Here is a 55,714-nt window from a genome sequence, read left to right as displayed (position 1 = left end):
CGGTTTCGTCGTCGGTGAGCTGCAGCTTGTCGAGAATGCCTGTGTAGAACGCGATCTTGCCGCCCGGCATGCAGAAGGCATTGACCTGGTCGCTCTGGATCAGGTTCACAGCCCACTTCCATTCGCTGGCACGAGGATTCCAGGCCGGCGTGTGCGGAATGATGCGCCGGGCAATGGTCTGAAGGCGCTGGACTTGCGGATGGCTTGTGGGCAACAGCACCTGTTTGCCCTGGGCTTCCTGCATCACCTGCACGTACTGCTGGCTGGCGGCTGCTTCAAGCTCTTCGGCAGGCACCAGCTTGCGAAGCGACGACGCCTTGCCCACGTCCACCTGCGCGGATGCGGGCAGGCTGGTACTGGCAGCGGCGGCCGCTCCGGCCAGCATGAAGGCACGGCGGGACGACCAACGGGAGCCATCGGCCTGGTTGGGCGACGCTGAAGACTTGAGATCGCAGAGCAGACACATGCGTCAATAATAGACAAAGCCTTTCGGCTTTGCCCGAACACTGCACATGCCCGACCAGACCGCCAGCCCTGCTTCCGAAACGCCTTCCACACCCGCCGAGCGACCCTCGTGGGCCGACACGTGGAAGGCCTACCTGGAGCCGGCCAGTTTGCGCATGTTTGCGCTCGGTTTCTCTGCGGGCCTGCCACTGTTGCTGGTGCTGGGCACGCTGAGCTTCCGTTTGCGCGAAGCCGGATTGGACCGAACCACCATTGGCTACCTGAGCTGGGTGGGCCTTGCCTATGGTTTCAAGTGGTGTTGGGCCCCGCTCGTGGACCGCCTGCCCATCCCCCTGCTCACCCGCGCCATGGGGCGTCGGCGCAGCTGGCTGCTGTTGTCGCAACTGGCCATCATGGTGTCACTGGTGGGCATGGCGCTGGTCGATCCGCGCAGCGGACTCACCCTGGTGGTCTGGTGCGCACTGGCCGTGGCCTTTGCATCGGCCACGCAGGACATTGCATTGGACGCGTTCCGCATCGAGTCGGCCGATGTGCGCCACCAGGGTGCGCTGGCCGCCACCTACCAGACCGGCTACCGCCTGGCTATGATCTGGGCCGGTGCCGGCGTGTTGTGGATCGCCGCGCGTTCGGAGGTTGCGCCTGCGGTGCCTGCGGTGGGTGCCGCCCCAGGCGTGCTCTACCAACAGGCAGCCTGGAGCACCGCCTATCTGGTGATGGCGGCGTCCATGCTGGTGGGGGTGCTCACGGTGTTGTTCTCTCGCGAACCGGCTCACGTGGTGCTGCCGCCTTCGCGCAATGCCGCCGAATGGTTGCGCAGCGCGCTGGTCGAGCCGTTTGCCGATTTTCTGAAGCGCTACGGCAAGCAGGCGTTGCTGATCCTGGCGCTCATCGGGGTCTACCGTATCAGCGACGTGGTCATGGGCATCATGGCCAACCCCTTCTATGTGGACATGGGCTACACCAAGGACGAAGTGGCCGCAGTCACCAAGATCTACGGCGTGATCATGACGCTGGTGGGTGCCTTCATCGGGGGCGCGCTGTCGCTCAAACTGGGCGTGATGCGCGTGCTCATGCTGGGTGCGGTGCTGTCGGCCGCCAGCAACCTGCTGTTCGCCTGGCTGGCTGGCCATGGTCACGATGTGGTGGCGTTGATCTTCGTGATCTCGGCGGACAACCTGAGTGCAGGCGTGGCGTCGGCGGCGTTCATTGCCTACCTGTCCAGCCTGACCAACGTAAGCTATTCGGCCACGCAGTACGCGCTGTTCAGTTCCATGATGTTGTTGGCGCCCAAGTGGCTGGCCGGGTATTCAGGGGCCTTTGTTGACGCGTTTGATTACCCCACGTTCTTCATCTCCACCGCCTGCCTCGGTGTGCCGGTGCTGTTCCTGATCTGGCTGGCCATGCGCTACGTGCCGGTCAAAGAGTGAGCGCCTTGCGCTTCAGGCGGGCGGATCGTCCAGCAGGCTCTTGAGAGCGGCCTTCTGCACTTTGCCCAGTGCGGTCCTGGGCAGACTCGCCACGCGGTGCCAGCGGCGCGGCCACTTGTAGCGCGCCAAACGCCCGTCCAGAAAGGCCTGCAAATGCGGCTCCCATGGACCATCCTGTGCGGCGTCTGCGGTAAGCACCACCACAGCCACCACGGTTTCCCCCCAGCGGGCGTCCGGCATGCCCACCACGGCGCATTCGGACACCCAGGGGTGTTGCACCAGCAGGTTTTCGATCTCGGCGGGATAGATGTTCTCGCCGCCCGAGATGATCATGTCCTTGGCCCGCCCCACCACGGTGTGGCAGCCGTCGGGTGCCTGCTGCGCCAGATCGCCGCTGTGGAAAAAGCCTTCGGCGTCGCAGGCGGGCTGGTCGGGCCAGTAGCGAGCCACCACGTTGGGCGCGCGCACCCAGATCTCACCCACCTCGCCGGGCGTCACCTGCGCACCCTGGGGCGTGCGCAGGCTGACTTCAACACCCGGCGCCGGCCAGCCGCAAGATCCACCGTGGCTGAGCGCGTGGGTGGGCGGCAGGGCGATGGAAAACGGGCCGGTTTCGGTGCTGCCGTACACGTTGCAGACGGGCACGCCCCGCGCTTGAAACGCCAGCACAGGCTGCGGCGGCAACAGGCTGGAGCCGGCCCAGACCGCACGCAGATTCGACAGGTCGGTCTCTGCCCAGCGGGGGTGAGCGATCAGTGCCTGCAATGTGGCGGGTACCTGCAAGGTGAGGGTGGGACGCTGCGTTTCGATGCAGCGCAAGGTGGCACCCGGGTCAAAGCGGGCAAACAGCAACACCTGGGCACCCACCGCCAACGCGGGCAGCGTCTGAATGCACAGCCCGCCCACGTGGAACAGGGGCAAGACAGTGGCCACCACGTCGTCCGGCTTCATGCCCTGCACCTGCGCGGCAATGGCCATGTTGGAGAGCAGATTGCCCTGGGTGTGGACCGCGCCCTTGGGCCGGCCGGTGGTGCCCGAGGTGTAGACCAGCAGCAGTGGCGTCTGCAGCACGCCTGCGGTGGGTGCTGCGTCGATCCCGACCTGGGCATCAGCGGCATCTTCCAGTGCCTGCGAGGCCAGCAAGGTGGGGGCCATGCGGCAATGAGGTACCAGGTCGCCAGCAGCGGCCTGCAGGGCCTCGTCGCACACCAGAACCGTGGGCGTGCAGTCGTCCATCACGGCCGCCCACTCCTGTGGTGACAGGCGGTGGTTCAGCGGCACGAACACTGCCTCCAGCCGGGCCAGTGCAAACAGCAGGATGATTTGCCCCGGGTGGTTCAGGCCCAGCCATGCCACGCGGTCGCCGGGTTGCACACCGTGCTGGTCTTTCAGCAGTGCCGCCACGGCGCCCACGCGTTGTTGCAGTTGATGGCCGCTCAGGTGCGTCCATGCCGGCGCCTGTGGGTCTGCGGCGGGGTCGCACCAACTCAATGCCGGCGCGTCGGGGCGACGCTCTGCGACTTTTTTCAGCAGCGAGTCGAAGGAGTCGGCCGGCAGGGGCGGCAGCGGTGACGGAACAGGGTAGGGTGAAGGATTCAACATTCACCGAACTTTACGCGAGACACACAGGAGCTTCACCTCTTTTCCTCACCATGACGGGTGTGAAAGACCCCGCTACACTGAATCCATGACATCCCAATTGCTGATGATTGAAGACGACGGCCGACTCGCGTCGATGGTGGTGGAATACCTTGGCCAGTCCGGCTTCAAGGTCACCCACGCTGTCGACGGAGAGACCGGTCTGGAGCAGCTGCAGATCCTGCAGCCTGAGCTGGTCATTCTTGACCTGATGATGCCGGGCATGGACGGGCTTGAGGTGTGTCGACGCATCCGCTCCATGCAGGGCGACATGGCGCGCGTGCCGGTGATCATGCTCACCGCCAAGGGCGACCCGATGGACCGCATCATCGGGCTTGAAATCGGTGCCGACGACTACGTGCCCAAGCCGTTTGAGCCACGTGAACTGCTGGCGCGCGTGCGCGCCGTGATGCGCCGCCGGGGCGACAACAGTGCTTCAGGCGTGGTGCGCGAATCGCAGCCACTGCGCTTCGGCTCGCTGGAGATCGACCGCGACGCCCGCACCGTTCAAGTCAACGGGCAGCCGTGCGAACTCACTTCCTACCAGTTCGATCTGCTCGTGGCCTTGGCCGAGCGGTCAGGCCGTGTTCTCACGCGCGACCAGATCATGGAGGCCGTGCGCGGTCGCGAGCTGGAGGCGTTTGACCGGTCGATCGACGTGCACATTGGCCGCATCCGCAACGCCATCGAGGCCGACAGCAAAGACCCCAAGCGCATCCTGACCGTGCGTGGCGTCGGCTATGTGTTCGCCAAGCAGCAGGATTAGGCTCCGCCCGCGCCGAAGGATGTGGTTCCCCCCCGCACCGCGCCCTTGGACGCGTCACCCCCCAAGGGGGGCAATGCCTGTGGCCTGGCGGAGCCAGTTCCACGGCATTTCTGGACTATGTGCCTCGCTCCGGCAGAGTGATCTCGATTTCTCTCTTTGTGATTTTCGTGGTGGAGCAGCCTCAGTGAGTTTTTGGATCATCTGATATATGAATGGACTGCTTGGACAACGTTTGTACCTGCGCATCTGGCTGGCGGTGGTCGGTGTGGTTGCTGTGATCACACTGGTGGTGGGGTGGCTGTGGCAGATGGCGCTGGACCAGGAGCGCGAACAGAACGAGAACCGGGTCGATCGCATGATCGTGTTGCGCGATGGCGGCGGCGCGATCCTGGGACAGTCGCCCGCATCGGCGGTGCGCGTACCGGGACAGGGGCTGGAGTTTCAGGTGGCGATGAAGGACGGCACGACGCTCTACGTGCAGTTTCCGCGCAGAGAAGGCCGAACGGGCAACAGCCGCCGGAACCGGAGTGCTTCGGCTTGGTTGACATCGCCCGCTGGTTTTGCCTGGATGCTGGGTCTGGTGGCTTTGTCGGTGGCGCTGGGGGCATACCCCATCGTGCGCCGGCTGACCAAGCGCCTCGAATCGCTGCAGAAGGGTGTGGAGCGCTGGGGCAGTGGCGACCTCTCCACGCGCTTGCCGGTGCAGGGGGAGGACGAGGTGGCCTTTCTCGCTGCCAGGTTCAATGCCGCTGCCGAGCGTGTGCAAACCTTGCTGCAGTCTCACAAGACCCTGCTGGCCAATGCCTCGCACGAGTTGCGTTCACCGCTGGCCCGCATCCGCATGGGGCTCGAACTGCTGAGTCGCGACAGCGCGACCGCCGGCCAACGCAGCGAGATCTCGCGCAGCATTGAAGAACTGGATCAACTGATCGACGAAATCCTGCTGGCCAGCCGCCTCGACATGCGGGACGCCAGCGATGCCTCTGCGCTGGGCCCGAAGGAAGAAGTGGATCTGATGGGCCTGGCCGCAGAGGAATGCGCACGCACCGGCGCCGATCTGGATGTGGAGCCGGGCGCCACATCGGTGCTGGTGCAGGGCCACGCCCGCCTGCTGCGCCGGGTGCTGCGCAACCTGCTGGAGAATGCGCGGCGCTACGGCACGGCTGGAGCGGGCGACGACCCAGCCGAGGTGCGCCTGCACATGGCGATAGCGCCCATGGCGCCGGCTGGCAAGCGCGCGGGGAAAAACCTTGTGGCCAGGGGATCGATGGCGGTGGTGACCGTGGAGGACCGCGGCCCAGGCGTACCACCCGACCAGCGCGAGCGCATCTTTGAACCTTTTTACCGTTTGCCCGGCGCCAGCGAGCGTGAGGGCGGCGTGGGCTTGGGGCTGTCCCTGGTCAAGACCATCGTGGAACGCCACGGTGGCCAGATCCGTTGCGAAGGTCGCGAGGGCGGTGGCGCCCGATTCGTGGTCGAGTTGCCGATCTGACTTCCGTTGCCCTGATTTCAGGCTGCCATCCCCCAAATAGGGGATGTGCCTGATGCGGGCCACGATCGACAATTCAACCCAGTTGCTGTCACAACGAACTTCAATTCGAGGTCAGCAAACTTTTTTGCAAACGATCGTTTGAAACTGGTCTCCCAACGACGTCCTTCCAAGGACTTTCAAAAGCCACCGCAAGGTGGCTTTTTTTTGGTTCATCGCAGATTCCCGCGGGAGGCGGTGCGGAGGAGTTGCAAGCCGCAGCCTCGGGCCACTTGCAGCGGTCGCGCAAAGCGTTGCAGGTGTGTGCCTCAGCTTCAGGAGCGAGGTGCCTCATTCCAGAGATACCGAGGATCCGGCTCTGCCGGTCCAAGGTATCGCCCCCTTGAGGGGGTGACGCGCGAAGCGCGGCGCGGGGGTGGGCCCAATCAATGCCCGTTCGACACCAACTCACCCGGCTTGAGACGGTACACCGTGCCGCAGTAGGGGCAGCGGGCTTCACCGTTCTTGCTCACGTCCAGGTAGACCTTGGGGTGGGTGTTCCAGATTTTCATGTCCGCCTTCGGACTGGGGCAATACACCCCGCCCTGGGCGTTGAGGTCCAGGGCAGCGAGTTCCACAACGGATGGTTTCATTTTTGTGCTCCGCACATCGGGGTCAGATCTTGGCCAGCCAGTGGGCGTATTTGGGGTTGCGTCCACCGACGATGTCAAAGAACGCGCTCTGGATTTTTTCGGTGATGGGGCCGCGGCTGCCGGCACCCAGCTCGATGCGGTCGAGCTCGCGGATCGGCGTGACCTCGGCAGCGGTGCCGGTGAAGAAGGCTTCGTCGGCGATGTAGACCTCGTCACGGGTGATGCGTTTTTGCACGATGTCCAGGCCCAGGTCCTTGGCGATGTGGAACACGGTGTTGCGCGTGATGCCGTTCAGGGCGCCGGCAGACAGGTCGGGGGTGTAGATCACGCCGTTCTTGATCACGAAAATGTTCTCTCCCGCGCCTTCGCTCACGAAGCCGGAGCTGTCGAGCAGCAGGGCTTCGTCGTAACCTTCATCGGTGACTTCCATGTTGGCCAGGATGGAGTTGGTGTAGTTGCTCACCGCCTTGGCCTGTGTCATGGTGATGTTGACGTGGTGGCGGGTGTAGCTGCTGGTTTTCACGCGAATGCCACGCTTGAGGCCCTCGTCACCCAGGTAGGCGCCCCAGGTCCAGGCCGCAACCATCAGGTGGATGGTGTTGCCCTTGGGCGAAACGCCGAGTTTTTTGTCGCCGATCCAGGTGAGCGGGCGGATGTAGGCGCTCTCCAGCTTGTTCTCGCGCACCACGGCCCTCTGGGCTTCGTTCACTTCTTCCTTCGTGAACGGGATCTGCATGCGCAGAATCTTGGCACTGTTGAACAGGCGCTCGGTGTGTTCCTCCAGCCGGAAGATGGCTGTGCCGCCGTCGGCCGTTTTGTAGGCGCGCACGCCTTCGAATGCGCCGCAGCCGTAGTGCAGGGTGTGGGTCAGCACGTGGATCTTGGCGTCGCGCCAGTCGATCATCTGGCCGTCCATCCAGATCTTGCCGTCGCGGTCTGACATTGAAGGAATCGGTGACATTGTCTTTGCCTTTGTGGGGGTGGAGTAGGGGGCTTGAAGGGAATTTCGCGGTGCCGCGTCCGAAGGACACCAGCGCTGGCGATAGCAGGCGATTTTACGTTCGAGGGTGTTCGGGTTCCGCGGTGGCGGTGGGTGAGCCGGTCTTTTCCGATTCCGCCAGCCGCAGCTCGAACGTCTGCAGGCGGCCCCTGAGAAAGGTGCAGATCACGGCGTCCCCGTTCTCGTCGCCCCATTCCAGCACTTCCGGGTCGTGTTCCGGCTTGCTGTGTCGCAGCCCCAGGCTCAGGGTGCGGCGCACCACTTCCACCAGCGGCATGCCCTTCTTCAGGCTCCCGTGCAGCACCTTGGCATTGCGCACATGGCCCATCGGGCGTTTGGCCGCCGCCTGCAGCAGACGCATGAGTTTGGTGAAATGCAGCAGCAACCAGAAGCTGATCATCAGCGCTGCGAGGATCAGCCCCTTCCACCCGTAGGCCTGCCAGGCGGCGTAGGCGATGGCCACGGCCAGGGCGGGGAAGAGGAGGGGGCGGAGTCGGTTCAGCATGCTGGGAAGGGTGTATTCAAGCGGGCGTGAGCGTAGGGCGTTGGCGTCTTGCGATCCAGTCAAGCACGGGCTTCTCCACGAACCTGTAGCTCAAGGCTGCCAGCGGGAGCGTCACGGCAAGGCAGATCAGCAACGCCAGCCAGCTGCCTTCGACCGTGTTCCAGGGGCCGTGCATCAGCTTTCGCATCTGCCGCAGCACAGGCCAGTGCCAAAGGTAGATGCCAAAGCTCATGTCGCCCAGCCACACCAGGGGTCGCGAGCCCAGCCAGCGCCAGGGCTTCAGTGGTTTGAGCAGCAGGGCCACCAGCAACGCGATCAGCAGACCCAGCCCGATTTCCCAGGTGATGATGAACCAGTGGGTGCGCGGCAGTTCGGTGCGTGTGGCTACCATGACTTGGTGCCAGCCGATGTAGAGCGCCAGCCCTAAGGCCAGCAAGGCGTAACGGGTGCGGTCGCTGATGTGCTGCGGAAAACGGGTGATGGCGTAGCCGGCCATGAAGATCATCAGCATGCCCGGCAGGATGGTGCGCAGGCGGATCATGCTGATGGTGGTCCCCTGGTTTTCATTCAGCCAGATGATGCCGAAGCGCCAGGTGAGCGTGGTGGCCATGGCCAGCCCCATCACCGTCCAGAAACCCAGCCGGCGCTGCAGCAGCACGATGAAGGGCAGCAGCAGGTAGAAAGTCAGCTCCAGTGGCAGTGTCCAGTAGACCGTGTTGTAAAAGCCCACGCTGCCTGGCAGCGGATCCGGCCAGAGCAGGTAGTTGGCCAGCACTGCCTGCCAGCGGTACTCGGGCGCCAGGCCGACCATGTAGGAAAACGGCAGCAGCAGGGTCAGTTGCACCCACACCGCAGGGTAGATGCGCAATACCCGCCTCTGCCAGAAACGGCCGATGGCAGCCGCGTCCAGCGTGGTCTGTTTCTGCAGCAGCTTGGACGCCAGCAGGTAGCCCGAGAGCACGAAAAACCAGTGCACACCGTTCCAGCCGACGTTGACGAAGAAGAACAGGTCCCATTCCGTGCCCAGGAAGGGCACCTGGTGCCCAGCCATGGCGGCACGAGGGTACGTGCCCCGCCAGTGGTAAAGCAGCACGGCCATGGCGGCCAGGCCACGCAGGCCGTGCAGGATGGGGTTGAAGGTCATGTCGGAGGGGTGGTGCAGTGGAGGGACCGCAGGCACGGCCACCCTGCGGGCGATTGTCGTTCAGGCGGCCACTGCATCAGCCGATGTTGCGCACCAGGTTCATGGCTTCTTCAATGCGTTCCACCGGGTGAATGGTCAGACCTTCGAACGCCTTGTCATTCTTTTTGGGCGCATTGGCCTTGGGCACCACCGCCACCGAAAAGCCGAGCTTGGCGGCTTCCTTCAGGCGTTCCTGACCCCGCGGAGCAGGGCGCACCTCGCCGGCCAGGCCCACTTCGCCAAAGGCGATGAAGCCCTTGGGCAAGGCCTTGCCACGCAGGCTGCTGGTGATGGCCAGCATCACCGCCAGGTCGGCCGCGGGTTCGCTGATGCGCACACCGCCCACGGCGTTGACGAACACGTCCTGGTCCATGCAGGCCACACCGGCGTGGCGGTGCAGCACCGCCAGCAGCATGGCCAGACGGTCGCGGTCCAGGCCCACGCTCAGGCGGCGCGGGCTGGGGCCGCCGCTGTCCACCAGCGCCTGGATCTCCACCAGCATGGGCCGCGTACCTTCGAGCGTGACCATCACGCAGCTGCCGGGCACCGGCTCGCTGTGCTGGCTGAGGAAGATGGCGCTGGGGTTGCTCACGCCCTTGAGGCCCTTTTCCGTCATCGCGAACACGCCGATTTCGTTGACCGCGCCAAAGCGGTTCTTGATGGCGCGAATGAGGCGGAAGCTGCTGTGCGTGTCGCCCTCGAAATACAGCACCGTGTCCACCATGTGTTCGAGCACGCGCGGGCCGGCGAGCGCGCCTTCCTTGGTCACGTGGCCCACCAGCACGATGGCCGTGCCGCTGGCCTTGGCCGCGCGCGTGAGGTGGGCCGCGCATTCGCGCACCTGGGCCACCGAACCGGGCGCGCTGGTGAGCTGCTCGGAGTACACCGTCTGGATCGAGTCGATCACGGCGATGGCGGGCTTCACGTGGTCCAGCGTGGCCAGGATCTTTTCCAGCTGGATTTCGGCCAGCACGCTGACCTCCGAACTGTCCAGTCCGAGCCTGCGTGAGCGCAGCGCGACCTGGGCGCCTGACTCCTCCCCGGTGACGTAGAGCGTCTTTTGACCAGCTCTTTGCAACGAATCCAGGGCTTGCAGCAACAAGGTCGACTTGCCGATGCCCGGGTCCCCCCCGATAAGCACCACGCCGCCTTCGACGATGCCACCGCCCAGCACGCGGTCCAGTTCGTCATGGCCGGTGGGCGTGCGCTCCACGTCGGTGGCATCGATGTCGCCGAGGGTGGTGACCTCGGCCGTTTTCGCCAGCGAGGCGAAGCGGTTTTTGGTCGGGGCGGTAGATTCCGCCACCGACTCGATCAGGGTGTTCCAGGCGTTGCAATGCGGGCATTTGCCCAGCCATTTGGGGCTGTTGCCGCCGCATTCGCTGCAGGTGTATTGAGTTTTGTCTTTGGCCATGTGCAGGGGGCAATATAGTCGAGACCCACCGGGCACTCGGCGCCAGACTGCCCGCCCCGACATTCACTCCATCCCCTTGACCCGATCACCCGACCATGCCCGCCCCGGTGCCTCTGCGCTGAGCGCCTTGCCGCCCGAAGCACAGGCTTTGTCGCCGGCGGCCCGGGCCTACCACTTGCAACTCAAGCGCATCGAAAAACTGCAGTCGCAGCTCGCGGAGCTCGAAGCCCTGGGGCAGACCCACCGCAGTGACCTGCGGCAGTGGGTGCACCCGCTGGAACTGCAGCGGCGGGAACGCATGCGCGAGCTGGTGCATGCTCTGGCCGCTCAAATGACTGACAAGGCACTGAGCCGGCTGCAACGCGAGCGCGCGTCGGCGATGCTGTGTCACCTGGCGCAAACGCTGGCCGACGAAGGCGACCGCGAAATGGCCGCGCTGCACGACCGTCACAGCCCGCGCACCTTGGCTCAGAAGAAACAAGCCGCGGCCGATGCCTTGCGGGCGCGGCTGGAAGAAGCCTTGGGGGCGCCGCTGGACGATCTGGGCAAAGAGGCGTCTGCAGAAGCCCTGTTGCGCGCCGGCATGGCACGTTTGCGCCAGGCCGACGACGACGAGCAGGCGCGCCGCCGCGCCAAGGCGCAGGCCCGCAAGGCGAAGAAGGCGCCTGCCGGGCAACAGGTGCAGCAGCAGGCCCGGCAGGCCGACGCCGACACCACGCTGCGCAACCTGTTTCGCCAGCTGGCGAGTGCCTTGCACCCGGACCGCGAGCCCGACCCCGAACAGCGCCTGCGCAAGACGGCACTGATGAGTGCGGCCAATGCCGCCTACGGACGCAAGGACTTGGTCGCTCTGATGCGCCTGCAGGTGCAGACCGAGCTGGCCGAGCCGCACGCGGTGTCGCGCCTCACCGATGACCGGTTGGCGGCCCTGACCCTGTTGTTGAAACAGCAGGTGGCCGATCTGGAGCGTGAACGTGCCGCGCGCCAGCAGCGCCTGGCCGATGAGTTTGACCTGCCGACCGGGCAGGTGCCCAACCCGAACACGCTCAAGCAGCATCTGCTGCGCGACGTGAGCGCGCTGGAAGCGACCGTGGCCGGGCTGGCGCGTGATCTGGAGCGGGTGCAGACCACTGCGGGCCTCAAGCGCTGGTTGAACGATCAGGCATCGTTCGAAACGCCCGATTGAAGATTGGGAACCCACTGACCGGCGCTATGCCAGGTCGGCAAAGCCTTCCGACAGAGCCAGGGTGATGTCCGCCGCCGGGGCCACCCGGCAGCCACGCGTGTTCTGCCCGGCCCACAGTGGCGAACAATCCCCACGTCCTTGGGCCTCCCAGTGCGCGCGCAGCGGCGCAATGGCCGCTGTGGCCAGCGGAAAGGCCGGGGCGGCCGGGTTCAATGGACCCAGTTCCCGCATCAGGCGGTTGACGATGCCGCGCGCGGGACGCCCTGTGAACAGACGCGTCAGCGCGGTGTGGCTGCTCGCCTCGCTGAGCAGCGCGGCGCGGTGCACCTGGCTGGTGGTGGCTTCCGGGCAGCAGAGGTAGACGGTACCCACTTGCACACCTGAGGCACCCAGCGCCATCGCGGCGCGCACGCCGGCTGCGTCGGCAATGCCGCCAGCGGCGATCACCGGCACCTTCAGCACAGCCGTCAGCTGCGGCACCAGCGCAAACGTGCCCACCTGGGTCGTGATGTCCTCGTTCAGGAACATGCCCCGATGTCCGCCGGCTTCAACGCCCTGGGCAACCACCGCATCTGCCCCATGCGCTTCCAGCCACTGGCCCTCAGCGACGGTGGTGGCCGAAGACAGCACCACGCTGCCCCAGCCCTTCACGCGTGCCAGCAGATCGGGCGCGGGCAAGCCGAAGTGAAAGCTGACCACGGGCGGTCGGAACGGCTCGAGGGCGTCTGCCATGGCGTGGCTGAAGGCCGCTCGCCCGGCACCGCTCGGTACGGCGTTGATGTCGAGGCCAGCTTCGGCATAAAGCGGCGCCAGCGCGGAGCGCCAGAGGGCTTCGCGCTGCGCGTCGGGTTCGGGCGCTAGATGGCAGAAGAAATTGACGTTGTAGGGCGCGCTGGTGCCGGCGGTGATTGTTGCCAGCTCTGCGGCCAGGGTCTCGGGTGTCAGCATGGCGCAGGGCAACGAGCCCAGGCCACCGGCGTTGCACACCGCCACGGTCAGGGCCGCGCCTTGCGATCCGGCCATGGGCGCCTGCACCAGGGGCAGGCGGGTGCCGATGAGGGAGAGCAGAGGGGTCATGTCAAAGCCTCTGTGAGTGCGTTCACGACGCGATCCTGTTGCTCTGGCGTCAGACCCACCCAGAGTGGCAGACGGATCAGGCGGGCCGACTGTGCATCGGTGAATTGCATGGATCCGTGCACACGCCCATACCGCAGACCTCCGGGTGATGAGTGGAGCGGGACATAGTGAAACACCGACGAAATCTCGTTCTCTCTCAGACACGACAGCACCGCCTGCCGGTGCACCCCGGGCGCGAGCAGAACGTAGTACATATGGGCATTGTGCTGGCAGGTCTCCGGCACCACTGGTCGGCGCAGCAAGCCCTGCGTTTCCAAAGGCGCCAGGGCTTGGTGGTAGCGATTCCAGCTGGCCATGCGGTCGATGGTGATGGACTGCGCCTCTTCCAGTTGTGCCCACAGGAAGGCCGCGATCAGTTCCCCTGGCAGGAATGACGATCCCACTTCCTGCCATGTGTATTTGTCCACTTCGTTTCGGAAGAACCGAGTGCGGTCCGTGCCCTTTTCGCGAATGATTTCCGCCCGCAGGGCCTGGGCCGGCGCGTTTACCAGAAGCGCCCCACCTTCGCCCGAGATCACGTTCTTGGTTTCGTGAAAACTGAAGGCGCCAAAGTCGCCAATGCTCCCGAGGGCTCGCCCCTTGTAGCGCGACATGACCCCTTGGGCGGCATCTTCCACCACCTGAAGTCCGTGCCGGCGGGCAATATCCATGATGGTGTCCATTTCACACGCAATGCCGGCGTAGTGAACGGGTGCAATGGCACGGGTGCGCGGCGTGATGGCCGCCTCAATCAGGCGTTCATCCATGTTCAGCGTGTCTTCCCGGATGTCCACAAACACCGGCACGCCGCCCCGCAGCACGAAGGCATTGGCCGTGGACACGAAGGTGTACGACGGCATGATGATTTCGTCACCCGGCTGTATGTCCAACAACACGGCGGCCATCTCGAGTGCGGCGGTACAGGAGTGGGTGAGCAGGGCTTTGCTGCACCCGGTTCGCTGTTCCAGCCAGGCGTGGCAGCGCTTGGTGAAAGGCCCGTCGCCGGCCAGCATGTGGCCGGCATGAGCCTCGGCGATGTACTCGATTTCCTTGCCTGTCATGTGGGGCCGGTTGAACGGGATTCTGTTCTGCTGCATCCGCTTGCTCTTGAAATATTGGGGTTTAACGGCTTGGCGTTGCAGTGGATACCGTGCCTTTTTGGGCGACCAGGAATCTGGATCCGCCCGCAGGGAAATTGACACCCAGCTTGATCAGGCCGATTTCCATTTTCATCAGGCGATAGAGCGACGCATTGAGCCACAAAGGCAGCTTGAATTCGTCCAGCGGATCAAACACGGAAGCTTTGCGCTTGGAGGCAAGGCGTGACACCAGCATCAATGGAAGCAGCAGCGAGACAAAAGAGCCGCTGCGAAGCACCGTGAACCCCGCAGACTCGACTTTGCGTTGCAACTCGGCAGCGGAATACCGGCGCTCGTGCCGGGCATAGTCGTCCGAAGGACTCCACAGCCACTGGTGCTGAGGCACTGTCAACAGCAGATGCCCTCCGGGCTTCAAGGCGGCGTGAACCTGTGCCAGAACCGCCTCGTCCTCTTGGATGTGCTCCACCACATCGAACGCCCCCACCACGTCGAATTCGTCCCGGTAAGGGATGTCGCGTGCATCCATTTGCAGCAGGGTTGCTTGCGGTACCCTTTGTGAGGCAAATTGCAGGCCGCTGGTGAAGATTTCACTGGCGGTGAGGTTTGCATTGGGAAAGCCCTGCGCCACGCCAGAGAGCACGTAACCCGTTCCGCAGCCGATTTCCAGGTACGACTTGAAGCCCCCGCAGTACCTTTGAAGAGCCCAGAGGATCAGTTCATTCCGGGCGCGAAACCAGAAATTGGCTGCTTCGAGCTCAGCAAGAACAGGGAAATAGGCCGCTTCGAATCCGCCCCCCTCATGCATAAGTTGAGGGGCATGGGTGACAAATCCTTCGCGCACCTTGGGTATGAAGCTGCAAGCAGAGCAGTACTCCTCGGCTGATGAGCGGGTGGTGCCGCAGGCAGTACAACGTTTCACCGTTTCTCCGCCGCTATGGATGTGCGTTTCACAAAAACAAAATACTTGAAGGCGACAAAGAGAAATGCAGCGACGGTACAAACCCCGATGGCCTGCGCCAACTGGTGTGGGTAGCCCAAGCGGTCCACTGCGATGTACTGAATAGAGAGGTTCAGCAAGTAGCCCACGCCATGGGTCATGATATAGCGCACCCCGGTGCTCAGAAGCTGGCTGGAATGGCCAAACGTGTAGCTTCTGTTGCCGACGAATCCGAGTACCGCGCCCACCGCGTACAACACGGTCATGGCCAGTTTGGGGGCCACCCCCAGGTGGGTGATCAGCAGGTAAAGCAAATAGCCTGCCATGTTGCTGGCCGCGCCGACCGCAATGAAGCGAAGGAGCTGGGTGGCCGAGCCGGTTTCGCCGGTGGGCCCGGTTGTCTCGGTCATGCCTCGTCCAGCACAGCAAGGCCGAAACCTGTTTTGCCGTAGCCGTTGCCGTTGTAGAGCATGTAGCGCATGCCGGCATGGTCGAATACAAAGGGGTATTCGATCATTTCGGAATCCCATCCGTGCGGGGACACATCCAGCCCGGATCGGTCCAGTGCCAATTGCCAGGTTTTTCCGTCATCCTGGCTGACTGCCCGTCCAATGCGGTATGCCTGCCCGCTGCCGCTTCGGTAAGAAAACCACATCGAAAGCCGCGCCACGCCCTCGCGCACCACGGTTGGCCGAGAGAAGGCCTGCGCGCAGCCCAGCTGGTATGGAACGGCCAACCCGAGGCGCTGCCAGCGGTGTCCATCCGACGAACTCGCATGCTGAATGACATGCAGCATTTCGCCATTGCCAGCGTCCCAATTCAGGGTGGACCCGTACCACATGTCGAACCCACCTGATGGGTTGGACAGCACCCATGGATAGGACAGGCTGATTGGGTCCGTGGTGTCGCTAGCGAGGAGGGGCACCTCGTCTGCCAGCGTCAAACCGAGATCCGCTCCGACAGAAAGCCTGCCGATGTCACCCCGCCAATGCCCGTCCGCAGGGTTTTGCCAGCCCATGAAAAGCATGAAGCGCTCGCCATTGACTTCGTAACAGCCTCCAATGCTGACGCCGTCGGAAAAATAGCTTCCTGGCTGACCGTGAACAAAGCATGGCAAGTGGTGTTCATTGACCACTTCACGGCGCACGATATCAATATCGACGGCACCCACAGAAGATCGGTTCCGATGGTCACGTCCGCTGTAAAAAATCCGGTAAAGATCGCCTTGTATCTGTACTGGTAAGGGGTTGGCCGCGTGGGTTAACAGCTTTTCATGGCGCCCTTCGGTAGGCGGGCAATACAGGCATCCCAATTTGCGCCAGTGCGTCGTCATATCTTTCTGAGCCTGTTGCTGGGGATGGCCGAACGGGCCGTTGCTGCGCCGACGTAAACGCCATCGGCCGCTGCATCGGAAAGCAACAGCGTGCCGGCTCCCAACACGCAGCGCTCACCGACCTTGATGTGATCGCGCAGCGTGGCGTTCACACCAATAAAGCACTGTTCACCCACTTCCACACCACCGGATACGACCACGTGGGAAGAGATGAAAACATGGTCTTTGATGGATGAATGATGCCCAATATGATTACCGCTCCACAGCGTCACGTTATTGCCGATGGTGACGAACGGTTGAACGGTATTGTCTTCAAAAATGAAACAGTTTTCCCCAATCTGGCCTTGGTTGAGAACGGTGGCACGCGAACTGACATAGCTCGCAAGAAAGTAACCCAACGCTTTTGCCGCGATAAATTTTTCCTTGCGCAGCGCATTGATCTTGGAATAGCTCAGAGCAATGAATAAATCGTATTCAGCAGGAGGGTAGCGTTCGACCAAGGCGCTGAAGGGCACCACCGGCAGGTTGCAGAAACAATCACTCTTCAGATATTCGGCATCGACGGTAAAGGCGACAACCTGATAACTGGAGTCAGTGGTGAAATAAAAGTGGGCTAGCTGCGCTATATCGCCAGAGCCGAAAATCACGAGCTTTTTCACTGGCTTCTCACTTTTGATAGTTAACGGTGTAGGTGTGTTCGCAAAGTTGCTTTGAAGCCACCAAGGGAAAATTGTTGATAGCAATTTCAGTGTCTGCAACCAATGGCTGATAGATCTGCCGATAGTTGAATGTGTATTGCCCCGCCTCTGCACCCCGCTCTTGCAAATAAATGCGGCTTAAATAATCGACCGCGCGCGCCCACTTTTCAAACTGGCAACTTTCGCTGCCGATGACTTTCCGACGAAAAAGAACCGTGTGGCCGAAATAAACCCGGTCAGACGCATGCATTGACAAGCGCGAACCGTCTTCTGCAAACAGGGGAACCGTTTCGTTGAAGTCGATCGACTTCAATAAAAACCAGTTTTCTGCCATTCGCAGATCGGTCTTGTTGAAGACGTTGATTGGCGTGATGCCATATATGTGCGCCGCCCGCGCACCGACGTTGCGAATCCCACTCCAACCTACGTAAGGCGCCGGCACCGACAAAAAGAATGGCAACAAGAGCAGAAAAACGTGCAGGGTTAAAAGGTGGGGGACTCGAGACTGGGTGACCGCCGCGTTCTCCGCGAGCTGGAATTTTTGCCGTGGCAGCTCACATACGCCGAACAGTCGGGTGCGCCGGGCGGCGATGAAACGGTACACAGCAGGGCCCACAGCCAAAGCCTTCCCCAACAAAAGAAAGGGGACCACTGGCCAAAGCAATACCAGCGTCTTGCTCAGTTGAATATAAAAATCGTAACCTTTGTACAGCTTGCGATCGTTTTCACGAACACCGTAAAGATCCGTCAGTGCCTGGCGCACATCCAAGCCAATTTCATCCAGCAATGGCTTGTTCTGAGAAAGTGGTCTGAGCCGGATGCGGCCAAAAATGTCCAGCAGGGTAACGGCCTGAACGGTTCGATCGCAGAGATTGCAGCGATCGTCATAAAGCACATCCAGACGCTTTTTATGGTCTATGCCGACAATTGACCAAAAAATCCCAAGCCAGAGCAGCACTTCAATTTCTGCCAAATAGCCAAGTTGGAGGGCAAACATCGACAGCGCAAAGAACAGCCACCCCCAAACAATGACGTATTGTCGGAACAGACCTCCCAACAAAACAAATGGAAGCACCGCTGCGTACCACAGCATCATCATCCAAAGCGATCCTTTGGCCAGTGCAACCGCCAGTGGACTGGTGGAAAACAAGGTGCTGAACTGCGCGTGCCAAGTCGACATGAAGTTGTTGCTGAGCAGCAAGGGCCCCGCACTGCCATCTGTCCAGGCAGGTTCGTTCAAATGAATGGCGATGGAATAGATGCATACGGCCCAGTAGCAAGTGAGTGCCGCCAACTTCGCGTAGAAAATGCCTTCCCGACTGGGCAAGCCCCTGTAGTAAAGCAGCACCGAGTGCAGGGCAGGGACACGTTTGATGAGCAGCGCATCCAGAGAGAGAAACCTGCCTGCGTTCACCATCAAAAGAAGCAAACCAAGAATGGCCGCAACGTCATTGCCCAAAGTGGCCTTGCCCACGACAAGGTCACCGTATTGCCACATTGCCCCGATCAGAAACACCAAAGCCCATTGAGTAAGAAAACCTAGAATGAGCAGTGCTCCAGCAAGCGTTTCGGCGATGGACCACAAGCCGACCGCCATGGTCAGTTCTGAATGGAGCAACAGCTGGCAGACATGGACACCACGCACGAAAATCACGATGCCGAACAAAATCCGCAAGATTGCGAACTTGTTGTACTCGTACGGCGAGCTATTTGGGAAAACCCGCGCCTCGGACCCTCGTGCAAATGTGTCCATTGCACTGCTGATGCGCGGTACCAGCCCTAGCATGGCCGCACAAAAAATCAAAGAAATGGCAAATACTCCGTACACCGGCCACATCATTCAGCCCTTCCTGACGAGTATCGTGAATTCGTAAAGTCCATAATCGTGAAGCAATGCAACATTCTTCGAGTAGTGTCGCTTGCAAAAATCAAACAAGCGACACGGGTCGGCGTAATAAAGGTAGTTGCGCTTCTTGTCCTCGTCGGAGTATGACGTCAGGCAGTTAAAAGAAAAACCGAATCGACTGGATTGATCAAGTTGATCGAGAGTTTCTTTCAGATATTCATACCATTCAGTATCGGTTCTCTCAAGGCGCACATTAAAAATGCCACTCGCCAAGCCATAGTCACTGACAACGTCTGGTTCCGATCCCGTAATGAACCGAGCATTGCCTGATGCAGCGTGTCGTACTTGGGCAGCGTGCGTCATTTCTTCGGAAACGTCTACTCCCAAATATGAGAATTGTCGGTATTTATGGGAGAGGAATTTGAAAAGCGCGCCATAGCCACAACCCAAGTCATTCAAGGAAAAGCCAGAGGCATTGATATCAATGATCTTGCATAACTGCTCAAACCTGACTGTTTGACTCTCTTCACCGTTCCAGTCAACACCGCGAGGCGTTTCTCCGTGTTCGGCCAGTTTTTCTGTGTAGTAAGCCGCAACTTCGTCGAGCAGCTTTGTCTTGTTGCTGTGCATGCGTGTGACTCAAGATGGTTTGATTGCGCTCATTGATTGTTCATCGCCTTCAACGGACGGGCCTCAAAATACAGGACCAGAGCGCTCTCTGAATGCCGAAAGAGCTTCTGCACCAGATAAACAGGAAAAAGCGTATATCGATTGACAAACCATCCAAGCGTCGAAGGCAGGTGGGTTTTGTATTTGACATTTCGACGTCCGGATTGTTTTGTTTTTTCCAGTTCAGAGAGGCGCAACTTTTCCGCCTCACTTTTGCGGACAAGGTAGTTAGACAACGAAAGCAGCATGTTCGAGAGGGGGTAGGTCAGGCCAGCAAGGTGATCGACTGCCCAGCCCGTCTTGTTGGCGAGTTCCGTAACCGCTGGCCGGGTGTACCGCCTGCAATGACCGGCAATGTCGTCCTCGATGCCCCAATGCGCTGGAGAGCCTGGAACCAGTCCGATCATCAGGCCTTGTGGTTTCAGCCATTGTGCAGAACGCTGCATGAAGGCCGACTCCGCGTCGTTGTCCAGATGTTCCATGACCATGCAGGAAATGACGAGGTCTGCAAGTCCGGTAGGAGGTGTCGCGACATAGTCACCCACGGTGGCCTGGTATTTCCCTGCCGCAATTTCATCAGCGAATCGCGAATGAAGCCGTTGCACAGTGAGGGGCTCCAGATCCATCGAGTGCCCGGTCCATCCGAGATCGAGCAGCAACCGCGCAATGTCACCGTTTCCTGGACCAACTTCGACGAAGTGTCCTGGGCGGGAAGTCTTGAGGCGTTCCGCCAGATACATCAATTGCAGTTGTGTGCCCGGCGGCAGCGTGACGGAGGCGTTCATGCGGGGTGCTCCAGTCTTCAACGATTCTTAGGCTCGCGCGAGGCGAGGTAAGCGTCTACTGAGTCCGGCTCCTGATAGCAAAAGCCGAAGATGGCTTTCTCTTCCTCTGACAAGTCTTCGGCTTTGAGATTTCGGGGGATGTTGATTTGCTGCTTGAAATAGGGGATGTTGTAGACATGGTTGACGGCTCTTCGTGTCTGTGCGCTTTCATTGCGTCCGCCACTGTGAAACATCATGCAGTCCAGCAGGATGTAGTGTCCGGCCCTGGCCTCGATCTGGATGGCATTTCGGTCAATGTATGTCTGCGTGGGAAAGGCCGAGGTCTTGTGGGAGGCGGGCAGCACGAAGGTCGCGCCATTCTCCTGGGTGAAATCGTCGACGCAGTAAAGCGCGTTGATGGCCAGCGGGGTGCTTGAGATGAAATGCTGGTAGGGCAAGTCTCGATGCCATGCGGCTTGGTTGTAGGTCTCTCCGGGTGGATTGATGATGCCGTTCTGCTGGTTGAGAACAAATTTGCCCACGATGAGCTGTTGCAACGCTGCGATGAGATTTCGGTTCAGCGCAAGTCTGCGAAAGACTTGATGCCCCTGAGTCACAAGCGCTCTGATGGTGTGGAGCTCGTCCAGCGCCTTGAGGCGCTCCGCTCCCCATTCATGCACGTAGCGGGCATGAACGGTATTGAATGCTTTCGAGATTTCATCGATTTCGTCGGCTCCGAAACCCGCGTCGAGCGTTGCAAACCCCAGTCGGCGCACCTGCTCAACGGCTTCTTCGATAGCGGAGGCCGTCGCATCCCGCTGAGTGACGCCGTATGACGTGACTGGCGGCTGTCTCAGGGAGCGGTTCATGTGGGGCTCCGATCGTTTTTCTCGATGCCGTACACATCACGGACGATGGTGTAGGGACGTTGCTTGACTTCCGCGAACACCTTCGCAATGTAGATTCCCTGAACGCCCAGAAAGAGAATGATCAGGCCCGAGAAGAGCCAAATGGACGCAATGAGGGAGGTATAGCCATCCGGAGGCGCAGCAATGAAAAAGTAGCGCAGTGTGAGAAAGGCAATGAACCCGGCAGCGGACACCGAGATCAGCAAACCAGCGTAAAACGTCGTGACCAGCGGAAGGCTGCTGAAGGAAGTGACTGCGTTGACCAAGTGGCTGAATTTCGCCGCAACGGTGTAGGTCGTTGGACTGGTTGAGTGCTTCTGGACGACCCGCTGCAACTGCTGGAAACCGGTGATCACCCACAGTCCCCCTATGTTCAACTCCCGCTCTTGATGCTGCAGCAAAGCGTTCACGTAGCGTCTCGTCATCAGACGCGCGGTGACGATGTTGTCAGGCTGGTTGATGCCGGTAAGGGCGCGGAACAGTTTGTAGAAAAGTCGCCCTGTGCTTGCCTCCAGCAGACCACCGCGTCGCCTCTGCTGGACGCCGTAGACGACGTCGCAGCCAGTCCGTCGCATGTCCCCCGAAAAATCCGCGAGCCACTCAGGCTCCTCCTCCAGATCACTGTCAATCAGAAAAACGCGCTCGCCTCTGGAATGAGCCAGGCCGGTCATCATGGCCTTGTGGTGCCCGAAGTTGCGCGAAAGGTCCACCACAACGGTGTGCGGATCGCTCTGGGTGAGGGCCACTGCAATTTCAAGACTGTTGTCGGGCGAGCCGTCGTTGACCAGTACGATCTCGTAGTCGTCGCCCGCGAGCAAGCTTGCGGCCTTGCTGGCGCGCGCATGAAATTCCGCCAGATGTGGCGCCGACTTGTAGAGGGTCGCAACGATGGACAGCTTCATGGCCGGACGTACTTCATATGGCGAGGGGCCTCAGGGCCGCAGTTGAACAGCAGATCGAGGATGCTGACGTTGTGCGCGAACGGCCCCCAGAGCTGGGGGTATTCGGGGTAGCCACTGTATTCAAACCAGGTCAGGCGGATGCCCATGTCCTGAAACACTTTTTCCACGATGTAGTCCCTGGCAGCGGGGCCAGACACGTATTCCTGGCCGCCGGCTTGTTGACACAGACTCGCCAGGCGTTCTGTCTTGCCTTCCTCCAGGGTGTAGTCCCATGAATTGCGCAGGGTGGTCTTGATGCCCAGGTAGTGGCACACGGCCTCGATCAGGCCTCGGTTGAGTTGGGACAGGTTGTGCTGCTTCTGTTTGATGTACAGGGGCTCCAGCCAGTCTGCAATGGCCTGGAAATGGGGCGCGCGCCGGTAGTTTTGCGCTAGGGCTTTCCAGTGCGCTTGTGCCCAGTCGGTGCCGTCGATCTCGGTTTCGCGAATCTTCTGGTGGTATTTGCCCTTGACCTGCACGGGCACGGTGAGCCACTGCAAGCCTTGTGGCGTCTTGATCTGATTGCGGTTGCGCCAGTCGCGCCGGGTGTACTGCATGTCGTCATACAGAATGAACTCGTCCACGGAGGCGATCAGGTCGAAATAGCCTTTCCAGGGAATGTAGTTCGACTGCAGGATGGCTACTTTTTTCAACGGACACCTTCGTTTCGAACGGACTCACAGGCTTGCTGGGCTTGCAGTGGATCGCGCGCGGGCTTGAGCAGCGTCTGGCGTCGGGGTTCCAGGTTGCGTGCCGGGCCTGGCGGCGTCATCCATGCGCCCGCTTCATGGTAGTCCCCGGCAAGGTCGGCACCAAATGCGGCCAGCACTTCCCCTGGCAGGTTGCGCGGTGCCCCAGGGTCAGCAAGCACCCAGGCCATCGCGAGCCTTTCGCAGGGTACTGAGCCGAGTGCGAATGTGACCAATCGGGCGCTGCCCGGCAGGCCACCAATCAGCCAGGCCAGGCCCGGGCTTTCGGCCTGCAGCGCGTAGACGATACCGGGCGACTGACCGCTCATGTCAATCAAGGGCGTGCCAGGCTGCAGGCCCGCAGCCTTTGCCGCACGGGTGGCCGCATCAATGTAGTCGGCGGAAGGGCGGGAGAGCATCAACGTTGAATCTGGCTTGCCGAAGTCAACCGCTTGATCGTTGAGCCGCAATGGCTGCATTTGCCGGTAAGGTCTTTCCATGCCGTTGCCCAGCACAAGTACCGTGACCACCTGTGCTGCCAGCACCAGCGGCGCAAGGCTGAGCATGGGGTCTCGGTTCTCGATGGCCGGTGCCAGCACCAGCACAGGCAAAATCCAAAAAAAAGCGGCAAAGCCACTCACCAACCAATAATTGCCATTGGTGCCGAAGGAGAAGGCATAGGTCAATAACGGAAAGGCCAAAACAGGGAGCAGCACATGAGGTGGGGTCTGTATGGGACCGCCTCGCCTCAGCATCCAACAAGCCACTGCAGCGCACAGCGCCCCGATTGGAACGCAGAGAAACAACATGTTGTGAAACCTGCCGAGTTTGAGGTCTGTGCTGTTGATCCCGGCGGACGACAGAATCACGAACAAGCCCATGCCGCCGACCATGGCCACACCCGGTAACCTTGCGATGTTGCGCTTGCAGTGGAGCAGCGTGGTGCTCGCAAAGGTCAGCGCTCCGATCAATAGGAAAATGTTCTGCTCCCTGGCAGGGAGCTTGAAGCCGTCCAGGCGAAACATGTTCGAGGCCGTATGTCCAGCGCCCATCAGCCTTGACATCTCCAGCCCTGCGCTGAACCGGTGAACGAATCCGCTTACCGAGCCGTCAATCCACCACGCTCCGCCCATCAGTAGCAAAGCCGCAGCGGCGATCGAAACCAGCAGACCCCGTAGACTCAGCTTCCTGGCCAACAACCAGAACAGCAACACGAATACGGCCAGGACGACGGCGGTACTTGGTTTTGCCATGAAGGCAAGCCAGCCTCCCATGCCCACCCAGACGTGGCCATAAAACCGGGTGGATGCCCGATCAGAGCAGCTCCAAGCCAGACCAGCGGTAGCCACCTGTAGAGCTTGAAAATTCAGGCTGTTGTAGCTAGGGGTGACGAGCCAAGTGCTGAACAAAGCCAGTGCGGCACACCCAAGGCCCAGTGCCAGAAGTGTGCGAGGCACCAGGCTCAACCGCCTCGAGGGCTCGACCATGCCCAGAACCGCGCCACCAGCCACAACCGCCAGGCCGAAGGTAATAAGCACATTGGCCTGCCGCAGGGCCGCGACGTTTCCGTCCAGCAAGCGGTATAGCGGGTTGTACAGGTACCCGAACTGACTGACGGATGCGTCATACAGATAGGGGTTTGCCATCCAGAGCAAATAGAAGCTCTCGTCTTGGATGTCCATACCGAAGTGGCTGTATTTGAGCAGCCAGCGCAGCGTGGCAATACTTGCCATCGCCACAGACCCAAGCAACAGGAAACGGAGCCATGCCGGTGTTCGGGCTTGAGCTTCTTCAATTCTCTTGGGGTGCTCTTCGGCGGTGCCGCCATCGATTGTTAAAGGCATAGAAATTTGATGTTGCAGGCAACTGATGAGGTGCCAGCGACCAGGTGCGGGGCATGCCTTTGAATTACGTGTGGCAGGAGCGCTGGCCCTCATGCGAGAAGAGCTTCACTTCATGAGCGTATGCGTACACGGAAGCGGTGAGGGCGTGTTACCCGGCCAATCAATCTCACCGCACCTGCGAAGTGTACGAGACGGCAGGACACGCCCAAGGTAGATCTCAAGGACCTCGACAGCTCAACGACCCCGTTCAGTACCAGGCGTACGCTCGGAACGCGAGTTGACGATGGCGTGGAGGCTTTCTGCCCGCCATTTTTTTCTTGGCTCTGAGGTCATCAGGGAAAACCCGGTCAGCGTGTGCTGGAAAATCATTTAACATATTAAATAAATGGATCCGAACACCCCCTTCATCCACCGCAACCTGCCTCGCCTGCTGCTTGAAGCACGCGAGGCGGTGATGCAGCACACCCGGCCCAGTCTGCGCGAACATGGTTTGTCTGACCAGCAGTGGCGCGTGCTGCGAGTGCTGGGCGAACACGCCAGCGATTCCGCCGGAGTGGAGACCGGCCGGGTGGCGCGCGAGGCCTTTCTGCTCGGCCCCAGCCTCACCGGCGTGCTCAGCCGCATGGAGCGTGACGGCCTGATCGAACGGCGCCGCTGCCGCGACGATGCCCGCCGCACTGTGGTGCGGGCCACGGCTGAAGGGTTGCGGCTGGTGGGGGCGCTGTCGCAGACCATCGAGGCGCACTACGCCTGGATGGAGGCGCGGCTGGGCAAGGCGCGGCTGGCGCAGCTTTACGCTCTGCTGGACGACGTGATCGCCATGGAACAACCCGCCGACCCGGGCGAATCCGCCGCCCGGTTCGCTGAATGAAAGACCGCCCATGAACGCTTCCACTTTGGCGCCCTACCTGCCCTCGGGCACGGTGTACGGCACGCTGCTCAACTTCAAGGGCGAGCACGCGCTGTGGGCCGCGCGCATGGTCGAGCTGCCTTACAAGGCGCCGCCCAAGGCACCCGTGCTCTACGTGAAAACGGCCAACACCTTCACACCCGCCAGGGGCACGGTGGCACTGCCCGCTGGCGCGTTGGTGGAGGTGGCCGCAAGCATCGGTCTGGTGATGGGCTGGCCGGACGACCTGCTCGCTCCCGTCGGCCCGCCCGGTGTGCTGGGCGCGGTGTTGCTCAACGATGTGGCCATCGCCCACGACAGCTACTACCGCCCGCCGGTGAAAACCCGTTGCGTGGACGGCTTTCTGGGCCTGGGGGCTGAATGCGTGGCATTGGCGGCCCTGGGTGGACTGGCTGGCTTGTCCAGCCTGCGTCTGGAACTGCACATCAACGGCGTGCACCGGCAGACCACGGCATTGAGCGATCTGGTGCGCGATGCCGAGTCGCTGCTGTCTGAAGTGAATGCCTTTATGGGCCTGCGCGAGGGCGATGTGTTGATGCTGGGAACTGACTGCCTGCCAGATGGCACAAGGCCTCAAGTCAAGGCGGGCGACACGGTGGAAATTCTGGCAGAGGGGTTTCCAGCCACGGTCCATCACTTTGTGGCGGAAGGGGTTGCACCATGAAGCGCGCTCGCATTGCCTGGGCCGGCGCCGTGCACGACGCGATCGAGTGCGATGGCCAGCTGGAACTGCTCACCCCCGCTCTGCGAGGTCAGCGCGTGCCATTCGAAGGTGTGGTGTGGCTGCCGCCGCTGCCGCCCATGCCTGCCCATCGGCCACGCACCATTCTGGCCCTGGGACTGAACTACGCCGACCATGCGAAGGAGCTGGCCTTCAAGGCACCGGAAGAACCCCTGGCCTTCATCAAGGGCGAGGCCTCGCTGATCGGCCATCGCGGCTTCACCGTGCGGCCGCCGGAGGTGCAGTTCATGCATTACGAGTGTGAACTGGCGGTGGTGATCGGTCGCACCGCCAGGCGGGTGACCAAGGCCGAAGCCCTGGATTTCGTGGCCGGCTACACCGTGGCCAATGACTACGCCATTCGTGACTACCTCGAAAACTGGTACCGCCCGAACCTGCGGGTGAAGAACCGCGACACCTGCACACCCATCGGCCCTTGGTTCGTGGACGCGGCCGACGTGCATGAGCGTCTCGGCGGGCCCATGAACCTGGCTCTGAACACCACGGTCAACGGGACCATCACACAGCAGGGCAACACGCGCGACATGATCTTCGACGTGCCCACGCTGATCGAATACTTCAGCGCCTTCATGACGCTACACCCCGGCGACCTGATCCTCACCGGCACGCCCGACGGTGTGGTCGACTGCAAACCAGGCGACGTGGTGGTCACGTCCATTGAAGGCATCGGTTCGCTGGAGAACACGATTGCGCTCTGAACCCTGCCATTCACACCAACACCGCCGGGGCTGAGCGTCACTCCAACCGGTGGGAAACCCACACCATCATGAACATTCCACACCTCATCAACGGCCAGACGGTCGCCAGCCACACGCGCTTCGAAACCATCAACCCTGCCACGCAGGAGGTGCTGGCCGAGGTGGCCGCCGGAGGCGAGGCCGAAGTGAATGCGGCTGTGCAGGCCGCCAAAGACGCGTTTCCGAAGTGGGCCGGCCTGCCCGCCACCGAACGCGCGCGGCTGATGCGCCGCCTGGGCGAGCTGATCGCGAAACACGTGCCCGAGATCGCGCAGACCGAGACCAACGACAGCGGCCAGGTGATCGCTCAAACCGGCAAGCAGCTCATTCCCCGTGCGGCTGACAACTTCCACTACTTTGCCGAGATGTGTACCCGTGTGGACGGCCACACCTATCCCACGCCCACGCACCTGAACTACACGCTGTTCCATCCGGTGGGCGTGTGCGCGCTCATCAGCCCCTGGAACGTGCCCTTCATGACGGCCACCTGGAAGGTGGCACCCTGCCTGGCGTTTGGCAACACGGCCGTGCTGAAGATGAGCGAACTCAGCCCGCTCACGGCCGCACGCCTGGGCCAGCTGGCGCTGGAAGCGGGCATTCCGCCGGGGGTGCTGAACGTGGTGCACGGTTTTGGCAAGGAAGCCGGCGAACCGCTGTGTGCGCACCCGGATGTGCGCGCCATTTCGTTCACCGGGTCCACCGCCACCGGCAACCGCATCGTGCAGAGCGCGGGCCTGAAGAAGTTCAGCATGGAGCTCGGCGGCAAGAGCCCGTTCGTGATCTTTGAAGATGCCGACCTGGATCGCGCTCTGGATGCCGCCGTGTTCATGATCTTCAGCAACAATGGCGAGCGCTGCACGGCCGGCAGCCGCATCCTGGTGCAGCAAAGCATCTACCCCGACTTTGCACAGAAATTCGCCGAGCGGGCCAAGCGCATTGCCGTCGGCGACCCGCTGGATGAAAAAACCATCATCGGCCCCATGGTCAGCCAGGGGCACCTGGCCAAGGTGCGCAGCTACATCGAACTCGGCCCAAAGGAGGGCGCCACCTTGCTGTGTGGCGGGCTTGACCGGCCTTCCTACGCGGCCGAATTGCCGGACCGGGTGAAGGCGGGAAACTTTGTGTGGCCCACCGTGTTCGCGGATGTGGACAACCGCATGCGCATCGCCCAGGAAGAGATCTTCGGCCCGGTGGCTTGCCTGATTCCGTTCCGTGACGAAGCCCACGCCATCGAACTGGCCAACGACATCCAGTACGGCCTCTCCAGCTATGTGTGGACCGAAAACCTGGGGCGTGCGCACCGGGTGGCGGCATCCATCGAGGCGGGCATGTGTTTCGTGAACAGCCAGAACGTGCGCGACCTGCGCCAGCCGTTCGGCGGCACCAAGGCCAGCGGTACCGGGCGCGAGGGCGGCACCTGGAGTTATGAGGTGTTTCTGGAGCCGAAGAACGTGGCAGTGTCTCTTGGTTCACATCACATTCCGCATTGGGGTGTTTGAGATGCGTTCACTCCAAAAGGAGGGCGGGATAGAAGGGGTGCGGGGCTCTGCTCCGCGAATGTCCCCCGGAACGGGCTGCGCCCGTCCCTCCTCCTTTATTTCGCTGCGCAGAACCCCACACCCCTTCCATCCTGAGCAGCGTGCTGGTAGTCGGTCTGCCTCGCTCGTGGTCCGCAGTGGGTTGGCCGGTGGGGGTGGTTGCCGCAGCGAAATAAAGGGGGAGGGCTGGGCGCAGCCCAGACCGGAGGACATTCGCGGAGGCAAGCACCCCCGGCGGACGGCCCACGGAGCGAGAGAAATCTTCAAGGGAGACCCAGCATGGGCAAAGTAGCACTGGTCGGCAAGATCACCCACGTCCCTTCCATGTACCTCAGCGAGCTCGACGGCCCGCGAAAGGGAACAAGGCAGGACGCCATTGACGGCCACAAGGAAATCAGCCGCCGTTGCAGCGAACTCGGGGTGGACACCATCGTCGTGTTCGACACCCACTGGCTCGTCAACGCCAGCTACCACCTCAACTGCGCACCCCACTTCCAGGGAACGTACACCAGCAACGAACTGCCGCACTTCATCAGCAACCTGCCGTTCGAGATTCCGGGCAACCCCGAACTCGGGCAACTGCTGGCCAGGGTGGCCAACGAACACGGGGTCGAAACCTTGGCCCACCACGCCACCACGCTGGGTCCGGAGTACGGCACCCTCGTGCCCATGCGCTACATGAACGCAGACCAGCACTTTAAGGCCATCTCGGTGTCAGCCCTGTGCACGGTGCACTACCTCAACGACAGCGCCCGCCTGGGCTGGGCAATGCGCAAGGCCGTGGAAGACCACTACGACGGTACCGTGGCCTTTCTCGCCAGCGGCAGCCTGAGCCACCGCTTCGCGCAGAACGGCCTTGCGCCGGAGTTCGCCTTCAAGATATGGTCTCCGTTCCTCGAGACGCTGGATCGGCGGGTGGTGCAGATGTGGGAAAACGGTGAGTGGGCCGACTTCTGCGGCATGCTGCCCGAATACGCCAGCAAGGGTCATGGCGAAGGCTTCATGCACGACACCGCGATGATGATGGGCGTGCTGGGCTGGAGCGAATACGAAGGCAAGGCCGAGGTCATCACCCCGTACTTCGGCGCCAGCGGCACCGGCCAGATCAATGCGGTGTTTCCCGTCACGCCCGTCACCGGCAAGGCCATTCCCAAGGCGCAGGCCTCCACCGCCGACGGCTTCAGTCTGGTGAGCAGCAGGCTTTGATCGCAAGGCTTCCGATGCCCCACCTCGTCATCCTCTACACCCCCAACCTGGACCAACCCACCGATCTGGGAGGCCTCGACATGACTGCCTTGTGCCGGGCGTTGTGCGACGCCATGCTCTCGGTGCGCGATGAAAGCAATCGCCAGGTCTTCCCTACCGGCGGCACGCGCGTGCTCGCCTACCCAGCGTCACACTTCGCTCTGGCTGACGGTGGTGCAGCCGGCGAAGCCGCAGGGAAGGGCAGCGACTACGCCTTTGTCTACATGAACGTGCGCATGGCCACGGGCCGCAGCGCATCGGTGCACCAGCGCGTGGGTGAAGCGCTGAAATCCTGTGTGCAAAGCCGCTTTGCCGAACAGCTGGCCGCGCGGCCCATCGGCATTACGGTACAGATCGACGAAGGCCATGAGGTGTTCGATGCCAAGATCAGTTCGCTGCACCCGCTGTTCAACCCCGCCTGAGCTACCACATGCTTGACGACACCCTCATCCAGCAGCTTGCGGCCGAGCTCGACCACGCTGAAAAAACCCGCGTACCCCTGGAGCATTTTTCCAAGCGCCACCCCGGCATGACCGTCGAAGACGGCTACCGCATCGGACGCGCCTGGGTGGATCTGCAGATGGCACAAGGCCAGCGGGTTATCGGCCACAAGATCGGCCTGACCAGCCGCGCCATGCAGATCAGCAGCCAGATCGACGAACCCGACTTTGGCACCTTGCTGGAGAGCATGCGTTTCATCGCCCGCGCCGGTGAGGTGCTCGACATTCCCACCGACCGCTTCATTGCGCCCCGTGTGGAAGTGGAGCTCGCCTTTGTGCTCAAGACGCCCTTGCAGGGGCCCGACGTGACGGTGGAACAAGTGCTGGCCGCCACCGAATACGTCACGCCCGCCATCGAGATCATCGACGCGCGCATCGAACAGTTCGACCGCCATACCCGCGCCATGCGCAAGGTGTTCGACACCATCAGCGACAACGCCGCCAACGCCGGCATCGTGCTGGGTGAGGGCGACCCTCGCTACCGCGCCAACCCGCACACCACCGACCTGCCCTGGTGCGGCGCCGTGTTGCGGCAGAACGGCGCAGTCGAAGAAACCGGGCTGGCCGCTGGCGTGCAAGGGCATCCGGCGCTTGGCATTGCCTGGCTGGCCAACAAGCTGGCGCCCTGGGGCGAGCGGCTGGAGGCCGGCGAAATCGTGCTGGCCGGTTCGTTCACGCGCCCGGTGGCGGCCAAGGCGGGCGACCTGTTCGAAGCCGACTATGGCCCGCTGGGCTGTTTGCGCTTCCGCTTTGTCTGACCCGGGCATCTCTGAGATCTTGAACATGCAAACACCCGCCAACCCTTTCAAGCAGGCCCTGGTCGAGCGCCGTCCCCAGATCGGTCTCTGGCTCGGTCTGGCCAACGCCTACAGTGCCGAGATCTGCGCCGGTGCCGGGTTCGACTGGCTGCTGATCGATGGCGAACATTCGCCCAATGGCGTGACCGACGTGCTGGCCCAAGCCCAGGCCATTGCCGCCTACACGACCACCCACGCCATCGCGCGCGTGCCGGTAGGTGACTCGGTGCTGATCAAACAGTACCTGGATGTGGGAATTCAGACCTTGTTGGTGCCCATGGTCGACACCGCCGAGCAGGCCGCGCAGTTGGTGCGTGCCTGCCGCTACCCGCAGGACGACGGGCAAGGCGGCATCCGCGGCATGGCCGGCGCCCGAGCGTCGCGCTGGGGGCGCTACCCGAACTACGCCAAGGAAGCGAATGCGCAGGTGTGCCTGCTGGTGCAGGCGGAGACCCAGGCTGCGCTGGAACACCTGGATGCCATCGCCGCCACCCCCGGGGTGGACGGCGTTTTCATCGGCCCGTCCGACCTTTCCGCGTCGATGGGTCACGTGGGCAACCCGGGCCACCCGGCCGTGCAGGCCGCGATTGAGGACGCCATCGCGCGCATCCTGCGGGCCGGCAAGGCGCCCGGCATCCTCACCAGCGATGAAACACAGGCACGCCACTACCTGGCGCTGGGCGCGGTGTTCGTGGCCGTGGGGCTCGACACCCAGATCCTGATGCGACAGACCACCGACCTCGTCGCGCGCTTCAAGGGAGCAGCCCCTGCACCTGCTCTCACCAAGGGCGCTGTCTACTGATTGAACCCCGGAGGCCCTATGAACACTGCCCTGCAACCCGACACCGTCCTGCCCGCCGGCATGCACCCCGACGAGTGGGCCGCGCGGCTGGAACTCGCCGCCTGCTACCGCGTGTTTGCCATGCTCGGCTGGACCGAGATGATCTACAACCACATCACACTGCGCCTGCCGGACAGCGTGAGTGGCGTTGAAAAGGCTTTTTTGATCAACCCATTTGGCTTGCACTACAGCGAAGTCACTGCCAGCAATCTCGTGAAGATCAACCTCAAGGGCGAGGTGCTCGACGGCTCGCCCCACCCGGTCAACCCGGCGGGCTTTACCGTGCACGCGGCCATCCACGACGGCATCGAAGGCGCGCACTGTGTCATGCACACCCACACCACCGCCGGCGTGGCCGTGGCCTGCCTGAAGGACGGTCTGCAGCAGACCAACTTCTACTCCGCGCAACTGCACGACATGGTGGCCTACCACGACTTCGAGGGCATCACCATCCACGCCGACGAGGGTCCACGCGTGCTCCAGAGCATCGGTAACAAGCCGGCCGTCATCTTGCGCAACCACGGCCTGCTGGCCTGGGGAGCCACGCTGCCGCAGACTTTCGCCATCCTGTGGACGCTCAACCGCGCCTGCGAGATCCAGCTCGCCACCTTCAGCATGGGCGGTGCGCAGGCGGCGATCCCCGTGCCAGAAGCCATCGCCGAAAAATGCACGCGCGACGCCCTGCAATTCAACCCGAACCATGGTGCCGGCCGCGACGTGTTCGATGCCCTGGTGCGCCAGGTGAACCGCATCGACACCAGCTACCGCGATTGACTCCACGCCATCTTCTGAAAGCCTTGCCATGACAGACGCACAAGTCCAGCCCTTTCAACGCGTGACCATCGTGGGTGCCGGCGCCATCGGCGGCTGGCTGGGCGTGCACCTGGCACAGGCCGGCTGCACCGTGAGCGCACTGGCCCGTGGCGAGACCCTGGCCGCGCTGCGCCAGCATGGCTTGCGCCTGCACCAGGGCGGCGAGTTGCGCCAGGTGCCCGTCAACGCTGTGGGCAGCGCCGCCGAATTGGGTGTGCAGGACCTGGTGGTCATCGCGGTGAAGGCGCCTTCGCTGGCGTCGGTGGCGGCCACGATCGGTCCGCTGATCGGTCCGGACACGGTGGTCCTCACCGCCATGAACGGTGTGCCCTGGTGGTTCTTCGAAGGCTTTGGCGGTGCATTGGCCGGCACACCGCTGCAGGCCGTCGACCCGGACGGCGGCATCGCGCAAGCGATTCCGGGCCGGCACGTGATCGGTGGCGTGGTGCACGTGAGCTGTTCGTTGGACGCCCCCGGCGAGATCCGCCACCACTTCGGCAACGGGCTGATCCTGGGCGAGCCCTCCGGACAGTCCAGCGAACGTCTGACCGCGCTGGTGGCGCTGCTGCAGCGCAGTGGCATCGTCGCTACCGCATCGCAGCAGATCCAGAAAGACGTCTGGTACAAGCTCTGGGGCAACATGACGGTCAACCCGGTGAGCGCGCTCACCGGCGCCACCACCGACCGTATCTTGGGCGACCCGCTGGTGCGCGACTTCATCAGCGCCGTGATGTTGGAGGCCAAGGCCATTGGCGGGCGCATCGGCATTCCCATCGACCAGCAACCCGAGGACCGTCATGCGGTCACGCTCAAGCTGGGCGCGTTCAAGACCTCCATGCTGCAGGACGTGGAAGGGAATCGCCCCGTGGAGCTGGATGCCCTGGTGACGGCCGTGCGCGAACTGGGGCAGCTCACGGGCGTGGCCACGCCTTTCACCGACGCGCTGCTGGGGCTGTCGCGCCTGCAGGCGCAGACGCTGGGCCTGTACCCGATGACCGCTCCAGCCGCCGCGCAGCAGGGTTAGTCCCCCTTCCGGTGTCAGTGCAGCGCTTCGAGAATCACCACATGCCCGCCACCTGGACCTTCGATGCACCCGCCGGTGTTCACCTGTTTCCTGCGGCGGCTGTGGCTGGCTTGCTTGACGTGGCCAGTGCACCGCTGAGCGCCGAACGCCTGCTTCGGGCCATTGAGCCGGTGGTGCCAGTGGAGCACCTCGCGCTGGTGACCTTCCGGCACCAAACGCCAGAACTGATCGAGGGCTTCTCCGCGCACACCCGTGATCGCAACGTGGTGGCCGAGTGCTTCACCATTTATCGTCGCAGCGACTACTTCCGCAGCGACGCCGTCATGCGCATGGCCGATCAGGTGGCGCAGCGTCCGGCGCGCGAAGTCACGGTGATGCATTGCCGGGCCGACGAGCTGCCGGTGGCCGGCTGGCGCGACGACATCTACGTGCGCGAGAGCCTCATTGAGCGCTTTACCCTGCTGCATGCACCGGCACGCGGTGCGGTGCAGGCCATCCATCTGTACCGGGACCATCGCCAAGGCCTGTTTCAGCCGCACGAAATAGAGCAATTGCTCGCGCTCGCACCGCTGTTGCGCCAAGCCCACCACGCTGCGCTGCAAGCAGGCGCTGTGGCGGTGGACAGGCAAGCGCAGATCGACCAGGCTTCACGCCGATTGGGACGGCTGGCACCTTCGCTGTCGCCGCGCGAACGCGCGGTGTGCGCACGCATCGCCTGCGGTCTCAGCGCCGATGGCATCGCCGCCGACCTCGACGTCGCGCCTTCCACCGTGCTCACCCTGCGAAAGCGTGCGTACCTGAAGCTGGCCGATGTGGGCCTGCCGGCGCACCGCCTGGGGTTGGCGCGCCTGCTCGCCTGAGACCCTGAGTGTCCCCCTCGAAGGGGACGGCGCACCCGTGGGCGCGGCCTAGCATGGACCGCACATGAACGAAGGAGACCCCGATGTGGCTGCGCAACTGCTGGTACGTGATCGCCTGGGACCACGAGATCCCCGCGGCAGACGACCCCAAGCTCTTCACCCGCACGGTGCTGGGCGAACCGGTGCTGGTCTACCGCACCGGCACCGGTGACATCGTCGCGCTGGAAGACCGCTGCTGTCACCGCCATGCACCTTTGTCGGTGGGCCGGCGCGAAGGCGACTGCGTGCGCTGCGGCTACCACGGGCTGAAGTTCGATCCGCAAGGCCACTGCGTGGAAGCGCCGGGCATCGAGATCGTGCCCGCCAAGGCCTGTGTGCACCGCTACCCGGTGGCGGTGCGCAACCGCTGGGTGTTCGTGTGGATGGGCGATCCCGCCAAGGCCGACGTGGCGCTGCTGCCCGACAACTTCAGCTGCGACCACCCCGACTGGAAGAACAGGCCGGGCTACCTGCACTACGACACGCCCTACCTGCTCATCTGCGACAACCTGCTGGACTTTTCCCACCTGAGCTACGTGCACGAAAAGTCGCTGGGGGGCTCCACGCGCATCGCGCAGTCGCGTCCCGTGATCGAGCCCGTACCTGGCGCCACCGCCGACTGGCCACAGATGGGCATCAGGGTCTCGCGCCATGTGAACGATGTGCCACCGCCGCCGTTCTACCAACGCTTCCGCCAGTTCGACACCAACCTCGATCGCTGGTTCGTCTACGAATTCCTGTTGCCCGGCACGCTGCTGATGCACTCGGGTGGACGACCCACCGGCGCGGCGCCCGATGCACCCGGCCCGTCGGTGCGTCTGCACAGCTGCCAGACGCTCACACCCGAGACTACCCACACCACGCACTATTTCTTCCAGCAGTCGCATCCGGCGAACGAAGGCGACGACACCGTCACCGAGAGCATCTACAACAGCCTGATCGGCGCCTTCAATGAAGACCGCGACATGATCACCGCGCAGCACCGCAACATCCTGCTCAGCTCCGCGCGGCCCATGATGCCGCTGGCCATGGACGCCGCACTCATCCAGTTCCGCCGCCTGCTGGAGGCACGCGTGCACGCCGAACACAGCGCGGCCATCGCTTCGCCCCACCCCGCCCTGACGACCTGACCACAACGGAGACACAACGATGAAATGGCCCACCTGCCGACTCGCCCCTTTGACTGCCGCCCTGATGATGACCACCGGTTTGGCCAGCGCCCAGACCGTTCTTAATGTGTCCACCTGGTTGCCGCCTTCGCACGGCGCCACCATGGCGCAGAACAAGGGTCTGTTCACACTGTTTTCCATCTTGGAAAAACAGTGTGAACAGACCCTTGGTGCGAGGCCGTAGAAAAAGAGAGCAAGGGCAGTGTGAAATGCAACCTGCTGCCCAAGGCGGTCTCAGCACCGCCCGGCACGTTCGACGCGGTGCGCGACGGGTTGGCCGATGTGTCCTACACGGTGGACGGCTACACACCGGATCGCTTCATCTTCACGCAGGTGGCCGAATTCCCGTTCCTGGGCGACAGTTCCACCGCCACCAGCGTGGCCTACCAGCGCATCTGCGACAAGTACTTCGCCCCCCCTGGGCGAGCACCGCGGCGTAAAAGTGCTGGGCGTGTTCACCCACGGCCCCGGCATCACTTTCACGGTCAAGTAGCCGGTCTCCAGCGCAGCCGATGCCGCCAAGCTGAAGTTCCGCATCGCTGGCGGCAACATCAACGAACTCTCCAAGCTCATGGGCTGGAACACCACGCTCAAACCCGCCACCGAATCCTTCGAGCTGCTGTCCACCGGCGTGATGGACGGCACCTTCTTCCCTGACGAATCGCTGCAGTCCATGCGGCTGAACATGGTGAAGTACGCCACCACTTTCCCCGGTGGCCTCTACAACACCAGTTTCGTCTTCATGATGAATCCGGCCAAATACAACGCGCTCAAGCCTGAAGAGAAAGCCGCCATCGACAAGGTGTCGGGCGAGCACGCCGCGCGCCTGTTTGCCGCCGGATGGGACCGCACCGATGCCGCTTCACGCGAGATCCAGAAAACCACCGGCGTGCAGCGCCAGATGGCCAGCGATGCCTTTGTGAATGAAATGAAGGCCAAGCAGGCGGCGCTGGAAGACAAGTGGGTGGCGGCGGCCGAAGCCAAGGGCTTGAAGAATGCCCGCGCCGTGCTCGACGAGTTCCGCGCCGAGACGCAAAAGCTCAAGTGAGATTGGTGGTGGGGCCTGGCTCAGGCCTCAGCCACCCGTACCACGGTCTTCCCCAGATGGTGCCCGGAAAGCAGATCAATGAAGCCTTGCGGTGCCTCCAGCAGTCCGTGAACCACATTTTCCTGCACGCGCACGTGGCCCTTCTCGATCCAGTGGCGCATTTGTGTGCGAAAACGCAGCAGATGCTCGAAGCGCTCGCCATAGTGGTCAAGCACGATGAAGCCCTGCAGGTGAACGCGCTTTTGCAACACAGTCGCGAGCAGCGCGGGTCGAAGGTCGGGCGTTTGCGCCGCCCCCGCAGCGTCGTTGTAGTGGGCGATGAATCCGCACACCGGCACGCGCGCGCCGGTGTTGAGCAGGGGCAGCACGGCGTCGAGCACGGCGCCGCCCACGTTCTCGAAGTACACGTCGATACCCTGAGCGCAGGCCTGGGCCAATTGCCTTGCGAAGTCAAGGGCGTGGCGGTCGATGCAGACGTCGAAGCGCAATACTTCCAGGGCATGCCTGCACTTCTCTGCCCCGCCCGCGATGCCCACGACGCGCGCACCGTGCAGCCGGGCCAGCTGGCCGACCACGGCGCCGACCGCACCGGTGGCCGCAGCCACCACCACGGTGTCCCCGCGACGAACCTGTGCGATGTCGATCAGCCCCACATGCGCTGTGAAACCCGGCATGCCCAGCGCGCCGAGCGCGAGCGAGGGCTGTGGGTCTTCATCGAGAGGCAACAGATCGCTGCCGTCTGACAGCGTGTAATCCTGCCAGCCAGCGTTGGCGAGCACGAGATTGCCGGGCCGAAAGCCGGTGTGGCGCGAGGCCACGACGCGACTGACGGTGCCGCCCACCATGGGCGCGCCGACCTCCACCGGGGGGGCGTAGCCTGGTCCCATCGGGTCCATGAGGTTGCGCATGTAGGGATCGAGCGAGAGCACGAGCGTCTGCAGCAACACCTGGCCATCCATGGGTGCGGGAACGGGTGTGGTCTCGGTGCGAAAGTTCGACGGGCTCGGCGCGCCGTCGGGCCTTGAGGCGAGCACGATGCGGCGGTTCACCGTGGCGCTTTGGGCGCCGAGAGAGGTCGAGGTCATAGGGGTAACCATTGGATCCTTGACAGCGGACAGGGGAGACGAGCGAGTGATGGTGGTGGAACCGGCATCAGGACAGGTGTCGCAAGAGGAAGACATGTGGAATATCGGGTCAAAGGGTGGACCGGAATGGCAAGGTCGCCAGCTTAGGACTAGGATCCCGGCGTTTCAATTGCGATTTCTCCGAAATGCATGATTTTTCCTCCGACTTGGCGAGGCCACGGCCGTCCGATCTGCTGAGTCAGATTCTGTTGGGGCTTCGGCTTGATGGCGTGTCGTACGGGCGTTGTGTGATGCGCCCGCCATGGGCTGTTGCCTTTCCCGCTCGACCTGAGGCGCGCTTTCACTTTGTGGCGCGCGGGGGTGCATGGCTGCGAACCCCGGGTGGCGACTGGCTGTCGCTGAAGGGCGGTGACGCTGTGCTGCTGCCGCGTGGCAGCCTTCATGTGCTGGCCAGCTCACCAGAGGTGCCGACGGTCGGCATCGACTCGCTCGCTCGCACCGAGGTGGCTGAGAACATTTACCTGGTTGGCGACGCGGCCCGCGCAAGAGGCGATGTGCTGAGCGATGGTGACGCCGTGATGTTCTGCGGAGCGATGCGCTTCAACCTCGACCCGCTTCACCCTCTGCTGACCATGATGCCGGACTTGATGCGGGCCAGCGAACTGGCGGCGCGCGATCCCGCTGTACCTGCGTTGCTTGATGCCATGGAGCGCGAGGTGGCGTTGGAACGCATTGGCGCCTTTGGCATGCTGGCTCGGATGGCCGACGTCCTGGCCGCAAGCATCATCCGCGTCTGGGTGGAGTGCGCCTGCAGCGATGCCAGTGGCTGGATCGCTGCGGTGCAATGCCCGCGCATCGGCAAGGTGATCGCGGCCATTCACGCCGAACCTGAGAGAGATTGGACCGTGCCGACCCTTGCGAGCCTGATGGGTGCGTCGAGGTCAAGCTTTGCCGAGGCGTTCACCCGCACCGTGGGAGAAAGCCCGGCGAAGTATGTGGCCAGGGTGCGCATGTTCCAGGCGCGGCGCTGGATCGAGCGCGAGGGCATGCGCGTGGCGGTGGCGGCCACGCGACTGGGTTACGACTCCGAGGCTTCGTTCAGTCGAGCCTTCAAACGCGTCATGGGTCTGCCGCCCGCCGCAGTGCGCCAAAAGCACAGAGACGCAGCGAGAACCATCTAAGGCGTTCGCTTACCCCGCCAGCGCCGGGAACAGCTTCACCAGCCCGGTGGCCATCACCTCCACCGACAACGCGGCCAGGATCAGACCCATCAACCGTGTCATCACGTTGATGCCGGTCTGGCCCAGGATGCGTGAAATGGGCTGGGCCAGCGTGAAACACACCGCTGTGGCCAGCGCGATCACCACGCCGTAGCCGACCAGCGCGGCATGCTGGAAGAAGGTCTGCGCCTGGTCGGCGTAGATCACCACGGTGGACATGCTGGCCGGCCCGGTGAGCAGCGGAATCGTCAGTGGCACCACGGCGATGGAGGTGCGCGAGGACGCGTCGTTCACTTCTTCTTGTGTGGCCTTGGCCTCGGCCGGCTGGGCGTTGAGCATGGACAAGGCTGAGGTGAGCAGCAGCATGCCACCGCCCACCTGGAAGCTCGCCAGCGAGATGCTGAAGAACTCGAGGATCTGCAGGCCGATCAGGGCGCAGGTGGCGATCACCGCGAACGCACTGAACGCCGAAATCAGCACCGTGCGCTGGCGCTGCTTGCGCGAAAAGCCCTGCGTGTAGTGAATGAAGAAGGGCACGATCGCCAGGGGGTTGACGATGGCCAGCAGGGTGATGAGGGGTTTGAAGTCCATGGGTGTGTGGCGTGGTGGGCAGCGTGGATTTTGCTCCCACCGCCGAACGTTCAGTTGGCCGACCTCAGCCGGATCAGCCCCCTTGACGCGGGAGGCACCAGGTCCCTTCCAGTTGCCGGGGCAGCGACCCGCGCAGCGGCGGAGCGTGGGGGCCTTCAGACCGCAGCGCCGGGCCGCCCCAAGCAAGGTCAGCCCCCTCGGGGGGGCAGCGACCCGCGCAGCGGCGGAGCGTGGGGGCCTTCAGACCGCAGCGCCGGGCCGCCCCAAGCAAGGTCAGCCCCCTCGGGGGGCAGCGACCCGCGCAGCGGCGGAGCGAAGGGGGCACTATCTACCTCCGGAGACGTCCAAAAGGCTCATGGTCGTGTAGCTCGCCGCGTCAGACAGCAGCCACACAATGGCTTGCGCCACCTCGTCGGCCGTGCCGCCGCGCTGCATGGGCACCTGGTGCTTGAGCTCGTTCACCCGGTTGGGCAGGCCGCCGCTGGCGTGGATCTCGGTTTCGATCAGGCCTGGTCGCACCGCGTTCACGCGGATGCCTTCGCCCGCCACCTCTTTGGCCAGACCGATGGTGAAGGCATCGACCGCGCCCTTGGCCGCCGCGTAGTCCACATACTGACCCGGCGAGCCCAGGCGCGACGCCGCGCTGGACATGTTCACGATGGCGCCGCCCGAACCACCGTGGCGGGTGCTCATGCGCCGCACCGCTTCCCGCGCGCACAGCAACGTGCCCATCACGTTGATGTCGAACATCCGGCGCCAGCGCGCCATGTCCATCTCATCCAGGCGCGCGCTCACGTCCACCACGCCTGCGTTGCTCACCAGGCCGGTGATCGGGCCGAACTTCGCGTCGATGCGCTCGAACATCGTCATCACCTGGGCTTCAACGGCCACGTCGGCCTGTACGGCCATGGCGCTGCCGCCACCGGCCCTGATCTGGCGCACCACCTCGTCGGCGGTCAGCGAGTTGGCCGTGTAGTTCACCGCCACCGTCCAGCCCTGCTCGGCCGCCAGCCGCGCCGTGGCCGCGCCGATCCCGCGCCCGCCGCCGGTGACCAGAAGCACCTTCCGCTGCACCTTGTCCATACCCCGCCTCCTGCATAAAGTGGTTGCATCGCTTACAACGTGGGCTGCCCGTTCACACCCTCCACCGGGATTACAACAGCCTCAGGAGATCCCCATGCGTCGCACAGTCGATTATTTTTTCGCCCCCCAGAGCCCCTGGATGTACCTGGGTCATGCCCGATTTACCGACATCGTTCAGCGCGCGGGCGCCGAGGTGCGGGTGCGACCGGTGGACTATGGCCAGATCTTCGCTGTCTCCGGCGGACTGCCCCTGCCCAAACGCGCACCCCAGCGCCAGGCCTACCGCCTGGTGGAGCTGCGCCGCTTCAGCGAAGCGCTGGGCATTCCCCTGCACCCCGAACCCCGTCACTTCCCGGTCGCCGGCGATCCTGCCGGCTGGCTGATCACCGCCGTGGCCGAACAAGAGGGTGCCGAGGCCGCCATGCGCCTCACGGGCGCTATTGGCCGAGCCATCTGGGTCGAAGAGCGCAACGTTGCCGACGACAACGTGCTGGCCGAACTGCTCAGCGAGAACGGGCTGGAGGTTTCGCACCTGGCGCGATCGCAGCAGGCGGATGTCAAGGCGCGCTACGCCGAACACACCCAGCAAGCGATTGACGCCGGTGTCTTCGGTGCGCCAAGCTATGTCATCGACGGCGAGATCTTCTGGGGCCAGGACCGGCTCGATTTTGTGGAGCGCCGCCTGGCCGGCTGATCTGCCGCGCACCCTTTCTTTCATCCCTTCAATACAAGGAGCACGCATGGGCCAATTCATCGATCTCAAGTCCGCCGACGGTTTCACCTTTCCCGCCTACGTGGCGCAACCCACCGGCACGCCCAAGGGCGGCCTGGTGGTGCTGCAGGAAATCTTCGGCGTCAACTCGCACATCCGTTCCGTGGCCGATGGCTACGCCGCGGACGGCTATTTTGTGGTCGCGCCGTCCACCTTCCACCGCGTCCAGTCGGGCGTTGACATGGGCTATTCCGAGGCCGACATGGGTGAGGGCTTCCGCCTGAAAACCGCGGTTGAGGCCTTGCCCGAACCCGGTGTCATGCCCGACATCCAGGCCGCCATCGACCATGCGGAACAAGCCGGCAAGGTCGGCATCGTCGGCTACTGTTGGGGTGGCCTGCTCACCTGGCGTGCGGCCTGTCGGCTCAAGGGTTTGTCTGCTGCAGTGCCGTACTACGGCGGCGGCATGACCGGCGAAGGCGAAGCCTCCCGCCAACCCACCGTGCCCGTGATGGCCCACTTCGGCGACCAGGACCACTGGATCCCGCTTGACACCGTCGAGGCCTTCAAAAAGGCCCAGCCTGGCGTCACGGTCTACATCTACAACGCCAACCATGGCTTCAACTGCGACCAGCGCGGCTCGTACGACGAAGCGGCGGCCAGGCAGGCACGCGAGCGCACCCTGGCCTTTCTTGCCGAACACGTGAACAGGCCCTAAAGATGGACCAGTCCCGCCCAGCATCGGGCATAGCCGGCCATTTGCGGCGGCTGTTCTATGGCCATGTCCGGGCCTGTACGGGAAGGCTTGATGCGGCGGCGGGCCACCCGCTTGACGGTGGCGATGACTGCAGGCCCGTGAAGCGGGTTTCCCGGCATCAGTGGCTGGGGCTGCTGCTGGCAGGGCTGATGGGCAGTGCATCTGCGCAGTACACCGGCCCACTGTTTGACGCCCACCTGCACTACAACGACGAAGCCTGTGTGCACGACGGCGTGTCGCCTGGCTGCCCGTTCCCACTCTCCGACGTGCTGAACCGCATGCAGCGCAACGGGGTTCGGGCCATCGTCGCGAATTCCCGGCCCAACGAAGGCACCAGGGCCTTGGCGCAGGCGCGCGAGCAAACGGCCGCTGCCGGTGTCACGGTGGTGCCCTTCGTCCGTCTCTACCGCAACCGTGCCGACTACAACAACTGGTTCCGGGACCCCAGCATCGCCGAACTCGTGCACACCGAACTTGCCGACGGTACCCCGGCAGGGCCGTACCGCGGCCTGGGTGAATTCCACCTGTACGACAGCGCCAACGCCAATGGCCAGGTGGCCCGCCAACTCATGGCCATGGCCGAAGAAAAAGGCCTGGCCATCCTTGCCCATGTGGACGATGTCGCCATCGACCTGCTCATGGCCCACACCATTTCCAATGGTGAGAATGCGATGCGTGGAGAAGCGGCGGAGCGTGGGGGTCACAGCTTCCGATTGATCTGGGCCCACACCGGCATCGGCGGAACGGCCGTCGAACGGGTCGACCAGCTGATGGCAAAGTACCCCGCACTCATGGGTGAACTCTCTTACCGACCTGGCCTCACCTGCAGCGAAGGCCAGCTCTGCCCGGAGTGGCGCGCCTTGCTGCTCAAGTACCCGGACCGCTTCCTGATCGGCTCCGACACCTGGGTCAATCTGCGCTGGCTGTATTACGACGACCTCATGCGCGGCTACCGAACCTGGCTGGGTGGCTTGCCGCCCGAATTGGCCCGTCGCATTGGCTGGGAGAATGGAGCCCGCCTGTTCGGCGTACCCACTCCGTCCCAATGACCATGATCCAGCTTCATTACTACCCCAGCACCGCCAGCATGGTGCCCCACATCCTGCTCGAAGAACTGGCCGTGCCCTACGAGCGCGTGCTGGTCGACCGCACGCAGGACGTGCACAAGACCACCGCCTACCTCAAGCTCAATCCCAATGGGCTGATCCCGGTGCTCACCGACGGTGACCTGGTGTTGTACGAGACGGCCGCCATCTGCCTGCACTTGTGCGACACGCACCCCCAGGCAGGGATGGCGCCGGCCCTGGGCACGGCAGACCGCGCCCATTTCTACAAGTGGCTGGTGTGGTTCACCAACACCCTGCAGGCCACACTCATGGTCTATTTCCATCCCGAGCGCTGGGTTCATGCACACAACAGCGCCGCCTCACAAGAGGTCAGGCACATGGCGCAGACCCAGATCCGCCCGATGCTGCGTCAGGTCGATACCGAACTGGCCCGCCACGGCGGTCCCTGGATGCTGGGTGACACCTACAGCGCACTCGACCCCTACCTGTTCACCCTCTGCCGCTGGACCCGCAACTTCGACAAAGGCCAGGCCCGAAGCCTGCCCCACATCGGCCCCTTCCTGCAACGCATGCTGGAACGCCCGGCGGTCCAACGCGCACTCGCCAACGAAGGCCTGAGCGCACCGTTTGTGTGATGCGCTAAAAGCGCTGCGTTGAGGCCTGCAAAGTCCGGCCCGGAGCGACGTGTCCCTATCCAGAGATACCGTGGAACCGGCTTTGCCGGGCCACTGGTATCGACCCCTTGAAGGGGGTGACGCGCTGAAAGCGCGGCGCGGGGGTGGGCTTACTTTGTTCTGGCCAGATACCGCTTGCGCCAGAACAGCACCCCCAGCACCACCGCCGTCAGCAACATCGAACCCAGTGCCCACCAGAAGCCGGCCTGCTGGTGCACCAGCGGAATGAATTCGAAGTTCATGCCGAAGATGCCTGCGATCAGGTTCAGTGGAAGAAAGATCGCAGTCAGCGCCGTGAGCGTGCGCATGATGTCGTTGGTGCGGTTGCTCTGCGCCGAGAAATGCATCTGCACAGCGGTCTCTGCGTTCTGTTCCAGCCGCCGCACGTGGTGCACCACCCGCTCGATGTGCTCCAGCACATCGCGTGAACGCACCCGCAGCAGGTCCAGCCCGCGCTGCCCGCCGTTGTATTCACCGGGCTCCCATTCCTCCAGCGCCTCGATCCAGTCCTGAATGGCGGCCCGCTGGTCTTCACAGATTTCGTCAAGCTGGTGCAGCGAGATGCGCGCGTCGAGCAGGGAGCTCCAGTTGTTGAAGCGGGTTTTGGGGTGCAGCAACTCGGCCTGCCAGTGGTCGAGTTGACGGGTGAGTTCGCGCCGCAGGTCCAGATAGCCGTCCACCATCTGGTTGATAATTCGCAGCATCAGGTCGGCCGGATGCGGTGGCAGGTTCACGCCGGCAGCGCGCGATGTCACGCTGACTGCGGTCATCAGCCTTGACGCGTACTGGTCCAGCACCTGACAGCCAGCGGGGTGCACGGTGAGCAGAACGCGGTCAAACACGGCAAAGCCCACCGGGCTGGTGTCGATGCGCCGCAGCACCGGTGGCCCGCTGCGCTTGGTCGCTTGGGTCAGCACCGCGCCGGGATGAGCCAGATCGGTCTCCGTATGGCCTGCCGCCAGCCGCCGGAACACCAGCACGTCGTACTGCGAGGTGTAGTCGTAATGCGAGGGCAGTTGGTTGTTGAGCAGGTCCGAGAGGTGCAGATCGACCAGTGTCAGGCCGCAGAGCACCTGCAAGGTGGATTGCACCGCACCTTGTTCCAGTTCGAATTCGCGCCGCCCGCAGGCGATCCACACGTAGCCCGTTGGCGGCAGCACCATGGGCAGCGTGGACGATTCACTCACCGACCCGGGCAGGATGTGGAAGACCCGCATGTTGTTGGGAAGGGTCAGCCCCGCAGCAGGCGCGCCGCGTCTCGCGCGAAGTAGGTCAGCACCCCGTCCGCACCCGCGCGCTTGAAAGCCAGCAGGCTTTCCATCATCACCGCGTCGTGGTCCAGCCAGCCGTTCTGCGCCGCGGCTTTGAGCATGGCGTACTCGCCGCTCACCTGGTAAGCGAAGGTCGGTACCGCAAACTCGTCCTTCACCCGCCGCACGATGTCCAGGTACGGCATCCCGGGCTTCACCATCACCATGTCGGCACCCTCGGCCAAGTCCAGCGCTACTTCGCGCAGGGCTTCGTTGCTGTTGCCTGGGTCCATCTGATAGACCTTCTTGTCGGCCTTGCCCAGGTTTGCCGCCGAGCCCACGGCGTCCCGGAACGGGCCGTAGAACGCACTGGCGTACTTGGCGCTGTAGGCCATGATGCGCGTGTGCACCAGGCCATTGGCTTCCAGAGCGGCACGGATGGCGCCGATGCGCCCGTCCATCATGTCGCTGGGCGCCACCATGTCCACACCCGCCTGTGCCTGAGTCACGGCCTGTTTCGTCAGTATCTCGACGGTGGGGTCGTTCAGGATGTAGTTGTGCTCGTCAAGCACACCGTCCTGACCGTGGCTGGTGTACGGGTCCAGGGCCACATCCGTCATCACGCCGAGCTGTGGAAAGCGCTCTTTCAGGGCTCGCACCACGCGCGGCACCAGCCCGTCGGGGTTCAGGGCCTCCTGGCCATCGGGCGTTTTCAGCGACTGGTCGATCACCGGGAACAGCGCCATCACCGGTATGCCCAGCTGCACGCAGTCTTCAGCCACGGGCAGCAGCAGATCGAGACTCAGCCGTTCCACGCCAGGCATGGAGCCCACGGCTTCGCGCCGCCCCCGCCCGTCCAGCACAAACACCGGGTAGATCAGGTCAGCCGCGCTCAGGCGGTGTTCGCGCACCAGATCGCGGGTGAAAGCATCGCGGCGCAGGCGGCGCGGTCGGTTGAAGGGGTAGGGGGCGGGTGAATGCATTGCCGTATTGTGTCCAAAGCCGTGTAGACCGGCAGTCAATCTGCCATGTGGCGTGGAAAAAGACTCAAATTCTCAAAAATAAGAATTTGTATCAAGCAGTAATAAAGGTATAGATATTGAAAAAGTTTCCTGTTTGTGTTGAACTCCAACTTAAGTAGAAATCATTGCCTTTGGTCAAATTCCGCTTTGCCTTCTTTACCTGAGTTCCGTCATGTTGTCACCCAAGAAAATCCCCACCTCGTCCTCCACACCATCCAGGGGCGCTGCGAGCGGTGACACCGAATCATGGTCGCTTGACGATCAGTGGCCCGATCTGCTGGCAGGTCTGGCGGACCAGATCACCGAGGGGGTCAGTGCGTTGCAGAACCAGATTGACCAGCTCCTCGCCAGGGACCGCATCACGCGGCAAGAGCACCATGCACTGAGTGTGCCCATTGGCAGGGTCAAGCTGGCCGGCGTCAGCACGCAGCAGATCCACCGCTTCTACAGCGGACGCATTCGGCAATCGCACGAGAAGATCAACATGGCCGAGTTGGTCGAGGGTGTCCTGCAGGAACGCAAGAAGGAATTCGCGCTGCTGGGCATCGCGTTGAGGCGCAAGCTGAAGCCGGTGGATGTGCTGGTCGATCCCACCGTGGCCCACACGTTTGTGAACGCGGTGTTGGACTGGGCGCTGCCCTACGGCAATCGTGTCGATGTGCGCATGGATCTGAACCCCTGGCCACCGCATGCGCGTTTCCAGGTTCGGGTGGCGAACGAGGGTGCACCACCCTCCAGCCAGACGACCGACGACAACCTCAGCTGGATGCTCATTCGGCAGATCGCGGCAACCGCGGGCGGCATCGAGCTGGAACGCACCGTGACCGGCGAAGGCACCACCTTCAACGCCATGTTCACCCGCACCGTGCAGGCGGTCGACGGTATTTCTGCGGTGGATCTGTCGGACGACCACTCATCGATGTTCAAGTCGCTGTCCGGCACTTATGTGCTTACCATCTCGCCTACCCTGCAGATCCGGGCCGACGTGCGCGACGCTTTGCGCGAGATCGGTATCGTGTCAGACAGCGTGGTCGACTTCGTGCAGGCCCGTGATGCCATCAAGGGGCGCATGCCCAACCTGATCGTGGTGGACTCGGAAATCAAGGGTGCCGACTTCGAGTCTTTCCGGCGTGAACTGCTCAGGGAAGTGTTTGAGTTTCCGTTCGTGGAAATCTCGCCAGACGACAGCTCGTTCGACATGTCCGGCTTTGGCGAATTCTCCATGGCCAAGGTCGGCCGCGGCAACATTCGCGAGGCCTTGGGCACGGCCGTCATGTTTGAGCTTGCCAAAATGATGTGAGCTTTATCACCTTTGTTGAATCGGAGTTGTCGTCACCCTGTCAAATCTGACAGGGTGACTTGCCAAAAACCCTATCTTTTGGTGTAACATTCCGTTCGGGCAAACCGAAAGGGGCGCTCCCCGCTTTTCCTCCCTGAGCGGGTGCCTTAGTGTGTGACAGCAAAAAGGCTTCCCAACCCGGCCCATGGCCGGGTTTTTTTTTGCCTGTGCTACTGCCCATGGTGTGCTTGCCGGGGCGTACCGTGGGGCCAGGGCTACACTGCGGCGATGCTCTGGATCAAAGCCTTTCACATTGTCTTCATCGCCAGCTGGTTCGCGGGCTTGTTCTACCTTCCGCGCATCTTTGTGAATCTGGCCATGGTGCCGCCGGAAAGCGTTGCCGAGCGGGAGCGTCTGCTCGTGATGGGACGCAAACTCATGCGTTTCACCACCCTGTTGGCCGTCCCGGCCATCGGGCTCGGCGCGTGGTTGTGGTGGGGCTACGGCATTGGTCGGGGGCCTGGCAACGGCTGGATGCACGCCAAACTGTTCGTCGTGGTGCTGACCGTGGCCTATCACCATGTTTGCGGTCTTCTGCTGCGCCGATTCGAGCGTGGTGAGAACCGGCGGCCGCATGTGTGGTTCCGGTGGTTCAACGAAGCGCCTGTGCTGCTGATGCTGGCAGCGGTGGTGCTGGTGGTGGTCAAGCCCTTCTAACTTCAACTTCTCCCTTTGCAGGTCCGCTCTTCCGCCTGGACACTTTCCCTCCTGTTCGGAGGGCTGATTGTCTACGCCAGCCTGTACCCTTTCAAGGGCTGGTGGGTGCAAGGCATCTCCCCGACCGCCTTTCTCTGGGCGCCGTTCCCGCAGTACTGGACGGCCTTTGATCTGATCTCCAACTTAGTGGGGTACGCCCCCCTTGGCTTTCTGCTGGCACTCGCCATGCTGCGCTCAGGTGGTGGGCGGCTGTCATGGCCGGTGGCGGTCCTGGTACCGGCCATGCTTTCCTTTGGGATTGAGGTTGCCCAGAACTATTTGCCCATGCGCGTGGCGTCGAATGTGGATCTGGTGCTGAACGCGCTGGGCGGCCTGATGGGTGCCACCGTCGCGTGGCTGCTTGAACGCATCGGTGCGTTGCAGCGCTGGAGCCAATTTCGGGCAGACTGGTTTGAGCCGGGCGCGCACGGAAGTCTGGTGCTGCTGGCCCTTTGGCCTTTTGCCTTGCTGTACCCGGCTTCGATTCCGTTTGGACTGGGCCAGGTGTGGGAGCGTATGGAAGCAGGGTTGATCAATCTGCTTGAAGGCACACCATTTCTGGAGTGGGTGCCGGTGCGCGCCACGGTACCCGATCCTCTTAGCCCCCTGGCCGAGGCTTTTTGCATCGCGCTCTGCCTACTCGCCCCCTTGATGATGGGCTTTGCGGAATTGAGGTCGGTGCTGCGCCGCCTGATATTCGCCGGTGCGCTATTTGCTTGTGCCGTGGGAATGGAAGGCATTTCATCGGCCATGACCTTTGGGCCGGTGAACGCCTGGTCATGGTTCAACCTGCCTGTGGGCTTGGGCATGGGCGTGGCGCTGGTGGTGGGCTTGACGCTGGCGGGACTGCCACGGCGCCTGTGCAATGTGGTGATGCTGCTCTGCCTGGCGGTGTCCCTGACCTTGCTCAACCGCACGTCGGCCAGTCCCTACTTCGCTCAGTCCCTCGAGGTATGGGAGCAGGGGCGATTCATCCGGTTTCATGGCCTGTCTCAGTGGGTAGGCTGGGTTTGGCCCTTCGCTGCACTGGTATTTGGCTTGAGCGCCGTTGCTCGCAAGCCGGCATGAAGGAAACACGCCAGCCGCGCTTCACCTGACGCCCTCGCGGGCGGTGGTGACATGGGCCTTGAATGGCAGAAACTGGCCGGGTAGCGAGGGCTCAATGGAGGCTCCCTTGTCATGACTCGTTGCAAGTCTGAACAGGGGCGCCACTAGAATCGCGCCATGACAGAAAACCCGCCCTACTACCAGCGGCACATCTTTTTTTGCCTCAATGAACGCGGTGGTGATGAGGCCTGCTGCGCCCGTCACAAAGCGCAGGCGGCGTTTGACCGGTGCAAGTCGCAATCCAAGGCCCAGGGCCTGCTGGGCGCAGGCAAGGTCCGTGTGAACAAGGCAGGGTGCCTGGACCGCTGTGCGGGGGGGCCGATCGCCGTGGTGTACCCGGAAGGCGTCTGGTACAGCTATGTCGACGAGAGCGACATTGACGAGATCGTGCAGTCCCACCTCCGGGATGGCGTCGTCGTCGAACGTTTGTTGACGCCACCTGACGTCGGGCGCTGAGGGCCTCGGCATGCCTATCCTGCGTTGTGGCCTGTTGGCCCTGGAAGTCGTTCCTCGATGAATGCCCAAACCGAGATCCTGCAGATCCCCGGGCCGTCCGGCCTGCTGGAGGTAGCCGTGGATCGTCCTTCGGTCGACACCATAGGGACGGCCGTCATCTCTCACCCCCACCCCCTGTTTGGCGGGACGATGAGCAACAAGGTCGTGCAGACCCTTGCTCGGGCGTTCGTGCAAAGCGGGTGGACGGCCGTGCGTTTTAACTTCAGGGGCGTGGGCGCCAGCGCCGGCGTCCACGACGAAGGTCGCGGCGAACTGGACGATCTGCTGGCGGTGGTGAATGCGCTTGCGCCGCAGGGGCGCCTGAGCCTGGCTGGATTCTCTTTTGGTGCTTTTGTCACCAGCCACGCGCTCGAACGCCTGCATGGGCAGCGAATCATTGACAAGGTGGTTCTGGTGGGCACGGCCGCCAGCCGTTTCCAGGTGGCCCTGGTGCCAGAGGAACTCCATCTGCGCACACTGGTCATTCACGGCGAGCAGGACGACACTGTGCCGTTGGTATCCGTCATGGACTGGGCCAGACCCCAGACCCTGCCCGTGCTGGTGGTGCCAGCTGGCGGGCATTTCTTTCATGGGCAACTGCCCTTGTTGCGCGAGTTGGTCACGCGCCACTTGAGCACGTGACCGCTCACGCCGTTTTCAGTTTCTATTCAAGGAATCCCATTTTGCTGCGCCGTTTTGTTCCGTTCGTGATGTCTGTGTGCCTTTTTTGGGGTGCTGCGCTGCCTGCAGCGGCCCAAATGCCTCAGCCTCCAGAAATTGCAGCCAAGGCCTATCTCCTGATGGATGTCACCTCAGGCCAGGTGCTTGCGGCCAAGGATCCGGACCAGCCGGTGGAGCCGGCCTCGCTGACCAAGCTCATGACCGCCTACCTGGTGTTCGACGCACTCAAATCACGCAAGATCAGCCTGACGCAGACGCTGCCCGTCAGCGAGCGCGCCTGGAAGATGCCGGGATCGCGCATGTTCATCGATCCCAGCATGCAGGTTCCGATCGAAGACCTGGTCAAGGGCATGATCGTCCAGTCGGGCAACGACGCCACGGTCGCGCTGGCAGAGGGCGTCGGCGGTTCTGTGGAGCGATTCGTGCAGTTGATGAACGACCAGGCCAAGGCGCTGGGCATGAGCGCTTCCAGCTTCCGCAATCCGGAGGGGCTCACCGAAACCGGGCACACCACCACCGCGCGCGATCTGGCCACCCTGGCCACCCGGCTGATGAACGACTTCCCGGAATATGTCACCTACTACGCCGTTCAACGCTACCGCTATCCCGGCACACCTGAAGCCAATGACCGAAACCGCAATGTGCTGCTGTTTCGAGACCCCACTGTCGACGGCCTGAAAACCGGCCACACCAATGCTGCGGGCTACTGCCTGGTGGCCACGGCCCGGCGCGAGGTGCCCTCCCTGGGTTCCGGTGCTGAGGGTCAAAGGCGTCTGTTGAGCGTGCTCCTGGGCGCGACTAGCGAAAACGCGCGCGCCAACGAAAGCCAGAAGCTGTTGAACTGGGGTTACACCGCTTTCGATGCGGTGCGGCTGGCCAAGGCCGGCGAGCCAGTTGCCACGCCCAAGGTGTGGAAAGGCAAGGAAGCCCAGGTAAAGCTGGGACTGCCGCAAGGCGTGGTGGTGACGGTTCCGGCTGGCGAGGGAAGCAAACTCCGGACCGAGATCATCCGCCCCGAGCCCTTGGTGGCGCCGCTGACGCGCGGGCAAGCACTGGGCAGCCTGAAGATTTCGACGGCCAATGGGGCTCCTGTGGCCGAAGTGCCGCTCACCGTGCTGGAGACGGTCGAAGAAAGCGGCATCTTCGGGCGGGCCTGGGACGCCATGCGCTTGTGGATTCAGTAAAGAAAGAGCCCCCACGCTCCACCGCTTGCGCGGGTCGCTGCCCCCCCCCCGGGGGGCCGGCCTTGCTTGGGGCGGCCGGGCGCTGCGGCCTATGAGCCCCCACGCTCCGCCGCTTGCGCGGCGTGCACAGTCTGCCGGTTGCCTGATTTCAGGCTGCGTGCTACATTAGCGGGCTTTTCGGAATTTTCCGAAGGGCTTTTCGTTTTCGCTTTTCTCAAACGTTTAGGGACGTTTTTCAATGCCAACCATCAATCAACTCGTGCGCCACGGCCGGGAGGTCGAAAAGACCAAATCCAAGAGCCCGGCCATGGAAAATTCTCCGCAGCGTCGCGGTGTGTGCACCCGTGTGTACACCACGACCCCCAAGAAGCCCAACTCCGCTCTGCGTAAAGTCGCCAAGGTGCGCCTGACCAACGGTTTTGAGGTCATCTCCTACATCGGCGGCGAAGGCCACAACCTGCAGGAACACAGCGTCGTGCTGGTTCGCGGCGGTCGTGTCAAGGATCTGCCTGGTGTGCGTTACCACATCGTGCGCGGTTCACTCGACCTGCAGGGCGTGAAAGACCGCAAGCAGTCGCGCTCCAAGTACGGTGCGAAGAAGCCCAAGGCCAAATAATCTGGTTTTTCGGTGTTTGGCCGGCCGGCAAGCCAGGTCGAACGTAGTGACCCCAAAACGCCATGTTGGCGGCGGGTCGAGTAAGTGAGGGCCTTGCTGGGTTCTCGCGGTGCCTGAAAAGGTGCCAACTGAAGCAAATTTGAGGTGTAAAAATGCCACGTCGTCGCGAAGTCCCTAAACGTGAAATCCTGCCGGATCCCAAGTTCGGCAATGTCGAGCTCTCCAAGTTCATGAACGTGATCATGGAAGGCGGCAAGAAGGCGGTTGCCGAGCGCATCATCTATGGTGCGCTGGAGCAGATGGAAAAGAAGAGCGGCAAAGACCCGCTCGAACTCTTCGTCACCGCCATCAACAATGTCAAGCCCATGGTGGAAGTCAAGTCCCGCCGCGTGGGTGGTGCAAACTACCAGGTGCCCGTGGAAGTGCGCCCGGTGCGTCGCTTGGCGCTGTCCATGCGCTGGATCAAGGAAGCCGCCCGCAAGCGCAGCGAAAAGTCCATGGCCATGCGCCTGGCCAACGAGCTGCTCGAGGCCAACGAAGGCCGTGGTGGCGCCATGAAAAAGCGCGATGAAGTGCACCGCATGGCCGAAGCCAACAAGGCTTTCAGCCACTTCCGCTTCTAAGTTCCGTTTCCCTCAGTCATCCAAGGCGAGCCCGCGACACCCCAAAAGGGTGGCGGGCTTGCCCCATTCAGGAGTATTTCCATGGCACGCACTACGCCACTGGAGCGGTACCGCAATATCGGTATTTCCGCCCACATCGACGCCGGCAAGACCACCACCACCGAGCGCATTCTTTTCTACACCGGTGTGAACCACAAGATTGGTGAAGTGCACGACGGTGCGGCCACCATGGACTGGATGGAGCAGGAGCAGGAGCGTGGCATCACGATCACGTCTGCGGCCACCACCTGTTTCTGGAAGGGCATGGACCTTTCCTACGAAGAGCACCGCTTCAACATCATCGACACCCCCGGCCACGTGGACTTCACCATCGAGGTGGAGCGTTCCATGCGCGTGCTCGACGGTGCCTGCATGGTCTATTGCGCCGTGGGTGGCGTGCAGCCCCAGTCGGAAACCGTCTGGCGCCAGGCCAACAAATACAAGGTGCCTCGTCTGGCGTTCGTCAACAAGATGGACCGCACGGGTGCCAACTTCTTCAAGGTCTATGACCAGATGAAGCTGCGCCTGAAGGCCAACCCCGTGGCCATCGTGATCCCGATCGGCGCCGAAGAGAACTTCACCGGCGTGGTCGACCTGATCAAAATGAAAGCCATCATCTGGGACGAAGCTTCCCAGGGCATGAAGTTCGAGTTCCAGGAAATCCCTCCCCATCTCGAGGCGCAGGCCAAGGAATGGCGCGAGAAGCTGCTGGAAGCCGCTGCCGAGTCCAGCGAAGAGCTGATGAACAAGTACCTCGAAGAAGGCGACCTCACCGAGGCAGAGATCAAGCTGGGCATCCGCACCCGCACGCTGGCCACCGAAATCCAGCCCATGCTGTGTGGCACCGCGTTCAAGAACAAGGGTGTTCAGCGCATGCTCGACGCCGTGATCGACTTCCTGCCCTCTCCAGTGGACATCCCGCCCGTGGGTGGCATGGACGAAGACGAAGCGCCGACCTCCCGCAAGGCACAGGACGACGAGAAGCTGTCCGCTCTGGCATTCAAGCTGATGACCGACCCCTACGTGGGTCAGCTGACCTTCGTGCGCGTCTATTCGGGTGTGCTCAAGAAGGGTGACTCCGTCTTCAACCCTGTCAAGGGCAAGAAGGAGCGCATCGGCCGTATCGTGCAGATGCATGCCAACAACCGCCAGGAAGTCGAAGAAATTCGCGCCGGCGACATCGCTGCCTGCGTGGGCCTGAAAGACGTGACCACGGGTGAAACCCTGTGCGATCCGGAAGCCGTCATCATGCTCGAGCGCATGGTCTTCCCTGAGCCCGTGATTGCACAGGCCGTGGAACCCAAGACCAAGGCCGATCAGGAAAAAATGGGCATTGCGCTGCAGCGTCTGGCGGCTGAAGACCCATCTTTCCGGGTCAAGACCGACGAAGAGTCGGGCCAGACCATCATCGCCGGTATGGGCGAGCTGCACCTGGAAATCATTGTTGACCGCATGAAGCGCGAATTCGGCGTGGAAGCCAACGTGGGCAAGCCCCAAGTGGCCTACCGTGAAACCATCCGCAAGGAAGTGGCCGAGGCCGAAGGCAAGTTCGTTCGCCAGTCGGGCGGCAAGGGCCAGTACGGTCACGTGGTGTTCAAGATCGAACCCAACGAAGCCGGCAAGGGCTTCGAGTTCGTCGACGCCATCAAGGGCGGCGTGGTGCCGCGTGAGTACATCCCTGCGGTGGAAAAGGGCGTTGTCGAAGCGCTGACCGCTGGCGTGCTGGCCGGTTACCCGGTGGTGGACGTCAAGGTCACGTTGCACTTCGGTTCGTACCACGATGTGGACTCGTCCGAAATGGCCTTCAAGATGGCCGCCATCTTTGGCTTCAAGGAAGGCTGCAAGAAGGCCAGTCCGGTTATTCTGGAACCCATGATGGCGGTGGAAGTGGAAACGCCTGAAGACTATGCCGGCAACGTGATGGGCGATCTGTCCAGCCGCCGCGGCATGGTGCAGGGTATGGAAGACATGGTCGGTGGTGGCAAGGCCATCAAGGCCGAGGTGCCGCTGTCCGAAATGTTCGGCTACTCGACCACACTGCGTTCGATGTCGCAAGGCCGTGCCACGTACTCCATGGAGTTCAAGCACTACGCCGAAGCCCCGCGCAACGTGGCCGAAGCCATCGTCGCAGCTCGGGCCAAGTAAGCCCACCCCCGCGCCGCGCCTGCGGCGCGTCACCCCCTCAAGGGGGCGTTGCCATCGGGCCGGCAGAGCCGGACCCTTGGCAACCCTTGATGGGAAGAGTCTGTAGCGCGGAGAGATTTTCAGTGGTCTTCGACGCCGCTTTGCGGTTGATCAGCTGCCCGTGGCAGGTCTATGTCGGAAACCTTAAACACACACGGGTTTTGTTCTTTTAGGAATTGAAAAATGGCAAAAGAGAAATTTGAGCGGACCAAGCCGCACGTGAACGTGGGCACCATTGGTCACGTGGACCATGGCAAGACGACGCTGACGGCGGCGATCACCACGGTGCTGTCGGCCAAGTACGGCGGTTCGGCCAAGGCCTACGACCAGATCGACGCGGCCCCCGAAGAGAAGGCCCGCGGCATCACCATCAACACCGCTCACGTGGAATACGAAACGGCCAACCGCCACTACGCCCACGTGGACTGCCCCGGCCACGCCGACTATGTGAAGAACATGATCACCGGTGCCGCCCA

Annotated in this window: 57 protein-coding genes and 1 pseudogene (1 of these 58 cut by a window edge); 33 read left to right on the top strand and 25 right to left on the bottom strand. The window is 62.7% G+C overall.

Annotation, left to right across the window (positions count from 1 at the left end; genetic code table 11):
- Positions 1-466: the 5' portion of a M48 family metallopeptidase gene (locus J2W49_RS22585; RefSeq protein ID WP_310321464.1), read on the bottom strand. The gene continues 401 nt to the left of window position 1, outside the view; 466 of the gene's 867 nt are visible here — the first part of the coding sequence; the start codon lies at positions 464-466; its stop codon lies off the left edge, out of view.
- A 46-nt stretch (positions 467-512) separates the two neighbouring features.
- Here J2W49_RS22585 and J2W49_RS22580 point away from each other — a divergent pair, with 46 nt between their 5' ends.
- Positions 513-1,892 (top strand): AmpG family muropeptide MFS transporter, encoded by a 1,380-nt coding sequence (locus tag J2W49_RS22580; protein ID WP_310321461.1) that lies wholly within the window; start codon positions 513-515, stop codon positions 1,890-1,892.
- Between the two features lie 12 nt (positions 1,893-1,904).
- Here the strand turns inward: J2W49_RS22580 and J2W49_RS22575 are convergent, their stop codons facing one another.
- The gene (locus tag J2W49_RS22575; protein ID WP_310321459.1) at positions 1,905-3,494 is read right to left on the bottom strand and encodes a class I adenylate-forming enzyme family protein; all 1,590 of its coding nucleotides are present in this window, start codon (positions 3,492-3,494) and stop codon (positions 1,905-1,907) included.
- Positions 3,495-3,579: 85 nt separating this feature from the next.
- Between J2W49_RS22575 and J2W49_RS22570 the strand changes: the two genes are divergently transcribed.
- Entirely contained in the window at positions 3,580-4,296 is a 717-nt protein-coding gene (locus tag J2W49_RS22570) for a response regulator (RefSeq protein ID WP_310321458.1), read from the top strand.
- A 208-nt stretch (positions 4,297-4,504) separates the two neighbouring features.
- Positions 4,505-5,788, top strand: a complete 1,284-nt coding sequence (locus J2W49_RS22565; RefSeq protein WP_310321456.1) for a sensor histidine kinase — start codon at positions 4,505-4,507, stop codon at positions 5,786-5,788.
- A 422-nt stretch (positions 5,789-6,210) separates the two neighbouring features.
- Here J2W49_RS22565 and J2W49_RS22560 read toward each other — a convergent pair whose 3' ends face one another.
- The 5 genes from J2W49_RS22560 to radA all read right to left on the bottom strand — a co-directional run bounded on the left by J2W49_RS22560 (position 6,211) and on the right by radA (position 10,519).
- Entirely contained in the window at positions 6,211-6,417 is a 207-nt protein-coding gene (locus J2W49_RS22560; RefSeq protein WP_310321454.1) for a zinc-finger domain-containing protein, read from the bottom strand.
- A 22-nt stretch (positions 6,418-6,439) separates the two neighbouring features.
- Complete coding sequence (locus J2W49_RS22555; RefSeq protein WP_310321450.1) at positions 6,440-7,378, bottom strand: branched-chain amino acid transaminase; 939 nt, start codon at positions 7,376-7,378, stop codon at positions 6,440-6,442.
- 94 nt (positions 7,379-7,472) lie between these two features.
- Entirely contained in the window at positions 7,473-7,922 is a 450-nt protein-coding gene (locus tag J2W49_RS22550) for a glycerate kinase (RefSeq protein WP_310321448.1), read from the bottom strand.
- 16 nt (positions 7,923-7,938) lie between these two features.
- Entirely contained in the window at positions 7,939-9,066 is a 1,128-nt protein-coding gene (locus J2W49_RS22545) for an acyltransferase family protein (RefSeq protein WP_310321446.1), read from the bottom strand.
- Positions 9,067-9,142: 76 nt separating this feature from the next.
- Complete coding sequence (radA, locus tag J2W49_RS22540; RefSeq protein ID WP_310321444.1) at positions 9,143-10,519, bottom strand: DNA repair protein RadA; 1,377 nt, start codon at positions 10,517-10,519, stop codon at positions 9,143-9,145.
- A gap of 76 nt (positions 10,520-10,595) precedes the next feature.
- On the opposite strand from radA, the gene J2W49_RS22535 reads away from it, so the two are divergent.
- The gene (locus J2W49_RS22535) at positions 10,596-11,705 is read left to right on the top strand and encodes a hypothetical protein (protein WP_310321441.1); all 1,110 of its coding nucleotides are present in this window, start codon (positions 10,596-10,598) and stop codon (positions 11,703-11,705) included.
- Between the two features lie 24 nt (positions 11,706-11,729).
- On the opposite strand, the gene J2W49_RS22530 is transcribed toward J2W49_RS22535, so the two are convergent.
- The 13 genes from J2W49_RS22530 to J2W49_RS22470 are packed head-to-tail and all read right to left on the bottom strand — an operon-like array spanning position 11,730 to position 24,550.
- Positions 11,730-12,782, bottom strand: a complete 1,053-nt coding sequence (locus J2W49_RS22530) for an NAD(P)H-dependent flavin oxidoreductase (RefSeq protein ID WP_310321439.1) — start codon at positions 12,780-12,782, stop codon at positions 11,730-11,732.
- On the bottom strand, positions 12,779-13,918 hold the full coding sequence (gene rffA / locus J2W49_RS22525) for a dTDP-4-amino-4,6-dideoxygalactose transaminase (protein ID WP_310321438.1): 1,140 nt from the start codon (positions 13,916-13,918) through the stop codon (positions 12,779-12,781). Before rffA ends, J2W49_RS22530 begins: the two co-directional genes overlap by 4 nt.
- 25 nt (positions 13,919-13,943) lie before the next feature.
- Positions 13,944-14,921 carry a class I SAM-dependent methyltransferase gene (locus J2W49_RS22520; RefSeq protein ID WP_310321435.1) on the bottom strand — a complete coding sequence of 326 codons (978 nt, stop codon included), beginning with the start codon at positions 14,919-14,921 and terminating at the stop codon, positions 13,944-13,946.
- Positions 14,837-15,268 (bottom strand): GtrA family protein, encoded by a 432-nt coding sequence (locus J2W49_RS22515; RefSeq protein ID WP_310321432.1) that lies wholly within the window; start codon positions 15,266-15,268, stop codon positions 14,837-14,839. The genes J2W49_RS22520 and J2W49_RS22515 overlap by 85 nt, the downstream gene beginning before the upstream one ends.
- Complete coding sequence (locus J2W49_RS22510; RefSeq protein ID WP_310321430.1) at positions 15,265-16,191, bottom strand: glycoside hydrolase family protein; 927 nt, start codon at positions 16,189-16,191, stop codon at positions 15,265-15,267. The genes J2W49_RS22515 and J2W49_RS22510 overlap by 4 nt, the downstream gene beginning before the upstream one ends.
- Positions 16,188-16,850, bottom strand: a complete 663-nt coding sequence (locus J2W49_RS22505) for an acetyltransferase (RefSeq protein ID WP_310321427.1) — start codon at positions 16,848-16,850, stop codon at positions 16,188-16,190. The genes J2W49_RS22510 and J2W49_RS22505 overlap by 4 nt, the downstream gene beginning before the upstream one ends.
- A gap of 7 nt (positions 16,851-16,857) precedes the next feature.
- Positions 16,858-18,729, bottom strand: a complete 1,872-nt coding sequence (locus tag J2W49_RS22500) for a DCC1-like thiol-disulfide oxidoreductase family protein (RefSeq protein WP_310321425.1) — start codon at positions 18,727-18,729, stop codon at positions 16,858-16,860.
- Positions 18,730-19,365, bottom strand: coding sequence for a class I SAM-dependent methyltransferase (locus J2W49_RS22495; RefSeq protein WP_310321423.1), 636 nt, complete (start codon positions 19,363-19,365; stop codon positions 18,730-18,732). It abuts the gene before it with no gap.
- A 29-nt stretch (positions 19,366-19,394) separates the two neighbouring features.
- Entirely contained in the window at positions 19,395-20,189 is a 795-nt protein-coding gene (locus J2W49_RS22490; protein WP_310321421.1) for a class I SAM-dependent methyltransferase, read from the bottom strand.
- A gap of 17 nt (positions 20,190-20,206) precedes the next feature.
- Positions 20,207-21,037, bottom strand: coding sequence for a phytanoyl-CoA dioxygenase family protein (locus tag J2W49_RS22485; RefSeq protein WP_310321419.1), 831 nt, complete (start codon positions 21,035-21,037; stop codon positions 20,207-20,209).
- Positions 21,034-21,978, bottom strand: coding sequence for a glycosyltransferase family 2 protein (locus J2W49_RS22480; protein WP_310321417.1), 945 nt, complete (start codon positions 21,976-21,978; stop codon positions 21,034-21,036). The genes J2W49_RS22485 and J2W49_RS22480 overlap by 4 nt, the downstream gene beginning before the upstream one ends.
- Positions 21,975-22,670, bottom strand: a complete 696-nt coding sequence (locus J2W49_RS22475; protein WP_310321415.1) for a WbqC family protein — start codon at positions 22,668-22,670, stop codon at positions 21,975-21,977. The genes J2W49_RS22480 and J2W49_RS22475 overlap by 4 nt, the downstream gene beginning before the upstream one ends.
- On the bottom strand, positions 22,667-24,550 hold the full coding sequence (locus J2W49_RS22470; RefSeq protein ID WP_310321412.1) for a DUF2339 domain-containing protein: 1,884 nt from the start codon (positions 24,548-24,550) through the stop codon (positions 22,667-22,669). The genes J2W49_RS22475 and J2W49_RS22470 overlap by 4 nt, the downstream gene beginning before the upstream one ends.
- Positions 24,551-24,935: 385 nt before the next feature.
- Here J2W49_RS22470 and hpaR point away from each other — a divergent pair, with 385 nt between their 5' ends.
- The 14 genes and pseudogenes from hpaR to J2W49_RS22400 all read left to right on the top strand — a co-directional run.
- The gene (hpaR, locus tag J2W49_RS22465; RefSeq protein ID WP_310321410.1) at positions 24,936-25,421 is read left to right on the top strand and encodes a homoprotocatechuate degradation operon regulator HpaR; all 486 of its coding nucleotides are present in this window, start codon (positions 24,936-24,938) and stop codon (positions 25,419-25,421) included.
- A gap of 10 nt (positions 25,422-25,431) precedes the next feature.
- Positions 25,432-26,124: a fumarylacetoacetate hydrolase family protein gene (locus J2W49_RS22460; protein ID WP_310321407.1), complete on the top strand. Its 693-nt coding sequence runs from the start codon at positions 25,432-25,434 to the stop codon at positions 26,122-26,124.
- On the top strand, positions 26,121-26,900 hold the full coding sequence (locus J2W49_RS22455) for a fumarylacetoacetate hydrolase family protein (RefSeq protein ID WP_310321405.1): 780 nt from the start codon (positions 26,121-26,123) through the stop codon (positions 26,898-26,900). Before J2W49_RS22460 ends, J2W49_RS22455 begins: the two co-directional genes overlap by 4 nt.
- A gap of 68 nt (positions 26,901-26,968) precedes the next feature.
- On the top strand, positions 26,969-28,438 hold the full coding sequence (hpaE, locus tag J2W49_RS22450) for a 5-carboxymethyl-2-hydroxymuconate semialdehyde dehydrogenase (RefSeq protein WP_310321403.1): 1,470 nt from the start codon (positions 26,969-26,971) through the stop codon (positions 28,436-28,438).
- Between the two features lie 318 nt (positions 28,439-28,756).
- On the top strand, positions 28,757-29,683 hold the full coding sequence (gene hpaD, locus J2W49_RS22445; protein WP_310321401.1) for a 3,4-dihydroxyphenylacetate 2,3-dioxygenase: 927 nt from the start codon (positions 28,757-28,759) through the stop codon (positions 29,681-29,683).
- A 14-nt stretch (positions 29,684-29,697) separates the two neighbouring features.
- On the top strand, positions 29,698-30,144 hold the full coding sequence (locus J2W49_RS22440) for a 5-carboxymethyl-2-hydroxymuconate isomerase (protein WP_310321399.1): 447 nt from the start codon (positions 29,698-29,700) through the stop codon (positions 30,142-30,144).
- Positions 30,145-30,152: 8 nt separating this feature from the next.
- Complete coding sequence (gene hpaH / locus J2W49_RS22435) at positions 30,153-30,980, top strand: 2-oxo-hept-4-ene-1,7-dioate hydratase (protein ID WP_310321397.1); 828 nt, start codon at positions 30,153-30,155, stop codon at positions 30,978-30,980.
- A 25-nt stretch (positions 30,981-31,005) separates the two neighbouring features.
- The gene (locus J2W49_RS22430) at positions 31,006-31,821 is read left to right on the top strand and encodes an aldolase/citrate lyase family protein (RefSeq protein ID WP_310321395.1); all 816 of its coding nucleotides are present in this window, start codon (positions 31,006-31,008) and stop codon (positions 31,819-31,821) included.
- Between the two features lie 18 nt (positions 31,822-31,839).
- A complete protein-coding gene (locus J2W49_RS22425) occupies positions 31,840-32,634 on the top strand; it encodes a class II aldolase/adducin family protein (protein WP_310321392.1) in 795 nt (264 codons plus the stop codon).
- 28 nt (positions 32,635-32,662) lie between these two features.
- Positions 32,663-33,697 carry a 2-dehydropantoate 2-reductase gene (locus J2W49_RS22420; RefSeq protein WP_310321390.1) on the top strand — a complete coding sequence of 345 codons (1,035 nt, stop codon included), beginning with the start codon at positions 32,663-32,665 and terminating at the stop codon, positions 33,695-33,697.
- Positions 33,698-33,738: 41 nt separating this feature from the next.
- Complete coding sequence (locus J2W49_RS22415; RefSeq protein ID WP_310321388.1) at positions 33,739-34,557, top strand: helix-turn-helix transcriptional regulator; 819 nt, start codon at positions 33,739-33,741, stop codon at positions 34,555-34,557.
- An 83-nt stretch (positions 34,558-34,640) separates the two neighbouring features.
- Positions 34,641-35,726, top strand: a complete 1,086-nt coding sequence (locus J2W49_RS22410; protein WP_310321385.1) for a Rieske 2Fe-2S domain-containing protein — start codon at positions 34,641-34,643, stop codon at positions 35,724-35,726.
- A 19-nt stretch (positions 35,727-35,745) separates the two neighbouring features.
- Positions 35,746-35,949, top strand: a complete 204-nt coding sequence (locus J2W49_RS22405) for a hypothetical protein (protein ID WP_310321383.1) — start codon at positions 35,746-35,748, stop codon at positions 35,947-35,949.
- 321 nt (positions 35,950-36,270) lie between these two features.
- Positions 36,271-36,813, top strand: a pseudogene (locus J2W49_RS22400) (type 2 periplasmic-binding domain-containing protein); the annotation flags it as partial.
- Between the two features lie 20 nt (positions 36,814-36,833).
- Here J2W49_RS22400 and J2W49_RS22395 read toward each other — a convergent pair.
- Positions 36,834-37,898, bottom strand: a complete 1,065-nt coding sequence (locus tag J2W49_RS22395; protein ID WP_310321380.1) for an NADP-dependent oxidoreductase — start codon at positions 37,896-37,898, stop codon at positions 36,834-36,836.
- Between the two features lie 185 nt (positions 37,899-38,083).
- On the opposite strand from J2W49_RS22395, the gene J2W49_RS22390 reads away from it, so the two are divergent.
- Complete coding sequence (locus tag J2W49_RS22390) at positions 38,084-39,079, top strand: AraC family transcriptional regulator (RefSeq protein WP_310321376.1); 996 nt, start codon at positions 38,084-38,086, stop codon at positions 39,077-39,079.
- Between the two features lie 9 nt (positions 39,080-39,088).
- On the opposite strand, the gene J2W49_RS22385 is transcribed toward J2W49_RS22390, so the two are convergent.
- Positions 39,089-39,709 (bottom strand): MarC family protein, encoded by a 621-nt coding sequence (locus J2W49_RS22385; protein WP_310321374.1) that lies wholly within the window; start codon positions 39,707-39,709, stop codon positions 39,089-39,091.
- 324 nt (positions 39,710-40,033) lie between these two features.
- Entirely contained in the window at positions 40,034-40,792 is a 759-nt protein-coding gene (locus J2W49_RS22380) for an SDR family oxidoreductase (protein WP_310321372.1), read from the bottom strand.
- Positions 40,793-40,886: 94 nt separating this feature from the next.
- Between J2W49_RS22380 and J2W49_RS22375 the strand changes: the two genes are divergently transcribed.
- The 4 genes from J2W49_RS22375 to J2W49_RS22360 all read left to right on the top strand — a co-directional run bounded on the left by J2W49_RS22375 (position 40,887) and on the right by J2W49_RS22360 (position 43,963).
- Positions 40,887-41,486 carry a 2-hydroxychromene-2-carboxylate isomerase gene (locus J2W49_RS22375; protein WP_310321370.1) on the top strand — a complete coding sequence of 200 codons (600 nt, stop codon included), beginning with the start codon at positions 40,887-40,889 and terminating at the stop codon, positions 41,484-41,486.
- Between the two features lie 46 nt (positions 41,487-41,532).
- Positions 41,533-42,222, top strand: a complete 690-nt coding sequence (locus tag J2W49_RS22370) for a dienelactone hydrolase family protein (protein ID WP_310321368.1) — start codon at positions 41,533-41,535, stop codon at positions 42,220-42,222.
- A 188-nt stretch (positions 42,223-42,410) separates the two neighbouring features.
- On the top strand, positions 42,411-43,310 hold the full coding sequence (locus J2W49_RS22365) for an amidohydrolase family protein (RefSeq protein ID WP_310321598.1): 900 nt from the start codon (positions 42,411-42,413) through the stop codon (positions 43,308-43,310).
- Between the two features lie 2 nt (positions 43,311-43,312).
- Positions 43,313-43,963, top strand: a complete 651-nt coding sequence (locus J2W49_RS22360) for a glutathione S-transferase family protein (RefSeq protein ID WP_310321366.1) — start codon at positions 43,313-43,315, stop codon at positions 43,961-43,963.
- Between the two features lie 149 nt (positions 43,964-44,112).
- Here the strand turns inward: J2W49_RS22360 and J2W49_RS22355 are convergent, their stop codons facing one another.
- Positions 44,113-45,219, bottom strand: a complete 1,107-nt coding sequence (locus tag J2W49_RS22355) for a magnesium transporter CorA family protein (protein ID WP_310321364.1) — start codon at positions 45,217-45,219, stop codon at positions 44,113-44,115.
- A gap of 14 nt (positions 45,220-45,233) precedes the next feature.
- Complete coding sequence (hemB, locus tag J2W49_RS22350) at positions 45,234-46,235, bottom strand: porphobilinogen synthase (protein ID WP_310321362.1); 1,002 nt, start codon at positions 46,233-46,235, stop codon at positions 45,234-45,236.
- A 211-nt stretch (positions 46,236-46,446) separates the two neighbouring features.
- Between hemB and J2W49_RS22345 the strand changes: the two genes are divergently transcribed.
- From J2W49_RS22345 to J2W49_RS22300, 10 genes are all read left to right on the top strand, one after another.
- Positions 46,447-47,574: a hypothetical protein gene (locus J2W49_RS22345; RefSeq protein WP_310321359.1), complete on the top strand. Its 1,128-nt coding sequence runs from the start codon at positions 46,447-46,449 to the stop codon at positions 47,572-47,574.
- Between the two features lie 267 nt (positions 47,575-47,841).
- Complete coding sequence (locus tag J2W49_RS22340) at positions 47,842-48,270, top strand: CopD family protein (protein WP_310321357.1); 429 nt, start codon at positions 47,842-47,844, stop codon at positions 48,268-48,270.
- A gap of 15 nt (positions 48,271-48,285) precedes the next feature.
- A complete protein-coding gene (locus tag J2W49_RS22335) occupies positions 48,286-49,377 on the top strand; it encodes a VanZ family protein (protein ID WP_310321355.1) in 1,092 nt (363 codons plus the stop codon).
- Positions 49,378-49,533: 156 nt separating this feature from the next.
- Positions 49,534-49,872: a (2Fe-2S) ferredoxin domain-containing protein gene (locus J2W49_RS22330; RefSeq protein ID WP_310321353.1), complete on the top strand. Its 339-nt coding sequence runs from the start codon at positions 49,534-49,536 to the stop codon at positions 49,870-49,872.
- Between the two features lie 57 nt (positions 49,873-49,929).
- Positions 49,930-50,553, top strand: a complete 624-nt coding sequence (locus tag J2W49_RS22325) for an alpha/beta hydrolase (RefSeq protein ID WP_310321349.1) — start codon at positions 49,930-49,932, stop codon at positions 50,551-50,553.
- Between the two features lie 68 nt (positions 50,554-50,621).
- A complete protein-coding gene (locus tag J2W49_RS22320; protein WP_310321595.1) occupies positions 50,622-51,776 on the top strand; it encodes a D-alanyl-D-alanine carboxypeptidase family protein in 1,155 nt (384 codons plus the stop codon).
- A gap of 238 nt (positions 51,777-52,014) precedes the next feature.
- Positions 52,015-52,392, top strand: coding sequence for a 30S ribosomal protein S12 (gene rpsL, locus J2W49_RS22315; RefSeq protein WP_056266875.1), 378 nt, complete (start codon positions 52,015-52,017; stop codon positions 52,390-52,392).
- A 152-nt stretch (positions 52,393-52,544) separates the two neighbouring features.
- Positions 52,545-53,015 carry a 30S ribosomal protein S7 gene (gene rpsG / locus J2W49_RS22310; RefSeq protein ID WP_304914906.1) on the top strand — a complete coding sequence of 157 codons (471 nt, stop codon included), beginning with the start codon at positions 52,545-52,547 and terminating at the stop codon, positions 53,013-53,015.
- An 81-nt stretch (positions 53,016-53,096) separates the two neighbouring features.
- Positions 53,097-55,199 carry an elongation factor G gene (fusA, locus tag J2W49_RS22305; protein WP_310321342.1) on the top strand — a complete coding sequence of 701 codons (2,103 nt, stop codon included), beginning with the start codon at positions 53,097-53,099 and terminating at the stop codon, positions 55,197-55,199.
- A 222-nt stretch (positions 55,200-55,421) separates the two neighbouring features.
- The coding region (locus tag J2W49_RS22300; RefSeq protein WP_310321340.1) for a GTP-binding protein at positions 55,422-55,714 on the top strand (293 nt) is incomplete at its 3' end.

Source organism: Hydrogenophaga palleronii, assembly GCF_031457455.1.
Lineage (GTDB): Bacteria > Pseudomonadota > Gammaproteobacteria > Burkholderiales > Burkholderiaceae_C > Hydrogenophaga > Hydrogenophaga palleronii_A.
The sequence above is the reverse complement of the archived record's forward strand: the minus strand, read 5'-3'. Positions and strand labels throughout refer to the sequence as shown.

Coding starts and splice junctions, on each gene's coding strand:
- J2W49_RS22580 (WP_310321461.1), top strand. CDS start 513: ATGCCCGACCAGACCGCCAGCCCTGCTTCCGAAACGCCTTCCACACCC.
- J2W49_RS22575 (WP_310321459.1), bottom strand. CDS start 3,494: ATGTTGAATCCTTCACCCTACCCTGTTCCGTCACCGCTGCCGCCCCTG.
- J2W49_RS22570 (WP_310321458.1), top strand. CDS start 3,580: ATGACATCCCAATTGCTGATGATTGAAGACGACGGCCGACTCGCGTCG.
- J2W49_RS22565 (WP_310321456.1), top strand. CDS start 4,505: ATGAATGGACTGCTTGGACAACGTTTGTACCTGCGCATCTGGCTGGCG.
- J2W49_RS22560 (WP_310321454.1), bottom strand. CDS start 6,417: ATGAAACCATCCGTTGTGGAACTCGCTGCCCTGGACCTCAACGCCCAG.
- J2W49_RS22555 (WP_310321450.1), bottom strand. CDS start 7,378: ATGTCACCGATTCCTTCAATGTCAGACCGCGACGGCAAGATCTGGATG.
- J2W49_RS22550 (WP_310321448.1), bottom strand. CDS start 7,922: ATGCTGAACCGACTCCGCCCCCTCCTCTTCCCCGCCCTGGCCGTGGCC.
- J2W49_RS22545 (WP_310321446.1), bottom strand. CDS start 9,066: ATGACCTTCAACCCCATCCTGCACGGCCTGCGTGGCCTGGCCGCCATG.
- radA (WP_310321444.1), bottom strand. CDS start 10,519: ATGGCCAAAGACAAAACTCAATACACCTGCAGCGAATGCGGCGGCAAC.
- J2W49_RS22530 (WP_310321439.1), bottom strand. CDS start 12,782: ATGACCCCTCTGCTCTCCCTCATCGGCACCCGCCTGCCCCTGGTGCAG.
- rffA (WP_310321438.1), bottom strand. CDS start 13,918: ATGCAGCAGAACAGAATCCCGTTCAACCGGCCCCACATGACAGGCAAG.
- J2W49_RS22515 (WP_310321432.1), bottom strand. CDS start 15,268: ATGACCGAGACAACCGGGCCCACCGGCGAAACCGGCTCGGCCACCCAG.
- J2W49_RS22510 (WP_310321430.1), bottom strand. CDS start 16,191: ATGACGACGCACTGGCGCAAATTGGGATGCCTGTATTGCCCGCCTACC.
- J2W49_RS22500 (WP_310321425.1), bottom strand. CDS start 18,729: ATGATGTGGCCGGTGTACGGAGTATTTGCCATTTCTTTGATTTTTTGT.
- J2W49_RS22495 (WP_310321423.1), bottom strand. CDS start 19,365: ATGCACAGCAACAAGACAAAGCTGCTCGACGAAGTTGCGGCTTACTAC.
- J2W49_RS22490 (WP_310321421.1), bottom strand. CDS start 20,189: ATGAACGCCTCCGTCACGCTGCCGCCGGGCACACAACTGCAATTGATG.
- J2W49_RS22485 (WP_310321419.1), bottom strand. CDS start 21,037: ATGAACCGCTCCCTGAGACAGCCGCCAGTCACGTCATACGGCGTCACT.
- J2W49_RS22480 (WP_310321417.1), bottom strand. CDS start 21,978: ATGAAGCTGTCCATCGTTGCGACCCTCTACAAGTCGGCGCCACATCTG.
- J2W49_RS22470 (WP_310321412.1), bottom strand. CDS start 24,550: ATGCCTTTAACAATCGATGGCGGCACCGCCGAAGAGCACCCCAAGAGA.
- hpaR (WP_310321410.1), top strand. CDS start 24,936: ATGGATCCGAACACCCCCTTCATCCACCGCAACCTGCCTCGCCTGCTG.
- J2W49_RS22460 (WP_310321407.1), top strand. CDS start 25,432: ATGAACGCTTCCACTTTGGCGCCCTACCTGCCCTCGGGCACGGTGTAC.
- J2W49_RS22455 (WP_310321405.1), top strand. CDS start 26,121: ATGAAGCGCGCTCGCATTGCCTGGGCCGGCGCCGTGCACGACGCGATC.
- hpaE (WP_310321403.1), top strand. CDS start 26,969: ATGAACATTCCACACCTCATCAACGGCCAGACGGTCGCCAGCCACACG.
- hpaD (WP_310321401.1), top strand. CDS start 28,757: ATGGGCAAAGTAGCACTGGTCGGCAAGATCACCCACGTCCCTTCCATG.
- J2W49_RS22440 (WP_310321399.1), top strand. CDS start 29,698: ATGCCCCACCTCGTCATCCTCTACACCCCCAACCTGGACCAACCCACC.
- hpaH (WP_310321397.1), top strand. CDS start 30,153: ATGCTTGACGACACCCTCATCCAGCAGCTTGCGGCCGAGCTCGACCAC.
- J2W49_RS22430 (WP_310321395.1), top strand. CDS start 31,006: ATGCAAACACCCGCCAACCCTTTCAAGCAGGCCCTGGTCGAGCGCCGT.
- J2W49_RS22425 (WP_310321392.1), top strand. CDS start 31,840: ATGAACACTGCCCTGCAACCCGACACCGTCCTGCCCGCCGGCATGCAC.
- J2W49_RS22420 (WP_310321390.1), top strand. CDS start 32,663: ATGACAGACGCACAAGTCCAGCCCTTTCAACGCGTGACCATCGTGGGT.
- J2W49_RS22415 (WP_310321388.1), top strand. CDS start 33,739: ATGCCCGCCACCTGGACCTTCGATGCACCCGCCGGTGTTCACCTGTTT.
- J2W49_RS22410 (WP_310321385.1), top strand. CDS start 34,641: ATGTGGCTGCGCAACTGCTGGTACGTGATCGCCTGGGACCACGAGATC.
- J2W49_RS22405 (WP_310321383.1), top strand. CDS start 35,746: ATGAAATGGCCCACCTGCCGACTCGCCCCTTTGACTGCCGCCCTGATG.
- J2W49_RS22395 (WP_310321380.1), bottom strand. CDS start 37,898: ATGACCTCGACCTCTCTCGGCGCCCAAAGCGCCACGGTGAACCGCCGC.
- J2W49_RS22390 (WP_310321376.1), top strand. CDS start 38,084: ATGCATGATTTTTCCTCCGACTTGGCGAGGCCACGGCCGTCCGATCTG.
- J2W49_RS22385 (WP_310321374.1), bottom strand. CDS start 39,709: ATGGACTTCAAACCCCTCATCACCCTGCTGGCCATCGTCAACCCCCTG.
- J2W49_RS22380 (WP_310321372.1), bottom strand. CDS start 40,792: ATGGACAAGGTGCAGCGGAAGGTGCTTCTGGTCACCGGCGGCGGGCGC.
- J2W49_RS22375 (WP_310321370.1), top strand. CDS start 40,887: ATGCGTCGCACAGTCGATTATTTTTTCGCCCCCCAGAGCCCCTGGATG.
- J2W49_RS22370 (WP_310321368.1), top strand. CDS start 41,533: ATGGGCCAATTCATCGATCTCAAGTCCGCCGACGGTTTCACCTTTCCC.
- J2W49_RS22365 (WP_310321598.1), top strand. CDS start 42,411: ATGGGCAGTGCATCTGCGCAGTACACCGGCCCACTGTTTGACGCCCAC.
- J2W49_RS22360 (WP_310321366.1), top strand. CDS start 43,313: ATGATCCAGCTTCATTACTACCCCAGCACCGCCAGCATGGTGCCCCAC.
- J2W49_RS22355 (WP_310321364.1), bottom strand. CDS start 45,219: ATGCGGGTCTTCCACATCCTGCCCGGGTCGGTGAGTGAATCGTCCACG.
- hemB (WP_310321362.1), bottom strand. CDS start 46,235: ATGCATTCACCCGCCCCCTACCCCTTCAACCGACCGCGCCGCCTGCGC.
- J2W49_RS22345 (WP_310321359.1), top strand. CDS start 46,447: ATGTTGTCACCCAAGAAAATCCCCACCTCGTCCTCCACACCATCCAGG.
- J2W49_RS22340 (WP_310321357.1), top strand. CDS start 47,842: ATGCTCTGGATCAAAGCCTTTCACATTGTCTTCATCGCCAGCTGGTTC.
- J2W49_RS22330 (WP_310321353.1), top strand. CDS start 49,534: ATGACAGAAAACCCGCCCTACTACCAGCGGCACATCTTTTTTTGCCTC.
- J2W49_RS22325 (WP_310321349.1), top strand. CDS start 49,930: ATGAATGCCCAAACCGAGATCCTGCAGATCCCCGGGCCGTCCGGCCTG.
- J2W49_RS22320 (WP_310321595.1), top strand. CDS start 50,622: ATGTCTGTGTGCCTTTTTTGGGGTGCTGCGCTGCCTGCAGCGGCCCAA.
- rpsL (WP_056266875.1), top strand. CDS start 52,015: ATGCCAACCATCAATCAACTCGTGCGCCACGGCCGGGAGGTCGAAAAG.
- rpsG (WP_304914906.1), top strand. CDS start 52,545: ATGCCACGTCGTCGCGAAGTCCCTAAACGTGAAATCCTGCCGGATCCC.
- fusA (WP_310321342.1), top strand. CDS start 53,097: ATGGCACGCACTACGCCACTGGAGCGGTACCGCAATATCGGTATTTCC.